The organism is Streptomyces sp. NPDC001604 (assembly GCF_042893475.1).
Lineage (GTDB): Bacteria > Actinomycetota > Actinomycetes > Streptomycetales > Streptomycetaceae > Streptomyces.
This window is the reverse complement of sequence record NZ_JBIAUY010000001.1, coordinates 1,069,285-1,122,716: the sequence shown is the minus strand read 5'-3', so window position 1 is coordinate 1,122,716 and position 53,432 is coordinate 1,069,285. Positions and strand designations below refer to the sequence as shown.

The following is a 53,432-nucleotide window of genomic DNA, read 5'->3' as shown; positions in this document are numbered from 1 at the left end:
GTTGATAGGCCGGATCTGGAAGCACCGCAAGGTGTGGAGGTGACCGGTACTAATAGGCCGAGGGCTTGTCCTCAGTTGCTCGCGTCCACTGTGTTAGTTCTGAGGCAACGACTGTGTTTTTCCGGTCGTAACTTCATAGTGTTTCGGTGGTTATAGCGTGAGGGAAACGCCCGGTTACATTCCGAACCCGGAAGCTAAGCCTTACAGCGCCGATGGTACTGCAGGGGGGACCCTGTGGGAGAGTAGGACGCCGCCGAACAATTTTTGAGAAAACCCCCGCACCATTCGGTGCGGGGGTTTTCTGCGTTTCAGGACTTAAGTCTCGGGCCCTTCAAAAAGAGGGCCCTCCTCTCACAGACGTCCCGCCGCCTTCAGCGCCAGATACGCATCTGCCAGTGCCGGCGCCAGTTCCTCCGGCGTCTCGTCGACGACTGTGACTCCGTGACGGCGGAGCTGCTCCGCGGTGCGGTGGCGTTCACTCTGGGCCTGGGCAGCGGCTGCAGCTTCGTAGACGGACTCCGTGGTTCCACGGGCGTTCGCCATACGGGCGATATATGGATCCGCTACTGATGCCATCAGAACTGTGTGGCGCTGGGTGAGTTGGGAGAGCACGGGAAGCAGGCCTTCCTCCATGGGTGCCGCATCCAGGCTTGTGAGCAGCACGATGAGTGAGCGGCGGGGGGCCGTGCGGAGTGCGGTCGCCGTCAGGCCTCGGGCATCCAGTTCGACCAGTTCGGGTTCGAGCGTGGCCATCGCGTTGACCAGGGACGGGAGGACGTCGCGTGCTGTGCGGCCCTGGACGAGGGCGCGTACCCGGCGGTCGTAGGCGAGCAGGTCCACCCGGTCGCCGGCGCGTGAAGCGAGTGCTGCCAGGAGCAGGGCCGCGTCCATGGAGGCGTCGAGGCGTGGGGCGTCGCCCACGCGGCCTGCTGAGGTGCGGCCGGTGTCCAGGACGATCAGGATGTGACGGTCTCGTTCGGGACGCCACGTGCGTACGGCGACCGCGGACTGGCGTGCCGTCGCACGCCAGTCGATGGAGCGGGTGTCGTCGCCCGGTACGTACTCGCGCAGGCTGTCGAATTCTGTGCCTTCGCCGCGGGTGAGCACACTGGTGCGGCCGTCGAGCTCGCGGAGGCGGGCGAGTTTGGAGGGCAGGTGCTTGCGGCTGGTGAAGGGGGGCAGCACGCGTACTGTCCAGGGGATCTGGTGGCTGCCTTGGCGTGAGAACAGACCGAGGGGGCCGTAGGAGCGGATCGTCACGCGGTCTGCTTGACGGTCGCCGCGGCGGCTGGGGCGTAGACGCGTGGTGGCCCGGCGGCGTTCGCCTGCCGGCACGGTCAGGCGGTGGCGTGAGGCGGCGATTTCCGTGCCGGACTGCCAGCTGCTGGGGGGCCAGGCGTCACGTAGACGGGCACGGAGGAGACGGCGCGACGGATTGGCGACGGTGAGGGTCACGTCGGCGGCCTCGCCCAGGCGGACGGACGTGTCGCCGGAGCGGGTCAGGCCGAGGCGCCGTACCGGTGCTGCGAGGGCGAAGTCGCAGGCGCAGGCCAATGCCAGGGGGCCGTTCACGGCGAGGATGCCCGTCCAGCTGGGGTCCCAGATACCGACGGGGAGGGAGCCGAGGGCCGCGAGGAGCGCGGCGCGTCCGGTGAGTGGCATCAGCGGGGAACGGGGACGTGGGCGAGGATCGCGTTGATGACGGAATCCGCTGTGACGCCTTCCATCTCGGCCTCGGGGCGGAGTTGCACGCGATGTCGGAGAGTGGGGAGAGCCAAGGCCTTGACGTCGTCGGGGATGACGTAGTCACGGCCCGTGAGCCATGCCCATGCGCGCGAGGTGGCAAGGAGGGCCGTGGCGCCGCGTGGGGAGACGCCCAGGGTGAGGGACGGCGACTCGCGGGTGGCCCGGCAGATGTCCACCACGTAGGCGGTGATTTCCGGGGAGATGGCCGTCTTGGCGACCGCGGCGCGGGCGGCCTCCAAGTCGGCCGCGCCGGCCACGGGGCGTACGCCGGCGGCGCGCAGGTCGCGCGGATTGAAGCCCTCGGCGTGGCGGGTGAGGACGTCGATCTCGTCCTGGCGGGAGGGGAGAGGGACCGTCAGTTTGAGGAGGAAACGGTCCAGTTGGGCTTCGGGGAGAGGGTACGTGCCCTCGTACTCGACCGGGTTCTGGGTTGCGGCGACCAGGAAGGGGTCGGGGAGCGGGCGCGGAGTGCCGTCGACCGTGACCTGGCGTTCCTCCATGGCTTCCAGGAGGGACGACTGGGTCTTCGGGGGCGTGCGGTTGATCTCGTCTGCCAGGAGGAGGTTGGTGAAGACCGGACCGGGCTGGAACGAGAACTCGGCGGTGCGAGTGTCGTAGACCAGGGAGCCGGTGACGTCGCTCGGCATCAGGTCAGGGGTGAACTGCACGCGCTTCGTGTCGAGTTCGAGGGCGGAGGCGAGGGCGCGTACGAGCAACGTTTTGGCGACCCCGGGGACTCCTTCTAGTAGTACGTGTCCGCGGCAGAGGAGGGCGACGACAAGGCCGGTCACGGCAGGATCCTGGCCGACCACGGCTTTGGCGATCTCGGCACGCAGGGCCTCCAGGGAGGCTCGGGCTTTGCCCGGATCCCCGGTGTGCGCGGCGTTGTCAGTGGTCGGGTCCATCATGGACGGCGTACCTCTCTTTCGAGGGCGTCGAGTTGGTCGGTGAGGGCAATGAGGGCCGCGTCGTCGCCTGGCGGCGGGCCGAAGAGGAGGGGGTGTAGGGCCTGTCCGTCGCCGTGGAGATGGGCGGACAGGGCGGGGAGCAGGGCCTCGGGCGCGTGCGCCTGGGTGACGGGGACGCCGACGAGGGGGGCGAGGCGGGTGCGGGTGGTGGAGCGAAGAGCGGCGGCCGCGCGATCGCGGGCGTTCGCCTTGCGGTAGAGGCGGGCGCGGCCTTCGACGGTTTCCGAGGCGCGGATCGCCACGGGGAGTTTTTCTGGCACGAGGGGGCCCAGTCGGCGTGCCCGCCAGAAGGCGGCGAGGGCTGCCGCGAGGAAGAGTTGCAGCGTGCCCCAGCGCCAGCCGGAGGGGAGCAGGTCGAAGAAGCCTTTTTCGTCGCCCGTGTCGGCTGCGGAGTTGTCGGAAAGTGAGGGGAGGTACCAGACCAGATGGGGGCGGGAGCCGAGGAGTTGGAGGGCGAGCGAGGCGTTGCCCTCCTTGTCGAGGCGGTCGTTGAACAGGATGTCGGGCGCGCCGAGGACGACGGTGTCGCCGTCTCCGGGGGTCTCCGGAATGCGCAGGAGGGTGGCCAGACGCTCGCTGCGGTAGCACTCGTCGGTGCCGAGGCGTGTGGTGGTGTAGCGGATGCCGCCCGTGTCTGCGGTGCCCGCGCGGCGGGCGGCAGACAGATGGCAGTCGGGCGGCAGCGTCGAGTCGAGGCTGGTCGCGGGGTCCGCGGTGACGCCGGGGACAAGCTTTTCGACCGACGAGCCGCCTGGGGCGATGAGGACGGTGCGGCCACCGGATTGTGCGGTCGCGGAGTGCAGCCGGGTCTGTTGACGGGGTGTCAACAGGTCGGGGACGGCGACCAGGAGGGTTGTGTCCGGAGCGGCTGCGGCGCGCGCTCCGTCCAGAGTGGTGACCACGCGTGTGGAAACACCGCGGTCGGCGAGGAGTTCGGCGACGGCGCGACTGCCGTGGGAGTCGACGGAGCGTGGGTCGAGTTCACCGTGCCGGGTGTCGGAGCGGATCACGGCGATCACGACGGCCGCGGCCAGGAGGAGCACTACGGCGAGTGCAATGCCGCGTGCGCGGGTCCACACCTGGCGTGCGGTGGGCGAGGCCGAGGTGGACGGGAGCATGACCTCGGTCGTCATCCGGCGGCCCCCTGGCGGGCGTTGTGGGCTGTGCTGGGGTTGTTGCCCGCGAGCTGGGGCTTGGTGCGTTCGAGGTCGCGGTCGAGTTCGGCCATGCGGTGGTACGACTGCTCGCTCGCCCTTCGGCCGCCGTATGTCACGTCGTCGAAGTCCCGGGCCGCGGCGTGCAGTCGGTCTCGGTGGTCTGGCAGTGCGCGGCCTGCTTCGGCGGCTGCCTCGTCCGCGGTGCGGCCGGGGCGGATGTCGAGGAGCGCGCGTTCCTCGAGTGAGCGGACGATGCCGCGCATGCGTTCCTGGACCGCTTGGTTCCAGTGGCCCTGGGCGGCGTGGGCCTCGGCGGCCGCGCGGTGTTCGGCGGCGCTGCGGGGGCGATCGTCGAACAGGGTGGCGGACGAGGAGGGTTCACGCCGTGGTGTGCCAAGCCGCCACCACAGTGCGCCCAGCAGTGCGAGGACGGCCACGATGACGACGACCAGGCCGAGTGTGCCTCCAGGGGTCGCGGTCGCCGCCGAGCCGAACAGCTTGTCGACCCAGTCCCAGAAGGCGTTCAGGGCGCGCTGGAACAGGCTGGGGTCGTTCTCGTGGTACATGCGCTTCGACAGCTCACGACGGGCTGCCTCACGTGCGGGATCCCGGGGGATCGTCACCGGCGGTTCGTTGCCGGAGTGCGTCGCCGACAGGACCGATGTGTTGCCGGCGCGCAGCAGCGCCCGTACGGCCGATTCTGCGGCGCGCGGCAGGACCGTCGGCACCGCTGTGAGAACTCCCCCCGTCATGCTCACCGCATCAGCCCCCCGAGCCGGCGTCGGCCCCGTAGCCCTGGACGCCGGCGGCGCGGGCCAACTCGAGATCCAGGGCTTCGCGGCGGATGCGCTGGTCGATGTAGAGGAGCACGGTGACGCCGGCGTTGATCGGGAAAGTGATCATGGAGCCGATCACCGAGCCGATCCCGCTGATGATGAGGAAGGTCCAGCCGAGGTTGTTCCCCTCACCGTTGAGGAAGCCGACGACGCCTTCGCCGCCGAGCGCTGCGGCGAGGAAAGTGAAGGGGATGACGACGATCGCCGAGATGATGTTCGCGATGATTCCGGCGAGCAACTGGATACCGAGGACACGCCACCAGGAGCCTCGGACCAGCTTCGCGGATCGGCTCATCGACTTCAGGACGCCCTGTTTCTCGAGCATCAGTGCGGGCGAGGCCAGGGAGAAGCGGATCATCAGCCACAGGGCGACGACGCCGGCGGCGAGACCGCCCAGGACAGCGAGTGCGACACCCCCGTCGGCGTTTCCGAAGACCGCCACGAGGATGCCGGGCAATGCGCCCAGGAAGACGATGGTGACGGCGATGAGCGGCAGCAGCAGGATCAGGCCGAACAGCTTCACGACCTGAGGGCGGGCATCGCGCCAGGCCTCGCCCGTGGTCACGGGACGGCCGAGGACGGCGCGGCTGGTGACGGTGGTGAGCAGGGCGGTCGCGGCGACTGTGGCGATCAGAGAGATCAGGAAGACCGCGCCGGAGCTGAGCATGACCTCGCCCATGGCGCGGGTCAGTTCGCTCGCGGTGGCGCTCGGGTCGTCGAGGGCCGTGGTGCTGGTGTCGTTGAGGACCAGGCCCTGGAGCAGGATGACGAGGACCTCGGTGACCACCGCGACGGTGAGGGAGATGCCCAGCACCGTGCGCCAGTAGGTGCGCATGGTGGAGACGGCGCCGTCGAGGATCTCGCCCACGCCGAGCGGGCGGAGCGGGATGACGCCGGGCTTGGCGGCGGGTGGAGGTCCACCCCAGCCGCCGCCCCACGCGGGGTATCCGGGAGTGCCATGAGCCTGGAAGCCGCCGGGACCGTGGCCTCCGGGGCCGGGGGGAGGCTGTGTGCCCCAGCCGGAGCTGGGCGGAGGGGATGGCGGAGCAGGCCGGCCGGAGCCTGCCGGATCGGCGGGCGCGGACCACTGGCCGGGTGGCGGCTGCTGCTTGGACCACTGCGGGCCGGAGCCCTGCGGGTCAGGCGTGTCCTGCGGGTCGGAACCGGGCTGGTCCGCTGGCTCCGCGGGGCCGGGGCGGTCGGTGGGCCCGGCAGGGCCGGACGTGCCGGGCTCCTGCCCGTCGGACGGGGCAGATCCGGGCGAGGCCCAGCCCGGAGTGTCTTTCATCGTCGCTCCTTCACGGTGCCCGTCCGCGGTCGCGGCGGCAGGTTGGCAGCCATCGTGCCATGGGGTGGTCGCCGAGGTACCGGCCGCGGTATGGGCTGCACACCTTCAATTGTCTGCGGGATAAGGGGCAGACTGATCGCATGGCTGATCAGTACGTGCAATCCGGCGAAGACAGCAGTCCGAGCGAGATACCGGCGATCCGCTGGGAGGAGCCACCAGAAGGGCCCGTACTGGTACTTCTCGACCAGACGAGATTGCCCGCCGAGGAAGTCGAGCGGGTTTGCACGGACGCGCCCGCGCTGGTGGAGGCGATCCGTTCGCTGGCTGTGCGTGGGGCGCCGCTGCTCGGCATCGCCGGAGCGTACGGTGTCGCGCTCGCCGCCGCGCGCGGCTTCGACGTGGACGAGGCCGCAACCGCGCTGGCGGGTGCCCGGCCCACTGCGGTGAACCTCGCTGTCGGTGTGCGCAGGGCTCAGAGTGCCTACCGGACCGAGTTCGCCAGGAGCGGCGATGCCGGGCAGGCCGCGGCGGCAGCGCTTGCCGCGGCCCGTCGGCTGCACAAGGAGGACGCCGAGGCCAGTGCCCGTATGGCCGAGTGCGGGCTGGCACTTCTGGACGAGCTGCTGCCCGGTGGCGGGCACCGGATCCTCACCCATTGCAACACCGGGGCGCTGGTGTCGGGCGGGGAGGGGACCGCCTTCGCGGTGGCGCTCGCGGCGCACCGAGCGGGGAGGTTGCGGCGGCTGTGGGTGGACGAGACGCGTCCGTTGCTGCAGGGCGCTCGCCTGACCGCTTATGAGGCGGCCCGCAGCGGCATGGCGTACACCTTGCTCACGGACAACGCGGCGGGCTCGCTGTTCGCGGCCGGCGAGGTGGACGCGGTGCTGATCGGGGCGGACCGCATTGCGGCCGACGGTTCGGTGGCGAACAAGGTCGGGAGCTATCCGCTCGCGGTGCTCGCGCGGTACCACCATGTGCCGTTCATCGTGGTGGCACCGCTGACGACAGTGGATCCGGAGACTCCCGACGGGGCCTCCATCGAGGTCGAGCAGCGGCCCGGCCATGAGGTGACGGAGGTCACCGCACCTCAGGTGCCGGTGGCAGGAGCGGAAGCGGGAGGCGGGGTTCCGGTGGCGCCCCTCGGGACCCAGGCGTACAACCCGGCGTTCGATGTGACGCCGCCCGAGCTGGTGACCGCGATCGTCACGGAAGCGGGTGCCGTCTCGCCCGTGACCGCTGAGGCTCTTGCGGAGATGTGTGCCAGGTCGCGCGAGGTGACGATCAGCTGAGGGGGAGCTCGGCTTGAGTGAGGTTGCCCGGTAGAGGTTCGAGGGCGGCAAAGAGTGCTTCCCCACTCGTCCGGCAGTGCGGGGATCGGGTGGGCATGCCACGTTCGTAGCGGTGTCGTAGCAGTCCGGCCGGGAGTCACTGGGCCGACCGTATGGTCAGCCTGCGCCTACCCTGGGTAGCTGACATCCGTGTCTGACATCGACGTCCCGGGACAGGGGCAGACAGTGACGGCCGGGTACGACTATCGTCACGGGCCAGTGACGCTGCTCACCTGCACCTTCGCCACCGTTATGAGAATGGGATGCTCCCAGCCTGATCAACGGAAACGGCCCCTCTGCCTGCGACGATGCGCGAGGCGAGGGGCCGTGACATCCAACGGCTACATCAAGCGGCGCTTTCCAGGTCGGTCCCGGCCTCCAGTTCCCGGATCCGCGCCGGTTGCCGGAGCAGGCGGTCGAGCTGGCCGACAGCTTCCACGACGTCCGGGTCCAGAGCCTCAGCGTAGATATCCATCGTCGTCGCGATCCGACTATGCCGCAAGATCGTCTTGACGATGCGAGGGTGCACCCGAAGATGGACCAGCAGCGTGCCGCACGACTTCCGGAGCCCCTTCGGGTTCATCTTGCTGAGCCCCTCCACCCTGATGATCCGCTGCAACACGATGTAGAGATGATCAGGTGTGAGCGGCCGACCGGTCCGCGTCACGAACACGTGACCGTCGGGGTCCTCGAACCACGGCCGTCCCTTGCTGAGTGCGCGCTCCCGCAACATGGCCGTGCGTATCCGGGTCCAACGCAACGGCGCGATGCACTGGGCAGGCAGAGGCAACGGCGCCTTGGACGTCTCGGTCTTGAGTTCGGCGTCGATCGTTCCGGCGCTGGCCCTTTGGTGCTGCTGTTCCACCCAGATGACCCGGTTGTCCAAGTCGATGTTCTCCCAGCGCAGCCCGCACACCTCAGCCCGGCGCAGCCCGAGGAGACAGAGCAGGAGGAACGTCGGGTAGTACGGGGTGAGACGCCGGGCAGCGGCCAGGAAGCGGAGCACGGTCACCGCATCCCAGCTCTTGCCGCTATCCGTGGTCGCCCGCACGTGAACGAGCTTGCTCACGTTCCGGGTCAGCCCGATGTCCTCGACCATCGCGGCCGTGAGAGCCGCCGAGAGGACCCGCAAGGCCCGCTTGGCGGTCTTGGCCCCCTCATCCTGCGCGAGCGCCTGTATGACCCCGCGAAGCTCCTTGACTCCGAGCTTCACCATGACCTTCGAGCCCAGACGCGGACGCAGATGATGCCGCACGGCAGTCTCGTACGCCCGGTAGCTGTTCGCTGCCAGGTTGGGTTCCACGATGATCGCCAACCAGTAGTCGAACCACTGACCCAAGGTCATGTCCCGCGTCGGAGTCGGGATGCCGCCGTTGGAACGGTCGATCAACTCACGGCGCTTCTGGTCGCATTCCTCGTAGGTCTTGCCGTAGGCGAACTTCCGCTTCATGGTGCCGTCCGGCTGCGGCACGTACACGGCTGCCTGGTAGCGGCCGTCAGCCCGCTTGGTGACTGTGCCCGACCCATTGGGGTTCCGCTTGCGTGGAGGCATCAGGCAGCCTCCTCAAGCTGGGCACGGATGTAGTCCTGAAGCGCACTCTCGGGGATGCGTCGGCACCGCCCCTCGGTGAAGGAGACAAGCCGCTTCGAGCGGATCAGGTCGTACACCTTGCTCCGTCCGTACTTCAACCGCGCCATGACCTCCGAAACGGTCAACAGCTCTACTGGGGCAGTCGTCATGCGGTTGCCCCTTCCAGAACGCCTTGGTCGTGGAGGGCTTCGCGGGCGGTTTCGCGGTTGAGCTGAAGGCCGCGGGCGATGGTGGCGGCGAGGGCCGATTCGCCGGGCGTGTGGCCGTGTCCGGCGTACTGCCAGTCGGCCAGGACCAGGACGGTGTCCGGCTCGCGCTCATCCAGGCCGAGGGCTTCGCGCTCTTGGGCGGCGCGGTAGTCGGCACGTGTCTGGCGGAGGGCGCCAAGGGTGGTCGAGTAGCGGCGGGACTTGGAACTGAAGTGACCGCGAAAGCCGAGCATGTGAGCCCAGCGGGCAAGGTGACGGTCGGGATAAAGCGGTTGCAGTTGCGCGCAGGCAGCCATGAGGCGGCGTGCATGATCGGGGACGTCCAGCCGGGCAAGGTCTTCGCCCAGGCCGTTGCCGTGGCAGGTGGCGCACTGACTGAGGGCTGAACCATCGCGGTCGTACACGCGAGATCGGCCCGTTCCCCGGCACGAGCGGCAGTAGACGGCCGTGTCAGGGGTGCCGGTGTTCTCCGCGGCTTTGGTGGCGTACTTGGCGACGTAGGAGGCGACGGCCTGTTCGGTCAGGTCCGATCCGTCCCCGAACGCCTTGACGGGGCGGACGTCGAGCTGTCGGCCCCACTGGAAGGTGCGGGCGGGCTGGTCCCCGGCGGCCGGGACCGAGACCGAGGTGTACGAGTGCCGGGCGGCGGCCCGGATCGCCTTGGTGAGCAGGTTGGTGCTGGCCCAGGAGGGCGGCGCCGACTCGGGGCCGTCCGGGCCATCGAGACGGATCACGGCATGGAAGTGGACGGCGCCCCGCTTCTGGAACTCAGCGACCTTGCCGTACGAGACCCGGCAGACCTCTTTGAGTTCACGCTGCGTGAGCCCGGCCCGCTTGGCGATCTCGCGGCGCAGCCGATTGGCGAAGCGCACCCACAGGTCGCCCGCGAGGTTGTTGAAGAGCACCGCGGCCGCGTAGTCGTACGTCGCCGGATCGAGGGCCGTGCCGAGGGCGGGGTCATCCTGTGCGTGGCGTGCCCCGCAGCGGCAAGTGCCGCGGTCGGGCCGGTTGTGAACCGGACCGAACGAGGGCGCTGTGAAGGTCGCGAAGACCCGCGGGTGATCCCGGACAGTGGCCGGGATGTCCTTGTCGGCGTCTCCGGCGAGTCCGGCGCGCATCAGGTGGTAGGTGTCTCCGGCGTAGGTCCAGGCGCAGGACGGGCAGCGGGAGGCCCGCCGGTTGCCGCAGGCGATGCGCAGGCGCTCGCCGGGCTCGTGCTCGGTGGTGTAGTGGTGCAGGGTCTTGCCGGTCGCTTTGTCCTTGTGCAGGACCCAGCCGGTCAGGTGGATCGGGTCGGCGCAGCCGCCCGTGCGCTTGATCTGGTCTTGCCAGCGCTCGAAGCCCTCAGACCCGGCCACCCTCAGCGCGTCGCCGAGGGTGATCGGGTCCAGGCCCGCGAAGGTCGCGGTGTCCATCAGGCGGCAACCTCCACATCCGCGGCGCTCAGGCGGGGACGCAGCGGCAGAGTGCCGGTGCCGTGGCAGTCCGGGCAGTCGACGGCGATGGTGGGCAGCTGGCCGGAGGCGTCGCGGGCGCCGGAGGATACGGCGGCGGCGCCGAAGCCGTCGCAGTCCGGGCAAATCCGCGCGTTGGCGATGGTGGCCGGGGTCGGGCCGGTCATGATGGAGGTTCCTTCCGGTTGAAAGATCGGGTAGGGACGGCGCCCGGAGCGGACGAGACTTGGCGGTTGAGGCCGCTCCGGGGGCCGGTCAGCGTCGCTTGGCTTCGGAGGCGAGCAGAGAGCGCAGGACGACCGCGACCACGGCCACGGACATGCCGGTGATGGCGACCGCGAGCAGCATCGAGACGAGGACGGCGCCGACGACCAGGACTACGGCAGTGCCGCCGCCGACGAGGGCGATCACGGTGCCGGGGGTGAGCTGGACGACTGGCCGGGACGGCGCCGGGGCCACCGGAACGGGCTGAGGCGGGGTCTGGGTGGCCGGGACGACGGCGGTGGGCTCGACGACGACGGGCGGGGAGACGACGCCGGTCGGGGTCGGCATGGTCGGGATCTTCGGGCGGAGCATGGTGAACTCCCTTCAGCAGTGGGCTACTTGGCGAATGGGTCGATGGCGGGGGCGAGCAGGCTGTTGGCGAGGAGGTAGCCGCCGATCAGCAGGACGATCACGAGCCAGAGGGGCGGGCGGAGGGTTTTGACGCCGACGACGGCGAGGCAGGCGATGAAGAACCACAGCGGCACGGACATGGCGTCACCTGTTCCGGTTCTCGTGCTTGCTCTTGATCTGGCAGCGGTGGCCCTTGGCCGCGATGCAGACGGCGCCGTAGCTGGTGTATTCGGCCGACCAGCCGCACTGATCAGAGGTGCAGGAGGCGATGAATCCCTTGTCGCCGCTCTTGGTCAGGGCGCGGCCGATCTCCACGGGGCCGTAGCGCACCAGGCGCTGGAAGAGGAAACCCATGGCTTCAAGTCCTTTCTGTGTCAGGCGAGTTGGGTGGCGATGGCGTCGGCTATGGCGGGCGGGACGCCGAGGCGGGCGCGCAGCGCACCGGGGTCGATCTCCTGGCCGGTGCGGGCGCGGTGCTCGTCGGCGACCTTGCGGGCGTGAGCGACCAGCGCGGGCGGAACCGGCACGGCCGGGGCCGCGGCGGGGGCAGGGGCGGGCAGGGCCGGGGTTTCCTCGGTCGTGAGGGCGGCGGAAGGCTCCGCGGCGGGGGTCGGCTCGGGTTCGATGTCGGGTGCGGGGGCCGGGGCTGCGGGCGCCGGCGGAACCGGCACCCGGTCCCCGGCCGGAGTCGGCGAGTGCGCGAGAAGGGTGCCGCCGAGGAAGGCGAGGGCGGGCCATCCGGCCACCCCGAGGCGGAGCAGGGCGGGCGGATTGGCCAGGTCAAGGAACCCGGCGGTGGCGACGTTGGCGCCGAGCGAGGCGACCAGCGCGACGAGGAACCAGCACCAGGCCAGCCGGGACGGGCCATCACTGCGGAGCCGACGCCACGCGGCCACGAGCAGCAGGTCAACGCTGATCGGGTAGGCCCAGGCCTTCCAGCCGGTCTGTCCGGCCGCGGCGGCAAGGTCATGCAGGTGGGCGAAGGACAAGGCTCCGGCGATCACAGCCTGAATCAGGACGGCGTCCGGGCGGATCGAGCGAGTCATGTCCTCACCTCCTTCAGGTGGGTTGGGCCAGGGCGGGGCGGGGAACGATGTCCGGCCGCCCCGTCCCAGCGGGGTTCAGTCGGTGGGGGCTTCGCCGGAGCCCCAGCAGGTCAGGCACAGACCCGCCTGCCGGTGGTCGGTGATGCGGCCCTTGCGGGCGCCGACCTTGACGGCTTCGGTGATCTCGCCGTTGCCGTCACAGTCCGGGCACTTCGCGGGTTCCGGCTTGGCCGGGGCCGTGCGGCGGCGGGTGGCGGGCTTCTTCGCGGCGGTCACGGCGTCCACCCCTCGCCGGGGTACTCCGGGCCGTCGGTGGGGTCGTAGCCGGGCGGGAAGGTGCCGGGCGGCGGCTCCGGCAGCGACGCGGCCAGGCACGGGCCGACGGCCTCGATGAAGTCCTGGTCAGCGCCGAAGGTGTCGGCGTAGAGGGCGAGTTGACCGAGCATGAAGACGGTGCGGGCGAAGTCCTCGCAGCGGGGGCACATGGCCGGTGATCTCCTTCTTCGGGCATGGCTCGGGTAGGGACCTGGCGCGAGACGGTCACGCCGACCGTGGAGCAGAGGGGTGATCAGGCGGCCGTGGCCACCGCGGGCGCCTCGACCGGCGCGAGATCCACCAGCGGGCGGAAGCGGGCCAGCTCCGGAAGATCCGGCGTCAGATCCGCGTACTTGTTGCAGGCGGTCACGGCCTCGCGCATCGAGGTATAGGCGGAGCGGATCCGGGTCCAGTCGCCGTTGGAGTAGCCGACCACGGCCATGCCGGGCCGGTCGTTGCGGATCTGCGTGGCCGCGAACACCGCATGCGGGGAGACGTCCCCGAACGCCATCTTCGAGCTGGACTCGTCGTTGACCCGGTGCGACATCCGCCCCGTCAACTGCGCGCGCAGCATGGTGATGCCATCGCCCAGTTCGGAGCCGAAGCGCTGCCCGTAGATGTCCACGAAGATCCCCGCGGCGCGGCCGAGCTGGGCCAGCCGAACCAAGGCGACCACGGCCCGTTCCCGGCGCTTCTTCTCCGCCGCGGTAGTGAACAGCGCCAGTTCCGCGATCTCGTCGATGGTGAGCACCACCGGCACCGGGCGCAGGTGCTCGGGCAGACCCCAGATGTCCGCGGTGATCTCCGCATCCGGGGTGTCCGCACTGATCCGCTGCTCCCGCCGGATGGTCTGGTAGGTCGCCTCCATACGTCGCACCAGGGCCTCAAGAAGGTCGGCGGCATCGTCGGCGTTGTCGGCCAGGGCCGAGAACCGGCGCGCCAGCGGAGCCAGCTCCACGCCGTTCTTGCAGTCGATCCCGACCAGGGCAACCCGCTGCGCGGCGAGTTCCTTGATGACCCGGCGCTGCGTGACCGACTTGCCCGAGCCGACCGCGCCCAGGGTGATCGAGTGCGGAACCTCGCGGTAGTCGCGGTAGTGGACCGAGCCGTCCTCGCGCAGCGCGATCGGGATACGCAGCATGCTGCGGTCGAGGCGGGCGGGCATCTGCACCCGCTTGAGGACGTCGTAGCCGGTCATAGCGATCTCAACGGTGCCCGGCTTGATCTCGCGTGAGGTGACCTGGTGGACGCCGAAGGCGTGCCGCAGCCGGTCGACCGCGGCCGAGTAGTCGAAGGCATCCTGACCCGGCCGCATCCGCACCCGCAGCCGCAGACCGGTACGCGTCGGCTTGATCCACAGCAGCCGGGGCACCCGCTGCTGCGGGGTGTCCCAGCCGAACCAGCGGGCCAGGGTGAGCCGGAACCGCGAGGCCGCCACCGTGAGGTCACAGGCGTCCATCACGGACGCGTACCGCAGCCGGACCTTGGCCGTGGCGAACAGGACACCGAAGGTCATCCAGTACCAGGCGGGGCGGCGCCACCGCAGCAGCAGCGCCAGCCCGGCCACGATCACCAGGGCGATCATTAACCACGTCATGACTCAGGCCGCCTTCGACTTCGAAGAAGCGTCGACGAGCGAGGTCACGGCGACCGCGCGGAAGGCGATGCCATGCCGCTTCTGGCCGTTGAACTCGTTCTCCCACGGCCGAGCGATCAAGCCGGTGAGCGCGACCGGCGTGCCCATCACCAGGTCGCCGGAGATACCCGGCTCGGGGACCGTGATCGTGAGGATTTCGACCTCGTCGTTCGCCGCGAACATCACGTCCACGGTCATCATCGTGGCGCCCGTGTCGGCGTCGGTGGCGATCTCGCCGGTACGGCGGTCCTTGACCTTGGGCTGCGGCGTCTTGGCGACCATCACGGTGGCGGTGGAGGTGTCGACGGGGATCTGACGCATGATGGAACTTCCCTTCGGGGACGAGGAGGGCGGCAGTCTGCTTGGCGGTAGAAGGGCCGCCCTCCAAGCTCTGTGGCTAACCAGCCACATGACATAGCTTGCTCTAGTGCACGCTAGAGCGCAAGGGGTGGTGCGCAATAGGCCGCACTATTTCGCTCTAGTGGATACGCTCGACGCATGACCGTTGCCGACCACGACCCGCGCCCAAAGAAGGTCCAGATCGCAGACAAGCTGCGCCGGGAGATCTCAACGCTCCCGAGCGGCCACCGGCTTGCGTCCCTGCGAGAGATGGCCAACCGGTTCGACGTCACGAGCGTCACCGTGAACAGCGCACTCCAGATCCTCATCGACGAGGGGTTGATCAAAGCCGTACCCACACGCGGGTACTTCGTCCAGTCGTCAACGGTCAGTGACGGCGAAGACGCGGAAGCTGGCCCCGTCAGTCGAGAAGAGATCAACGCTATCCACTCCGAGCTTCGGCAACTTGCCGCCCGCGTAGCCGAGTTGGAGAAGCAGTCCGACGGTGCGAGCGGCGTCTGACATGTACTCCACCGTGCGCTGAGAGTGAGACCTCAACCAGTGACAGGGGTGGTGTCACGAGGTGACAGCCTTGGTGTCACCCGCCTGTCACCCCCCGTGTCACCGGCTTATGAGATGCCAGACTCGAAGCAGACATCCCGACGGGAGGGCAGCACATGAGCGACGAACGACCGGCATGGGCGCGACGCATTGCGGCCGAGCGAGAGGCGCGGGGTTGGTCGCAGACGGAGGCTGTCGCGATCCTTCGAGCGCATGCCCCCCAAGAGCTTCCCGCAGGGCCAAGCATGATCCGGCAGTGGAAGCGGTGGGAGTCCGGCGAGGTCACCCCGAGCGACTTCTACAAGCCGATCATTGCGTCTGCCTTTGGCACCGTGACGCATGCGATCTTCCCTGTCACCGGACGCCGTGACGGAGATGCCGAGATCGCAACAGCGACGGGCATGCAGACCCTCGACATCATCAGCCGCATGCAGGCTTCCGACGTCGACAATGCCACGCTGGATGCTCTGAAGATCACGGCTGACCGGTTGTGCTCGGAGTACCCGTATCTTCCTAGCGATCAGCTCGCCATGGAAGGACGGGAGTGGCTCAGGCGCGTAGCCGGTCTTCAGTCCCAGCGCCTCACGCTGGCCCAGCACCGAGAAGTGTTGACGATCTCGGCATGGCTTGCACTGCTCGTCGGATGCGTTGAGTACGACATGGGCGATCGAGCAGCGGCAGAGAGCACACGCCGCGCTGTGCTGTCACTCGCCAACGAGGCCGAGAACACCGAAGTGGCTGGCTGGGCTCACGAGATGCGCGCGTGGTTCGCTCTGACCACGGGGGACTACCGCGGGATCATCGCTGCCTCGCAGACCGGAACCGAGATCGCCCCGAACCATGGCGTAGCCGTTCAGCTCGCCGCGCAGGAGGCCAAGGCGTGGGCCCGCCTCGGAGATCGCCGCAAGACTGAAGTGACGCTAGATCGCGGGCGCAAGTTGCTCGAAGCTATGCCCTACCCGGACAACCTTGATCACCACTTCGTGGTGGACCCCGCCAAGTTCGACTTCTATGCGATGGACTGCTACCGGCTGCTCGGCGAGGACGCTCTCGCTGAGACACTGGCCAACGAAGTGATTCGGGTGGGAACCGACTTCGACGGTACGGAGAAGTCGCCCATGCGAATGGCGGAGGCGAGGATCACTCTGGGGGTAGTCGCCGCACGGCAAGGTGACCTTGAACAGGCTGTGGACTACGGGGAGTGGGCCCTTAAGGGGGAGAGGAAGTCTCTGCCGTCGCTCCTCCTGGTCAGCCGGGAGTTGGCGTCGATCGTGAACCGCGACTTCTCGGATGCACCCACGGGCCGGGATTACCTCGACCACCTGAACGCGCTTAGCCGCGCGCACTAGTCGTGATCGCGGTGCGGTGGGAGTTTCCCTACTTCATCAAGGCTCGCTGCGCTCGCTCGACCAGCGGCCGACGGCGCTTGTCGATCTTCGGGCCGTAGGCTCCGCTCAGGCGCATCAACGGCCGCTCTGGCCCGCACACCACCGCCACCACGATCCGGCCTCTGGGATGGAAAAGATCAACGGCAGCTAGACCCCAAACGCCCCGTCTCAGGGGCCACGTCGTACCCCTTTCCACCCGGTTGCCTACAGAAGTAGGTCGGATCAAACCGAGGGCCGCGCCAAGCGCGGCGGCGCCGGTCGGTCGCCGCCGCGCCGCCTCCATGTCTCCGCCACCGGCGCACGCCGCCGCCCGCCCGTCGCCGCACGCAGCGGCCAAAACCCAACACGGGCACGGGGGCGAGCGATGAGCCCCAACGGTGCAGGTCAAAGACGCTTTGTTTACCGAAAGAGGCCGGATCGTGGTGGCGGCGGTATGCCGGCCGACGCTGCCAGATGCGCGGGCGTTCGAGCGGCCCGCTGATCCCGCACCAGGCCACCGGTCGGACGGCGGACGCGGCCATGCACGCGAAGAACGCCCACACAGCCCGACCTCGGGCCAGCGCAGGCCCCCACGATCCGCAGCGGGCAAGCATCCCCCGGCATGCGACCGCCATAGACGCAAGCCACCTGACGATGGCGCGAAGGGCGAAGGTGGGGGGTGGGGGGGTGAGTGGGGGCTGGGGCGGTCGGCTCCGCGACTTTAGCCAGCCACTTTGGGGGGAGCCTCGAAGATCATGGCCCCAACGTCGTGCTTTAACGGGCAGGTCCACAGACTGCCCGACGCGCCGGAAGCTTACGGGGCCATGATCACTCCCCCCAAAGCAGCTCCCGGCCAAAGTCGCTCCGCCGACCTCGTGGTCATGCTCGCGGAGCCACCTGGTTAGCCCACTCGCCTGACATCCATGGCTGACATCAGTGACATCTAATCTGACATCAACGGCAGCGGACGAGGGCAGACAGTGACGGCGCAGTACGACTAAGGTCACTGGTCAGTGAGTCTGCTCACCTGCACCTTCGCCACCGTTATGAGAATGGGATGATGTCGTTTATGAAGGGACGAGTCCTTGTCGTCGACGACGACACGGCACTGGCCGAGATGCTCGGCATCGTGCTGCGTGGTGAAGGTTTTGAGCCGTCTTTTGTAGCCGACGGCGACAAGGCGCTGGCCGCATTCCGTGAGAGCAAACCCGACCTGGTGCTGCTCGACCTGATGCTGCCCGGGCGGGACGGCATCGAGGTGTGCCGCCTGATCAGGGCGGAGTCGGGCGTGCCGATCGTGATGCTCACGGCCAAGAGCGACACCGTCGACGTGGTGGTCGGGCTGGAGTCGGGTGCCGACGACTACATCGTGAAGCCGTTCAAGCCGAAGGAGCTGGTCGCCCGGATCCGGGCGAGGCTGCGGAGGTCGGAGGAGCCCGCGCCGGAACAGCTGGCCATAGGTGACCTCGTCATCGACGTGGCCGGTCACTCCGTGAAGCGGGACGGGCAGTCGATCGCGTTGACGCCGCTGGAGTTCGATCTGCTGGTGGCGCTGGCGCGCAAGCCGTGGCAGGTGTTCACGCGTGAGGTGCTGCTCGAGCAGGTGTGGGGATACCGGCACGCCGCGGACACCCGGCTTGTGAATGTTCACGTGCAGCGGCTGCGCTCCAAGGTCGAGAAGGACCCGGAGCGGCCGGAGATCGTGGTGACTGTCAGGGGCGTCGGTTACAAGGCAGGGCCCAGCTGACATGTCCGGTGACAGTGCCGCTTCGGCGCCGGGGCCGGACAGGGTCGGCGCGGGACGGCCTGTCGGCCGGAAGACGACAGGATCGCGCTGGGGCCGGCTGCTGGAGGGCGGGCTGCTGCAGGGCGGCGTCCAGGGCAGCCCGGTGCTCCGCTTGTTCATGCGCTGGGTCCGTCGGCCGTTGCTGCCCGTCATGCGGCTGTGGCGGCGGAACATCCAGCTCAAGGTCGTCGCCACCACGCTGCTGATGTCCTTGGGCGTGGTGCTGCTGCTCGGATTCGTCGTCATCGGTCAGGTGCGCAACGGGCTGCTGGACGCCAAGGTGAAGGCCTCGCAGAGTCAGGCCACCGGTGGGTTCGCCGTGGCCAAGCAGAAGGCCGACGAGGCGGCGACCGTGACCAGCGACGACGGTACGGCGGGGGACGGACGCCAGTCGCAGAACCTCACCTCGTGGATGAGTGACCTCGTGGAGTCCCTGTCCAGCGGTGGACAGGGTGCCTTCGACGTGGTGACGCTGCCCGCGGGCGACGACAACAGCGGCGGCGGGCGCGGACCGCGTGCCTCCGGGTACGTCGATCCGACGGCCAGCGTGCCCGAGGACCTGCGCGCGCGGATCAACGACGACACGGCGGCCGCCCAGAGCTACACCCGCATCCTGTACAGCAACAACAAGGAGTCGCAGCCGGCGCTCGTCATCGGCAAGCAGGTCAACGACCCCAACGGCGAGCCGTACCAGCTCTACTACCTCTTCCCGCTCACCCAGGAGGAGAAGTCACTGAGCCTGGTCAAGGGCACGCTGGCGACCGCGGGACTCTTCGTCGTCGTACTGCTCGGGGCCATCGCCTGGCTGGTGGTACGGCAGGTCGTCACGCCCGTGCGCATGGCCGCCGGGATCGCCGAGCGGCTGTCCGCCGGGCGGCTGCAGGAACGTATGAAGGTCACCGGTGAGGACGACATCGCCCGCCTCGGCGAGGCCTTCAACAAGATGGCGCAGAACCTGCAGTTGAAGATCCAGCAGCTGGAGGACCTGTCGCGGATGCAGCGGCGGTTCGTGTCGGACGTGTCGCACGAGCTGCGGACGCCGCTGACGACCGTACGGATGGCGGCGGACGTCATCCACGAGGCGCGGGAGGACTTCGATCCGGTGACCGCGCGCTCGGCGGAGCTGCTCGCCGACCAGCTCGACCGGTTCGAGTCGCTGCTCGCGGACCTGCTGGAGATCAGCCGGTTCGACGCCGGCGCGGCGGCGCTGGAGGCGGAGCCGATAGACCTCAGGGAGGTCGTACGGCGCGTCGTCAGCGGGGCCGAGCCGCTTGCCGAGCGCAAGGGCACGCACATACGTGTGCTGGGCGACCAGCAGCCCGTCGTCGCCGAGGCGGACGCGCGGCGCGTGGAGCGGGTGCTGCGCAACCTCGTCGTCAACGCCGTGGAGCACGGCGAGGGCAAGGACGTCCTCGTCAAGCTCGCCTCGGCCGGAGGAGCGGTCGCCGTCGCGGTGCGCGACTACGGCGTCGGGCTCAAGCCCGGTGAGGCCACGCGCGTGTTCAGCCGCTTCTGGCGGGCCGACCCGGCACGCGCGCGTACGACCGGTGGTACGGGTCTGGGGCTGTCCATCGCCCTGGAGGACGCCCGGCTGCACGGTGGCTGGCTGCAGGCCTGGGGGGAGCCCGGCGGAGGATCGCAGTTCCGGCTGACGCTGCCGCGGACCGCGGACGAGCCGCTGCGGGGCTCGCCGATACCCCTGGAGCCCAAGGACTCGCGGCGCAACCGAGGACTCAACGACGCCGGGCTGCCGCGCGGTGACAAAGCCGCCACGGTGCCTGCGCAGCCGGTCGCGGACCAGATACCGCCCAGGGCTCCCAGGCTGGGCGGTGCGGCCGCCACAGCCGACCCGACGGCACTGCCCGGGAACGGCGCGCGCGTGGTGCCCCGTCCGACTTCCGGAGCCAGGCGGCAGGACGAGACGCCCGGTGAGGACGGGGCCGTGACCTCGAGCCGCCCGGACACCGGGCCGGAGGAGTCGAAGAAACAAGGGGAGGCATTTCGTGGGCGCTGACCGCGAGGGGGGCGCCAGGCGCAGATCGATGCGCGCGGCGGCGTACGCAGCCTGTGGTGCCGTACTGCTGGCGGGATGCGCCTCGATGCCCGACAGCGGCGACCTGAGCGGTGTCGACTCCACACCGCGGCAGGACACGCAGGTGCGGGTCTTCGCCATGCCGCCCCAGGAGGACGCCCAGCCCTCGGACATCGTCTCCGGTTTTCTCGAGGCGCTGACCAGCGACGATCCGAACTATTCGACGGCGCGGCAGTACCTGACCAAGACGGCGTCACAGACATGGAAACCGGGGCAGTCCAGCACGGTCCTCGCCAACGGGCCCGGCATCGACCCCAACCGTCTGGGCAGCCGGGAGGGTGCCGACGACCTCTCGTTCACCCTGACCGGCACGCGGGTCGCGAACGTGGACGAGCAGCAGGCGTACTCGCCCGCCGAGGGGCCCTATGACGCGCCGGTGCATCTCACGCGCGACAAGAAGACCAAACAGTGGCGCATCGACAGGCTGCCGCAGGGCATCGTCATGGGTAAGTCGGACTTCCAGCGCAACTACATGTCCGTCAACAAGTACTACTTCGCCTCGAACGCCGCGGCCGGGAGCACGGCACAGCCGTCGGCCGTCGCCGATCCCGTGTACGTACGCCGGCGCGTGGACCCCATGACGCAGATGGTCCGCTCACTGCTCAACGGGCCCACGAACTGGCTCGAGCACGTGGTGCGGACGAGTTTCCCGAAGGGTACGGCCTTGAAGGACGGCGTCACCGCGCTGACGCCCGACGACCAGAACACGCTGACCGTGCCGCTGAACGAGAAAGCCCGCCGGGTCGGCCAGGGCCAGTGCAACGAGATGGCCGCCCAGCTCCTGTTCACCGTGCAGGACCTCACCCCCGCGGTGGACCAGGTCGAGTTGCAGTCCGGCAACTCGCGGCTGTGCTCGCTCCGCGAGGCCGATGCCGCCACCGCGCGCGGCTCGGCGCAGCAGCCCGGCTACCTGTACTTCATCGACAGCAAGAATCGGCTCGTACGGATGGGAACCGGCAACAACCCCAGCCCCAAGGCCGAACCGGTGGCCGGGGCGCTCGGCGAGGGCGAGAAGGAGCTGCGCTCGGTCGCCGTGTCGCACGACGAGGACAAAGCGGCTGCTGTCTCCGGCGACGGCAAGGAGTTGTACGTCGCGTCGCTGGTGTCCGGCGATTCGCTCGGCACCCCCGTGCTGACCAGCCACGCCAAGTCGGATCAGGACCGGCTGACGGCACCCAGCTGGGATGTCCACGGCGACCTCTGGGTGGCCGACCGGGACCCCGGCAATCCCCGGCTGCTCCTGCTGGAACAGGGCAGGGGCGCACCGCTCACGGTGAAGATCCCGGAGCTGGACGGCCGGATCAAGGACGTCCGGGTGGCCGCCGACGGCGTGCGCATAGCGCTCGTGGTGGCGAAGGGCAGCACGAAGTCCCTGCTCATCGGGCGGATCGAACGGCGGCAGGAAGCCGCGCAGGGTCGGCCCACGGTCTCGGTGCTCGGACTGCACACCGCCACACCGGAGTTGCAGGACGTCACGGCCATGTCGTGGGCCGGGGACAGCCGGCTCGTGGTGGTCGGGCGTGAACAGGGCGGACTGCAGACCATGCGGTACGCGCAGGTCGACGGGTCCACACCCGAGGGACCGGCACCCGCGGCCCTGTCCGGGATCAAGGAGATCACCGGGGCCGAGTCCGACCGGCTGCCGTTGGTGGCCGGCTCGGAGGACGGGATCGTACGACTGCCGTCCGGCGGCCAGTGGCAGAAGGTCACGGACGGGGTGGCGCCGGTCTATCCGGGGTGACGCGGTCGGGCGCGGGAGCAGGCGAGGTTGCCTTGAGGGTGGCCGTTCGGGCCGCGTCAAAGGGGCGGTTCGCGCCCGATACGACTTGTCCACAGGGAGTTGTCCACAGGGCTGGCCGGGGAGCTCGGGTGTTGGCAGAGTGGTGGGCATGCGGGGGTGGTGGCAGGACCTCACCGACCTGGTGCTGCCGGCCGAGTGCGGAGGCTGCGGAAGGCCTCGCACGGTGCTCTGCCCGGAGTGCCGTGCCGTCCTGAGCGGGACCGCACCGAGCCGGGTGCGACCGGTGCCGGAGCCGCCCGGGCTGCCCGTGGTGCACGCGGCCGCCCGGTACACCGACGAGGTGCGGGCCACGCTGCTGGCCCACAAGGAACGGGGCGCGCTGGCCCTCGCAGCTCCGCTCGGCACGGCACTGGCAGGTGCCGTGCAGGCGGCGCTCAGGGAGGCGGCCGGCCCTGCGGCTGCGGGCGGTGGAGTGCCCGTGCTGCTCGTTCCCGTTCCGTCCGCTCGTGCGGCGGTGCGGGCGCGTGGCCACGACCCGGCTCGGCGGATCGCGCTCGCGGCGGCGGGCGAACTGCGGCGGACCGGAACCGCTGCCCGAGTCCTCGCCGTGCTGCGGCAGCGGCGCGCCGTGGCCGACCAGTCGGGTCTCAACTCCCAACAACGGCTGGACAATCTCGCGGGCGCCCTGGCGGTGGCTCCCGGCGCAGACCGGCTGCTGCGCGGCGGTTCGGTCGTGCTCGTCGACGACCTGATGACCACCGGCGCGTCCCTGGCCGAAGCGGCGCGGGCCGTGCGGGCGGCGACGGAGCCGGAAGAAACGGCGGCCGCCTGCGGGAGGAGAGAACAACGGGCGGTTGCGCAACGGCAGTTCTCGGGGCTGGTTTCGTACGGCGAAGCAACTCCGGCCGTGTACACGGCGGCCGTTCGGGAAGGCACAGGAGAACAGATCGCCGGCTCGGCGGTCGGGTCGCCCGGTCGTATGCACTCAGTGCCAGGAATGGCGGGTGCGGGCGGCGCAGGTGACGTCATCTGCGCAGCCGTGGTCGCAGCGCCCCCAGATTCTTTCGGAATAAACCGGAACTGACTGCCAACTTGCATCGTTGCAGGTAATGAGAGGGTCAATTCACCTGAACGGAGGTACGGCTCGGTAGAGGGTGACGACATCCGTCCGGGCGAGATATGTTCGGTTGTGAGAGAAAGGCGCAGGCCATCGCTCTCGTACCCGAATGCCGTGCTGCGGGTTTTTCACAATCACCCGTCGCGGTGGAGTGGAGATCTTGTCCGCGGGGGAGGAGGTGGAAGTCACCGAGTCCGTAGGTTCCGGAGCTCGCCGGAACCTGGTGCAAAAGGGAGATGCTCCGCCAGTGGAGCGGAGTGATCCGGGAACGGAGTTCTGCGTGGACATCGTCGTCAAGGGCCGCAAGACCGAGGTGCCCGAGCGGTTCCGCAAGCACGTGGCCGAGAAGCTGAAGCTGGAGAAGATCCAGAAGCTCGACGGCAAGGTGATCAGCCTCGACGTCGAGGTGTCCAAGGAGCCCAACCCCCGACAGGCCGACCGTTGTGACCGAGTGGAGATCACGCTCCGCTCCCGCGGTCCGGTGATCCGGGCGGAGGCAGCGGCCAGCGACCCCTACGCGGCGCTGGACCTGGCAGCGGAGAAGCTGGATGCCCGGCTGCGCAAGCAGCACGACAAGCGGTTCTCTCGCCGCGGCGCGCGCAGGATCTCGGCCGCCGAGGTCCCCGACCACGTTCCGGGCGCGGCGACGCTCAACGGGAACGGCCACCCCGTGCACGAGGAAGACCAGGACGGTGTGCCCACCAAGAAGATCGGCTCACTGGAGGTCAAGGGCGAAGGCCCCCTCATCGTCCGCGAGAAGACCCACGTCGCCTCCCCCATGACCCTCGACCAGGCCCTCTACGAGATGGAACTGGTCGGACACGACTTCTATCTGTTCGTCGACTCCGAGACGAAGGAACCCAGCGTCGTCTACCGGCGGCACGCCTACGACTACGGCGTCATCCACCTCAGCACCGACCCGATGGTTGCCCAGGCGCAGTCTCCCGCGCCCGGCGGCACCCTGGGCGGCTGACCCGCACGGCTGACGGCTGAGCCGGTGCCCCTGGAGCGCCTGTGCGCCCCCAGGGGCATCGGTGTGCGACCCCTTCACGAGCAGCTCTGTCACCGCGTTGTCGCCCGGGCATGGAATCATGGCGGCAATGGCCCAACCGGTGGGTCATTGCCTTGGGTTGGCGATGGCACAGCACCACAGGCCACAGCCTTCAGGGGGAGGAACGATGGCGGACAGCTTCGGACCGATGCGTGACGAGGATGCCGACGGCGGCGTCGTCGGCATGGGCCCGGAGGCGGGCTCTCCACGCAAGGAGCCGATCAGAGTCCTTGTCGTGGACGACCACGCCCTCTTCCGCCGGGGCCTGGAGATCGTGCTCGCGGCCGAGGAGGACATCCAGGTCGTCGGGGAGGCCGGGGACGGTGCGGAGGCCGTCGACAAGGCGGCCGACCTGCTGCCGGACATCGTCCTGATGGATGTACGGATGCCGAAGCGGGGCGGGATCGAGGCCTGCACCTCCATCAAGGAGGTCGCCCCCAGCGCCAAGATCATCATGCTGACGATCAGCGACGAGGAAGCCGACCTCTACGACGCGATCAAGGCGGGTGCGACCGGTTATCTCCTCAAGGAGATCTCCACGGACGAGGTGGCCACCGCCATTCGCGCGGTCGCCGACGGGCAGTCCCAGATCAGCCCCTCCATGGCGTCGAAGCTGCTCACCGAGTTCAAGTCGATGATCCAGCGGACCGACGAGCGCCGGCTGGTGCCCGCGCCGCGGCTGACGGACCGCGAGCTGGAGGTCCTCAAACTCGTCGCCACCGGGATGAACAACCGGGACATCGCCAAGGAGCTGTTCATCTCCGAGAACACCGTGAAGAACCACGTCCGCAACATCCTGGAGAAGCTGCAGCTGCACTCCAGGATGGAAGCGGTGGTGTACGCGATGCGGGAGAAGATCCTCGAGATCCGCTGACGGGCCGGCTGCCCCCTGGTCAGCGCATTGCCGCGACTAGTGCCCGGCTCACCTCCTTGGTGAGCGGCTTGTGCAGCTCCGGGGCGTCCACGCGCTCCACTCGTACGCTGGTGCAGTTCACCCAGCCGGCTGCCTCGACCAGCGCCTCCGCCACGGCCGGGACCGCCTTGGGGCCGTCCAGGGTGACCTGCTTGGCGACCAGGGTGGCGCCGTCCCGGGCCGGGTCCACCCGGCCGACGAGGCGGCCGCCGGCGAGGACCGGCATCGCGAAGTAGCCGTAGATCCGCTTCGGCTTCGGCACGTAGGCCTCCAGGCGGTGGGTGAAGCCGAAGATCCGCTCCGTGCGTGCCCTCTCCCAGATCAGGGAGTCGAAGGGGGACAGGAGCGTGGTGCGGTGGCGGCCGCGCGGCGGCGTGTCCAGGGCGGCCGGGTCGGCCCAGGCGGGTTTGGACCAGCCCTCGACCGTGACCGGGACCAGGCCCGAATCGGCGATCACCGCGTCGACCTGCTCGCCCTTGAGGCGGTGGTAGTCGGCGATGTCCGCGCGCGTGCCGACGCCCAGGGACTGGCCCGCCAGGCGGACCAGACGGCGAAGGCACTCCGTGTCATCCAGCTCGTCGTGCAGCAGCGCGTCCGGGATCGCGCGCTCGGCGAGGTCGTACACCCGCTTCCAGCCGCGGCGCTCCACGCACACCACCTCCCCGTACATCAGAGCGCGCTCCACGGCGACCTTGGCGCCGGACCAGTCCCACCACTCACTGGTGCGCTTCGCGCCGCCCAACTCCGTCGCCGTAAGAGGGCCTTCGGCTCGGAGCTGCTTGATGACCTGGTCGTAGGTGCCGTCGGGGAGGTCGTGGTTCCAGTGCGGGCGGCTTCGGTATGCGCGGCGGCGGAAGGCGAAGTGGGGCCACTCCTCGACGGGGAGGATGCACGCGGCGTGCGACCAGTACTCGAAGGCGTGCGGGGCGGCGGACGGCGCCTTCCAGTACGCGTCCTCCACCTTTCCGCGGCCCACCGGACCGAGGCGGGCGTACGCGATGAGCTCGTGAGAACGCGCCAGCACCGAGATCGTGTCCAGCTGGACCGCGCCGAGATGGCGCAGGACACCGCGGACGCCGGCTCTGCGGTCGGGTGCGCCGAGAAAGCCCTGGGCGCGGAGGGCGATGCGGCGGGCTTCGTCTGCCGAGAGTTCGGTTTCGGGGCGCGGGGACGTCATGGTCGGCACGATAGACGGCGGCACTGACAACACGGGATGAACTGCGAATTCATCACTGGACGCCCGATGTTGAGGCGGGTGCGGGGAGATACGGCGCCGTCGAGGCCAGCCCCAGGTCCGAGGGCAGCAGGGCACCCACCCAGGAGTCCCGGCGCACGCCCCGGTGGATGATCGCGGAGCGCAGGACGCCCTCGATGACGAAGCCGGCGCGCTCCGCCACCGCTCGGGAGGCGTCGTTGCCGACTTCCGCACGCCATTCCACGCGGTCCACCGACAGTTGGGTGAAGGCCCAGCGGGAGACCTCGACGACGGCCTCGGTGACATAGCCGTTGCCGCGGTGCTCCTTCGTGGCCCAGAAGCCGATCTCGGCCATGCTCAGAGAATGCATGGTGAGGCTGAGCATGCCCACGAGTTCCTCCCCTTCGGGGAGGAACAGAGCGAAGGTGAGTATGGAACCGTTCGCCCACCCCTTCGGGGCGAGTTCCTCGGTGAAAGTCCGCGCGTGCTCGGCGAGGTAGGGCGAGGGAATCGTCGTCCAGCGCTGGATGTCGGGATCCTGGGCCGCGGCGTACACCGCGTCGGTGTCCTCGGGGCCGACCGTGCGCAGGAGCAGCCGGGAGGTCATGAGCGTGACGGGTTCCATCGGCTGATTCTCCTCGCAGGCCCGACACGGACGCCATCCTTTTGCCGTGCGTGAGCGCGTGATCACAATTCGCGCAATTCGTGGACGTCATGCGGCACCATCCGCAGGGCCCGTCCGTTGTCCCCTTTGAAGAAGATTTGAAGCGGTGCGCCAAGCCTTCGGCGGTCGTCGTACCGGCGGGCCTCCCGGCTTGGTGGGGTCCTCGCATACGATGGCCGTTGCTCAGCAAGTCAAATGGAAACCGACCGTCCCAGGCCCGACCGGCAAGGAGACCAACCCCCGTGTCCGTCCTCTCGAAGATCATGCGTGCAGGCGAAGGCAAAATCCTGCGCAAGCTGCACCGCATCGCGGACCAGGTCAACTCCATCGAAGAGGATTTCGTCGACCTCTCCGACGCCGAGCTGCGGGCCCTCACCGATGAGTACAAGCAGCGGTACGCCGACGGCGAGAGCCTGGACGACCTGCTCCCCGAGGCGTTCGCCACCGTGCGCGAGGCCGCCAAGCGCGTCCTCGGGCAGCGTCACTACGACGTGCAGATGATGGGTGGCGCGGCGCTCCACCTCGGCTATGTCGCCGAGATGAAGACCGGTGAGGGCAAGACCCTGGTGGGCACGCTGCCGGCGTATCTGAACGCCCTGTCCGGGGACGGCGTTCACCTGATCACGGTCAACGACTACCTGGCCGAGCGCGACTCCGAGATGATGGGCCGCGTCCACAAGTTCCTCGGCCTGAGCGTCGGCTGCATCCTCGCCAACATGACGCCGGCCGAGCGCCGCCAGCAGTACGAGTGCGACATCACGTACGGCACGAACAACGAGTTCGGCTTCGACTACCTGCGCGACAACATGGCGTGGTCGAAGGACGAACTGGTGCAGCGCGGCCACAACTTCGCCATCGTCGACGAGGTCGACTCCATCCTCGTCGACGAGGCCCGTACGCCGCTGATCATCTCCGGTCCGGCCGACCAGGCCACCAAGTGGTACGGCGACTTCGCCAAGCTGGTCACGCGCCTGAAGAAGGGCGAGGCGGGCAACCCGCTCAAGGGTGTCGAGGAGACCGGCGACTACGACGTCGACGAGAAGAAGCGCACGGTCGCCATCCACGAGTCCGGCGTCAGCAAGGTCGAGGACTGGCTGGGCATCGACAACCTCTACGAGTCGGTGAACACGCCTCTGGTGGGCTACCTGAACAACGCCATCAAGGCCAAGGAGCTCTTCAAGAAGGACAAGGACTACGTCGTCATCGACGGCGAGGTCATGATCGTCGACGAGCACACCGGCCGTATCCTCGCCGGCCGCCGCTACAACGAGGGCATGCACCAGGCGATCGAGGCGAAGGAGGGGGTGGACATCAAGGACGAGAACCAGACGCTCGCCACGATCACCCTGCAGAACTTCTTCCGCCTCTACAAGAAGCTCTCCGGCATGACCGGTACGGCGATGACCGAGGCGGCCGAGTTCCACCAGATCTACAAGCTCGGCGTCGTCCCGATCCCGACCAACAAGCCGATGATCCGCAAGGACCAGTCGGACCTGATCTACCGCACCGAGGTGGCCAAGTTCGAGGCGGTCGTCGACGACATCGCCGAGAAGCACGAGAAGGGCCAGCCGATCCTCGTCGGTACGACGTCGGTCGAGAAGTCCGAATACCTCTCGCAGCAGCTCTCCAAGCGCGGCATCCAGCACGAAGTGCTGAACGCGAAGCAGCACGACCGTGAGGCGACGATCGTCGCCCAGGCCGGCCGCAAGGGCGCCGTGACCGTCGCCACCAACATGGCCGGCCGTGGTACGGACATCAAGCTCGGCGGCAACCCCGACGACCTCGCCGAGGCGGAGCTGCGCCAGCGCGGCCTCGACCCCGAGGAGCACATCGAGGAGTGGGCGCACTACCTGCCCGAGGCCCTGGAGCGTGCCGAGAAGGCCGTGAAGGCGGAGTTCGAAGAGGTCAAGGAGCTCGGCGGGCTTTACGTCCTGGGCACCGAGCGGCACGAGTCGCGGCGTATCGACAACCAGCTGCGTGGTCGCTCCGGCCGTCAGGGCGACCCGGGCGAGTCCCGCTTCTACCTCTCGCTCGGCGACGACCTGATGAGGCTCTTCAAGGCCCAGATGGTCGAGCGCGTGATGTCGATGGCGAACGTCCCGGACGACGTCCCGATCGAGAACAAGATGGTCACGCGCGCGATCGCGTCCGCGCAGTCGCAGGTCGAGCAGCAGAACTTCGAGACCCGTAAGAACGTCCTGAAGTACGACGAGGTCCTCAACCGCCAGCGTGAGGTCATCTACGGCGAGCGGCGCCGCGTCCTGGAGGGCGAGGATCTGCAGGAGCAGATCGGCCACTTCATGGACGACACGATCGACGCGTACATCGCCGCGGAGACCGCCGAGGGCTTCGCCGAGGACTGGGACCTCGACCGGCTGTGGGGCGCCTTCAAGCAGCTCTACCCGGTGAAGGTGACCGTCGAGGAGCTGGAGGAGGCGGCCGGTGACCGGGCCGGTCTGACCGCCGAGTTCATCTCCGAGTCCATCAAGGACGACATCCACGAGCAGTACGCGGCGCGCGAGGCGCAGCTCGGCTCCGAGATCATGCGTGAGCTGGAGCGCCGGGTCGTGCTGTCGGTCCTGGACCGCAAGTGGCGCGAGCACCTCTACGAGATGGACTACCTCCAGGAGGGCATCGGCCTGCGCGCTATGGCGCAGAAGGACCCGCTGGTCGAGTACCAGCGCGAGGGCTTCGACATGTTCACCGCCATGATGGAGGGCATCAAGGAGGAGTCCGTCGGCTACCTGTTCAACCTGGAGGTCCAGGTCGAGCAGCAGGTCGAGGAGGTCCCGGTCGAGGACGCCGCACCGGTCGACATGGAGAAGCAGGACGTGGTGCCGGCGCAGGCGGGCAGCCGTCCGGAGATCCGCGCCAAGGGGCTGGACGCTCCGCAGCGCCGGAACCTGCACTTCTCCGCGCCGACCGTGGACGGCGAGGGCGGCACCATCGAGGGCGACTTCGTGGGCGACGAGGAGCCGGTGCGCTCGGAGGCCGACGGTCTCACGCGCGCGGAGCGGCGCAAGCAGTCCCGGGGCGGGCGTCGCCGCAAGAAGTGAGCAGCGCGTCGTAGCGGCTTGAAGGGCCGGGTCACCTCGGGGTGGCCCGGCCCTTCCGCGTGCAGCGGTGCGCGCCGGGCGGCAGCACCGCTGGCCGTCTAGTCGTCGCCGGTGGGGCGCGGTGGGCGGGGGCCGCCGAGTTCCACCGCCGTGCAGCGCCAGCGCAGGTCCTGGCCCCGTTCCAGGCGGAAGGCCATGGCCCGCAGCTGGTCACCGGCGCCGATGCGGGCGAAGGCCTCGACGGCACCGGGACGGGCTTCGTAGTAGCCGATGTCGCGGACGACCGGGCGTGTGCCGCGGGTGCGCAGGGGGCCGCGTTCGGCGAGCCAGGCCAGTTCGTCGTAGGCCCGGCCCGCGGTGTGCCGCAGCATCGAGTGGACGGGGCGCTGACCGCTCAGCACGGCGAGGAGGAGGTCGGCGAAGACGTCGGTGGGGCGGGGCTGGGGGATCGGCCGGGTGTGTCCGGTGGGGCAGGGCGGGTGGCCGCCTGGCTTCCCGGGGGCAAGGGCGGTTTCTTCTGGGGCGGAAGCCGTGTGGGGCGGTGCCTGTGTGGTGGGGCGGGTCGCGGTGGCGGTGCGCGCGCCCGGAGCCGTCGTCGCCGTCGGCGGGCGGTTGTCGATGGGCCCTGTGCTCGGGGAAGGACTGTCCGTCCGGGAGCCCGGTGGGCGGCCGCCGCCCGGGGCGGTGCGGGTCGGGGTTCCGCCCGGGGTGCGGGGCGGGGCGCCGCCGGGGCGGCGGGAGTCGCGGCGGCCGGGAGGGCGGGCGCCCGGCTGGTGCTGTGCCCTGGTCATGATCTTGTGCATGTGCGTCCCCGTTCGGTGAGACGAGTTGATACCCGTCGGTAACTTGGTGTTGGGGATCTTGTACGGGGCCGCGGGCGACGGCAGCAAGCACATGGGGAGCGGGGCCAGGGTGGTCGGAATCTTCACCTATCAGGGTGATGGAGGGGGCGCGGAACCCCGTGATCACTGGGGTGCGCCGGGTGAATTCCGAGGCCTGAAGTGGACGCCTCCGGGCTTGCGGGCAGGGACTCGAAAGGGGACTCCCGCACGTATCCTGAAGGCCCTTCACAAGGCGCCTGAGCGCGCCCAGCCACCGACCACGAAAGCGGCCAGCCATGCGCGTCTACGTCCCCCTGACCCTCTCCGGTCTCGCCGAGGCGTACAAGACGGGAGAGCTGGGGTCAGGGTCGCTCGTGGCGTACGCCGTCACGCCCGCCCTGCGCGAGTGGTACCTCTCGGACGACATCGAGGAACTGGAGTACGCGGCCTTCAACCGCGCCGCGCTGGCCTCGCTCCGGCTGCTGGCCGCGGACCCCGGGGCGGTACGGCGCCGGGTGGTGGTCGCCGTCGACGTGCCCGACGGCGCCGCGTCCGCCGACCCGGACCGGGGCCTCGACCCGGCTGCGCTCGGCGAGGTGCGGGTGACCGGGGCCGTGGCGCTGGCGAAGGCCGCTGCCGTGCACGTCGACCTCGACGACGCGGAGGAGGACGTGGCCGCCGCGGCCGAGGCGCTCGAAGCGGCGGACCGCGGGGACGACGACGCCCAGTTCGTGGTGGACGGTGCCGAGGACCACGAACTGCTGTGGTACGCGACGCAGGAGATCCCCAACCTGGTCGGGCTCGGGGACTGAGCCCACCGTCTCTTGATTGTCAGTGGCGGCGGGTACGTTTTTGGCATGGGGAAGCAGACAGGGGCGCACATTGTCTGGGACTGGAACGGGACGCTGTTCCACGACAATGACGCGATCATCGGGGCGACGAACGCGGCGTTCGCCGAGCTCGGCCTTGAGCCGATCACGCTGGAGCGGTACCGGGCGCTGTACTGCGTGCCGGTGCCCAAGTTCTACGAGCGGCTCATGGGCCGGCTGCCCACGGACGCCGAATGGGAGGTCATGGACGAGACCTTCCACCGGTACTACGCCGAGCACCGGATCGGCTGCGGGCTGACCGAAGGGGCGGCTGAGCTGCTCGCGGGGTGGCGGTCGGCGGGGCGCAGCCAGTCGATCCTGAGCATGTACACGCATGACGAACTCGTCCCGTTGGTGCGGGGGTTCGGGATAGAGGCGCACTTCATACGCGTCGACGGGCGGACCGGGCCCTCGGGGGGCAGCAAGGCGGAGCACATGGTGCGGCACCTTGGCTCACTGGTCGGTGTGGACCCGGCTCGTACGGTGGTGATCGGGGACGCCGCCGATGATGCGGTGGCCGCGCGCTATGTGGGGGCGCGGGCGGTGCTGTACACCGGCGGGTCGCATGGGCGGGCCAGCCTCGAGGTGGTGGGGGTGCCGGTGGTGGACACGCTGGGGGAGGCGGTTGCTGAGGCGGAGCGGTTGGCTGCGTAGGAGGGGCTGCAGGGCGGGGCTGGTTTCGTGGCGCCCGGCGCTGGGGCTGAGCCGGGGGTGGGTTCCGCTTGCCCGCGCTTGCGGGGTGCCGCCTGCGCCCACCCGTGCCGCCCCTAGCGGCACGACTGCCCGCAGGCGGGACGGCACGGCATGGTGGGGCACGACTGCGCGCAGGCGGGGCGGCACGGCATGGTGGGCATGACTGCCCGCGGGCGGGGCCAGGCCGCGGCTGAGGGTCAGGTCACCGGGGCCTTGGCCCGTAGCACCGTCAGGAACTCCCGCATCCACGCCGAGTGGTCCGGCCACGCACGGGACGAGACCAGGGTGCCGTCGACCACGGCCTCGGTGTCCTGGAAGGTGGCGCCGGCGGCCTGCATGTCGGGTTCCAGCGCGGGGTACGCCGTGACGCGGCGGCCGCGCAGGCCCTCGACCGCGGCGGTGAGCAGGGGACCGTGGCAGATCTGGGCGACCGGCTTGTCCGCGTCGAAGAACGACTTGAGGATCTTGCGGAGTTCGGGGTCGTTGCGGAGGTACTCGGGGGCGCGGCCGCCCGGGATGACGAGGGCGGCGTACTGGCCGGGATCGACCTCGGCGAAGGCCAGGTCGGCGGGCCAGGTGTAGCCGGGCTTCTCGGTGTAGGTGTCGAAACCGGGCTCGAAGTCGTGGACGACGAACTGGAGCTTCTTGCGGGAGGGGGCCGCGATATGGACGTCGTAGCCCTCCTCGCGGAGGCGCTGGTAGGGGTACAGGACCTCGAGTGACTCTGCTGCGTCGCCGGTGACGATGAGGATTTTCGCGGTCATGTCGGACGGCTCCCCTCGGGCGGGTGTGCGCTGTCATGGGCAACGTGCCTCCTCGGGGGTGGCTTTGCCAAGGGGTCCGGTCGTATTCGGGCAAGGGGGATCAGATGAGGCGTTCGTTTCGTCGGGCCGCACGACTGTGGGGCCTTTGCCGCTGTGCAGAGTGTCAAAGTTCCACCCCCGGTTTTGTACACATACGGCTCATGACGGGCCCCCCGTACTGAGCGATAGCCTTGTGGCGTGATCAGCGCGATAGCTCGCGGGGGCACCGTTGCCCCTGCCCTGCGCCCGGCGAGCACGGACCACCTCCGTGACCGGGCGGCGGTCGCTGGTCTTCGCGGGCAGGAGGGGGCCGGAAGGGCTCCCGGGATGCCATTCACCCCCTGGACGCTGCCGCTGCGGAGAGCAGCGTCACACCTTCGGGGCAGCTCAAATATGGCTCATATCTTCCCGCTCATCTCACCTTGCGGCATAGCGTCGGAGCAGACCGGAGAACCCGGGCCGTGGCGTCGAGCCGCAGGGGAAGAGACCGTACTTCCTTCTACGTCACGCAACGGCGCGCGACAGGAGCCAGAGGACAATGCAGACCAAGCTGGACGAAGCCAAGGCCGAGCTGCTCGAGAGGGCCGCCCGGGTAGCTGAGAACAGCCCGGTCGGGGGGCACCTACCGACCGGGACGACGGACGAGAGCACCCCGGACCGGGACACCGTGCTCGCGTTCCTCCAGCGCTACTACCTGCACACCGCCCCGGAGGACCTCACCGGCCGCGACCCGGTCGACATCTTCGGAGCCGCGCTCTCGCACTACCGGCTGGCCGAGAATCGCCCCCAGGGCACGGCCAACGTGCGGGTCCATACCCCCACGGTGGAGGAGAACGGGTGGACGTGCAGCCACTCCGTCGTCGAGGTCGTCACCGACGACATGCCCTTCCTGGTCGACTCCGTCACCAATGAGCTGACGCGCCAGGGACGCGGGATCCACGTCGTCATCCACCCGCAGTTCGTCGTCCGCCGGGATGTCACCGGCAAGCTCATCGAGGTGCTCAGTGTGCAGCCGGGCGGCGAACTGCCGCACGACGCGCACACCGAGTCCTGGATCCACGTCGAGATCGACCGCGAGACCGACCGTGGCGACCTCAAGCAGATCACCGCCGACCTGCTGCGTGTGCTGTCCGACGTCCGCGAGGCCGTCGAGGACTGGGACAAGATGCGGGACGCGGCGATCCGCATGGCCGACGAGCTGCCCAAGGAGCCCGTCGCCTCCGACCTGCGCGAGCAGGAGATCGAGGAGGCCCGGGAGCTGTTGCGCTGGCTGGCCGCCGATCACTTCACCTTCCTCGGCTACCGCGAGTACAGCCTGCGCGACGACGACTCGCTGGCCGCCGTGCCCGGCACCGGCCTCGGCATCCTGCGCTCCGACCCGCACCACGCCGGGGACGACAGCCACCCGGTGAGCCCGTCCTTCGAGCGGCTGCCCGCCGACGCCCGCGCCAAGGCCCGCGAGCACAAGCTCCTCGTCCTGACCAAGGCGAACAGCCGGGCCACCGTGCACCGGCCCTCGTACCTGGACTACATCGGCGTCAAGAAGTTCGACGCGGACGGCAACGTGGTCGGTGAGCGCCGCTTCCTCGGGCTGTTCTCCTCCGCCGCCTACACCGAGTCGGTGCGCCGGGTCCCGGTCATCCGCCGCAAGGTCGAGGAGGTCCTGGAGCGCGCCGGCTTCTCGCCCAACAGCCACGACGGGCGCGACCTGCTGCAGATCCTGGAGACCTACCCGCGCGACGAGCTCTTCCAGACGCCGGCCGACGAGCTCGAGTCCATCGCCACCTCCGTCCTGTACCTGCAGGAGCGCCGGCGGCTGCGCCTCTACCTGCGGCAGGACGAGTACGGGCGCTACTACTCCGCCCTCGTCTACCTCCCGCGCGACCGCTACACCACCGGTGTGCGCCTGAGGATCATCGACATCCTGAAGGAGGAACTCGGCGGCACCAGCGTCGACTTCACGGCCTGGAACACCGAGTCGATCCTGTCCCGGCTGCACTTCGTGGTCCGGGTCCCGCAGGGTACCGAGCTGCCGCAGCTGTCGGACGCCGACAAGGAGCGCATCGAGGCCCGCCTGGTGGAGGCCGCCCGCTCCTGGGCCGACGGCTTCGCCGAGGCGCTGAACGCCGAGTGCGGCGAGGAGCACGCCGCCGAGCTGCTGCGCCGCTACAACAACGCCTTCCCCGAGGGCTACAAGGCCGACCACACCCCGCGTGCCGCGGTCGCCGACCTCGTCCACCTGGAGCAGCTCAGCGAGGCACAGGCCGACAGCGGCCAGGACTTCTCGCTCAGCCTGTACGAGCCCGTCGGCGCCGCCCCGGAAGAGCGCCGGTTCAAGATCTACCGCAAGGGCGAGGCGGTCTCCCTGTCCGCGGTGCTGCCGGCCCTCAGCCGGCTCGGTGTCGAGGTGACGGACGAGCGGCCGTACGAGCTGCGCTGCACCGACCGCACCTCCGCGTGGATCTACGACTTCGGCCTGCGCATGCCCAGGTTGCAGAACGGCGGCGGCGACTACCTCGGCGACGACGCCCGCGAGCGCTTCCAGGAGGCCTTCGCCGCCACCTGGACCGGCAAGGCGGAGAACGACGGGTTCAACGCCCTGGTGCTGAGCGCCGGACTGACCTGGCGGCAGGCGATGGTGCTGCGGGCGTACGCCAAGTACCTGCGCCAGGCGGGGTCCACCTTCAGCCAGGACTACATGGAGGACACCCTCCGCAACAACGTCCACACCACCCGGCTGCTGGTCTCGCTGTTCGAGGCGCGGATGTCGCCGGACCGGCAGCGGGCCGGGCACGAGATCGTCGACGCGCTGCTCGAAGAGGTCGACGCGGCCCTCGACCAGGTCGCCTCCCTCGACGAGGACCGGATCCTGCGGTCCTTCCTGACCGTCATCAAGGCGACCCTGCGCACGAACTTCTTCCAGGAGGCGGCGGGCGGCAAGCCGCACGCGTACGTGTCCATGAAGTTCGACCCGCAGGCGATCCCGGACCTGCCGGCGCCGCGCCCGGCGTACGAGATCTGGGTGTACTCGCCGCGCGTGGAGGGCGTGCACCTGCGCTTCGGCAAGGTCGCCCGAGGCGGTCTGCGCTGGTCCGACCGGCGTGAGGACTTCCGCACCGAGATCCTCGGCCTGGTCAAGGCGCAGATGGTGAAGAACACCGTCATCGTGCCGGTCGGCGCCAAGGGCGGTTTCGTTGCCAAGCAGCTGCCGGACCCGGGCGTGGACCGGGACGCGTGGCTGGCCGAGGGCATCGCCAGCTACAAGACGTTCATCTCGGCGCTGCTCGACATCACCGACAACATGGTGGCCGGCGAGGTCGTGCCCCCCGCCGACGTCGTGCGGCACGACGAGGACGACACCTATCTCGTGGTCGCCGCCGACAAGGGCACCGCCACGTTCTCGGACATCGCCAACGGGGTCGCGGAGACCTACAACTTCTGGCTCGGTGACGCCTTCGCCTCCGGTGGCTCTGCCGGTTACGACCACAAGGGCATGGGCATCACCGCCCGCGGTGCCTGGGAGTCCGTCAAGCGGCACTTCCGGGAGCTGGGCGTCGACACGCAGAGCGAGGACTTCACCGTCGTCGGCATCGGCGACATGTCCGGTGACGTGTTCGGCAACGGCATGCTGCTGAGCGAGCACATCCGCCTGGTCGCCGCCTTCGACCACCGGCACATCTTCATCGACCCGAACCCGGACGCGGCCACCTCGTACGCCGAGCGGCGCCGTATCTTCGAGCTGCCGCGCTCCAGCTGGGCGGACTACAACACCGAGCTCATCTCCGCCGGTGGTGGCGTGTTCCCGCGTACCGCCAAGGCCATCCAGCTCAACTCGCACATCCGCGAGGCCCTCGGCATCGAGGGCAAGGTCTCCAAGATGACCCCGGCCGACCTGATGAAGGCCATCCTCCAGGCCCCGGTGGACCTGCTGTGGAACGGCGGCATCGGTACCTATGTGAAGGCCAGCACGGAGAGCCACGCGGACGTCGGCGACAAGGCCAACGACCCGATCCGGGTCGACGGCGCCGACCTGCGCGTCAAGGTCGTCGGCGAGGGCGGCAACCTGGGTCTGACCCAGCTCGGCCGGATCGAGTTCGCACGGCACGGCGGCAAGATCAACACGGACGCGATCGACAACAGCGCGGGCGTGGACACCTCCGACCACGAGGTGAACATCAAGATCCTTCTCAACGGCCTGGTCGCCGACGGCGACATGACCGTCAAGCAGCGCAACAAGCTGCTCGCCGAGATGACCGACGAGGTCGGCGCGCTGGTCCTGCGCAACAACTACGCGCAGAACACGGCGCTCGCCAACGCCCTGGCCCAGTCCAAGGACATGCTCCACGCGCAGCAGCGGTTCATCCGCCACATGGTGCGCGAGGGCCACCTCGACCGGGCGCTGGAGTTCCTCCCCACCGACCGCCAGATCCGCGAGCGCCTCAGCGCGGGCCAGGGTCTCACCGGCCCCGAGACGGCCGTCCTGCTGGCGTACACGAAGATCACGGTCGCCGAGGAACTGCTGCACACCTCGCTGCCGGACGACCCGTATCTGCGTGGTCTGCTGCACGCGTACTTCCCGACGGCGCTGCGCGAGCAGTTCGCCGACCGTATCGACGGTCACCCGCTGCACCGCGAGATCACCACGACCGTCCTGGTCAACGACACGGTCAACACGGGCGGTACGACCTATCTGCACCGCCTGCGCGAGGAGACCGGCGCCTCCCTGGAGGAGATCGTGCGGGCGCAGACCGCGGCCCGGGCGATCTTCTGCTCGGCCCCGGTGTGGGACGCGGTCGAGGGCCTGGACAACCGGGTCGAGGCCGCCGTCCAGACCCGTATCCGGCTGCACTCGCGCCGGCTGGTGGAGCGCGGCACGCGCTGGCTGCTCAACAACCGGCCGCAGCCGCTGCAGCTCGCCGAGACGGTCGACTTCTTCGCCGAGCGCGTCGAGCAGGTCTGGCAGCAGCTCACCAAGCTGCTGCGCGGCGCGGACCTGGAGTGGTGGCAGCAGATCCACGACGAGCTGACCGGCGCCGGCGTCCCGGACGAGCTCGCCACCCGGGTGGCCGGGTTCTCCTCCGCCTTCCCGGCGCTCGACATCGTCTCGGTGGCCGACCGCATGGGCAAGGAGCCGCTGGACGTCGCCGAGGTCTACTACGACCTCGCAGACCGTCTGCACATCACCCAGCTCATGGACCGCATCATCGAACTGCCGCGGGCCGACCGCTGGCAGTCCATGGCCCGCGCCTCCATCCGTGAGGACCTGTACGCGGCGCACGCGGCGCTGACCGCGGACGTCCTGGCGGTGGGCAACGGCACCTCGACCCCGGAGCAGCGCTTCAAGGCCTGGGAGGAGAAGAACGCGGCGATCCTGGGCCGGGCGCGCACGACGCTGGAGGAGATCCAGAGCTCGGAGACGTTCGACCTCGCCAACCTGTCGGTGGCGATGCGCACGATGCGGACGCTGCTGCGGACGCATTCGTAGCAGGCGGTGCACAAGCGAGGTGCCCCGAGCCGACCGGCTCGGGGCACCTCGCTTTCGTGGCGTTGTTCAGGCGGCCTTCGGCTTGTCCGCGCCGCCGGTGAACTCCTCGTACGCCGCCATGACCTCCTCGGTCGGGCCGTCCATGCGCAGTTCGCCGCGCTCCAGCCACAGCACGCGTTCGCAGGTGTCGCGGATGGACTTGTTGTTGTGGCTGACCAGGAACACCGTGCCGGCCTTCTCGCGCAGCTCGCGGATGCGTTGCTCGGAGCGCTTCTGGAAGGACCGGTCGCCGGTGGCGAGCGCCTCGTCGATGAGGAGCACGTCGTGGTCCTTGGCGGCGGCGATGGAGAAGCGCAGCCGGGCGCCCATGCCGGAGGAGTACGTCCGCATGGGGAGGGTGATGAAGTCACCCTTCTCGTTGATGCCGGAGAAGTCGACGATGCCCTCGTAGCGGTCCCTGATCTCCTCGCGGGACATGCCCATGGCGAGGCCGCCGAGGTAGACATTCTTCTCGCCGGTCAGGTCGCCCATCAGGGCCGCGTTGACGCCGAGGAGGGAGGGCTGGCCGTCGGTGTAGATGTGGCCGTTCTCGACCGGCAGCAGGCCCGCGACCGCCTTGAGCAGGGTCGACTTGCCGGAGCCGTTGGTGCCGATCAGACCGACCGCCTCGCCCTTGTAGGCGACGAAGGAGACGTTCTTGACGGCGTGCACCGTGCGTACGCCGGCCGCCTTCTCGGCCTGCTGGCGGCGCAGCATGCGGTTGAGGGCGGCGGTCGCGGAGCCGCGTCCGGCGCCGGTGCCGTTGACCCGGTAGACGATGTCGACGCCGTCGGCGACGACGGTGGGGATGCGTTCGCTGGTGTGCTCAGCCACGGCCGTACGTCTCCTCAGCCTTCCAGAAGTAGATGAAGCCGCCGACTCCGGCGAGCAGGGCCCAGCCGATCGCGTACAGCCACACATGGTGCGGCAGCTGCTTGGCGTGGAAGCTGTCGATCAGGGCGAAGCGCATCAGGTCGATGTAGACCGCGGCCGGCTGGGCCTGGAGCACCGGCTCCACCCAGTGCGGCAGGTTGCTGTGCTTGCCGGCCAGCTTGTCGATGCTCCACATCACGCCGGACACGTACATCCAGGTGCGCAGGATGAAAGGCATCAGCTGGGCGATGTCCGGGGTCTTGGCGCCCATCCGGGCCATGATCAACGACATGCCGGTGTTGAAGGCGAACTGCAGGACCAGCGCCGGGAACGCCAGCAACCAGGAGAACGCGACCGGCACCCCGAAGCAGAGCAGGATGACGACCAGCGCGGCCATCGAGAACAGCAGCTGCTGCAGCTGCTGGAGGCAGAAGGAGATCGGCAGCGCGGCCCGCGGGAAGTGCAGCGCCCGGACGAGGCCCAGGTTGCCGGAGATCGCGCGGGTGCCCGCCATGATCGAGCTCTGTGTGAAGGTCCAGATGAACACGCCCGTGACCAGGAACGGGATGTAGTCCGGCACATGCCGCTTGGTGCCGAGCAGGACACCGAAGATGAAGTAGTACACCGCCGCGTTCAGCAGCGGGGTCATGACCTGCCAGACCTGGCCGAGCTTCGCCTGGCTGTACTGGGCGGTGAGCTTGGCGGTGGCGAAGGCGGTGATGAAGTGGCGCCGGGCCCACAGCTGCCGCACGTACTCGGGCAGGGAGGGGCGGGCGCCGCTGACCGAGAGGCCGTGGCGGGCGGCGAGGGCCGCGAGGTCGTCGTCGGCCGGGGCCGGCGTCGGGGGCGGTGTGTCGAGGACCTGGCTCACATCCGCTGCTTTCACTCGGGGGAGGGGGTGCTGGCGTCGTTCGGGCCCGTCGGCCGGACGGTCCGGTGTCCGGCGTTTCCTTACGTTTCTCTTCACGTTTTCTTACGTCGGGACGGGACCGTATCGTCGCAACGCGAGCGTAGGACACGTTGACGTCGGAACGCAACCGTTTCGTCGTAACGTGCTCGTCGAATCGGGCCGTAACGACGCAACCGTTTCGTCGCAACGCCCCTATGCTGGTCCGCATGACGACGAACGCCGAGGAGCCCCAGACGCGTCCGCGCCGCCGCACCCCCGCGGGGGCGGCCGTACTGCGTGAAGACGTGACGGAAGCCATCCGTGCGGCCGTCTTCGAGGAGCTCGCGGCCGTCGGCTACGCACGGATGTCCATCGAGGGGATCGCGCGCCGCGCGGGCGTCGGCAAGACCGCGGTCTACCGGCGCTGGCGCTCCAAGCTGCACCTGGTCCTCGACGTCGTCTCGGCGATCGCGGTGCTGGGGCTGCCGACGCCCGACACGGGCTCTCTGGAGGGTGATCTGCGGCTGCTGTACGAGGTCACCTCGCGCGCCCTGAGACACCCGGTGGCCTCGCAGATCATCCCGGACCTGCAGGCCGAGGCGGCCCGCAACCCGGAGATCGCCGAGGCCATGCAGAAGACCCTGCGCGAGGGGCAGGAAGGCGTGGCCCTCAAGATCATCGTGGCGGCGGCGCAGCGCGGGGAGATCGACGGGGAGCTGGACGAGGACCTGGCGCTCGACCTGATCTCGGGGCCCCTCTACTGGCGCTCGGTGGTCATCCGCAGCCCGAAGCTGCCGAAGGACTACCTGGCGGGGCTGGCGCGGGCCACCGCGGAGGCACTCAAGGCGCTGTGAGTGTGCCGCGGCGCGACCGCCGGTGGCCGACGAAAGCGAGTCGCCGCCCGCGGTGACCGGAGTCGCGGCGGAACTGCCGGCCGTGATCGCGGAGGGCGACGCCCTGCTGTGGGAACTCGGCCACTAGAACCCCATCTGTGTGTCGTCGGTCGCCTCGCCGGGGGCCCAGCCACCGCCCCCGCACATCTCGCCGCCCTGCCCCGGTTCGGGGAAGCGCGCTGAGAAGGCTCCCTCCGGGCCGAACTCGAACGGGGCGCCCAGGGCGTCGCCCACGGCGGAGCCGATGACGGTGCCCAGGGCGCGGTCGGCAGCGGTGATCACCCGGGCAGGCTAGCGGCCGACCGCCTCGTGCGGGTTCGGTGGGCGGTCGCGCCGCGGAGCCACAGATCGAAACAGCCCCGCGCGGACTGGTCGCGGCCGCCGTGCGCCGTCTTCAGCGGCGCGCCGCCTCCGGATGCACCCGTACCCAGCCCTCCCAGGCCGACGTGATCATGTCCTCGACGTCGTGTTTGGCCTTCCAGCCGAGTTTGGTGGCCGCGCGGTCTGCGGAGGCGACCACCCGGGCCGGGTCGCCCGGGCGGCGGGGCGTGGTCGTCGGAGGGCGGTCGTAGCCGGTGACGGCGTTGATGCAGTCGATCATTTCGCGGACCGAGACGCCCTCGCCGCGGCCGATGTTGAGGGTGAGGTGGCGGCCCGGTGAGGACTGGAGCGTGCGGGCGGCTGCCACGTGGGCTTCGGCCAGGTCGACGACGTGGATGTAGTCGCGGACGCAGGTTCCGTCGGGGGTTTCGTAGTCGTCGCCGAAGATGCGCGGGGGTGCGCCGTCCGTGAGCTTCTCGAAGACCATGGGGATCAGGTTGGAGACGCCCGTGTCCGCGAGTTCGGGCGTCGCGGCGCCCGCCACGTTGAAGTAGCGGAGGGAGGCGGTGGAGAGGCCCGTCGCGCGGGCCGTCGCGCGGACCAGCCATTCGCCGACCAGCTTCGTCTCGCCGTACGGAGACAGGGGCCGACAGGGTGTCTCCTCCGTCACCAGGGGCTCGTCCGGCATGCCGTACACCGCCGCCGAGGACGAGAACACGAAGGACGGGACGCCGGCCTCCGTCACCGCCTCCAGGAGGACGCGCAGGCCCTCGACGTTCTCCCGGTAGTAGTGCAGCGGCAGGTCCATCGACTCGCCCACCTGCTTCTTCGCCGCCAGGTGGATGACCCCGCTGACGTCGTGGACCGCCAGGGCACGCGCGACCCGCTCGCCGTCCAGCGTCGATCCCACCACCAGCTGCACACCCCGCGGGACGCGCTCGGCGACGCCCGTCGACAGGTCGTCGTACACCACGGTCCGCTCGCCCGCCTCGATCATCGCCCGGACGACGTGCGCCCCGATGTATCCGGCGCCGCCGGTGATCAGCCAGGTCATGTGCGGCCGTCCCCTTCGTCAGTTGGCCCGTGGTGGTGCGGTATCGGTGAAGCAGGCGGTGGAGTCCCGCCGGCACTTGCTATGCGCCGGAGTGCTGGGGGAGGCGGCGGGTGACCGTGTCGGGTCCGGGCGTGGGCCCGGGAGTCGCGATGGCCGGGCGGGTGGAGCCCCACAGCCGGACCAGGGACAGCACGGCGGCCGTGGCGAGCAGCCCGTTGCGGGCGAGCATCAGCACGCAGCCCGTCCAGGTGCAGGCCATGACCTGGCCGTACAGGGCCGGGTAGGCGACGGAGCTGAGCGCGGTCGCGGCCAGCACCAGCGCGGCCACCGGCCGCTGCACGGTGTGACGCGAGGTCAGGCACACGGCGGCCAGGCCCAGCAGCCAGATCATGTACTGCGGGCTGATCACCCGGCTGGTGACGGTGAACAGCAGCACGGCGCTCAGCGCGGCGTCGTACGGCGTCGCGGGCGTCCAGCGACGGGCCCGCAGCCGCCACAGGAGCAGCAGTGCGAAGGCGACCGCCGTGAGGGCGAGGGAGAGGTAGGCGACGGTCCGCACGTGCGGGCCGGTGAACTCCATGGCGCCGTACTGGTAGCGCACCTCCCCCGGCCACCCGGCGTGTGTCGCGAAGGCGAGCGCCGTACCGCCGAGCGACTCGATCTGCACGCCCCGCCCGCCCTGTTGGCGCAGGAAGGCGAAGGGGTTGGCGAACAGCGCCGCGAGGACCGCGAGCGACCCCGCCCCGGTGACGGCGGCCCACGCCCACGCCGAACGCGTCGTACGCCCCCTCGGCGTGCCCAGCAGCACCAGCGCCGGCCACACCTTCACCAGGGCGCCGAGTGCCGCGAACACCCCGCACGCGCGCGTGGAGCGCGGCAACGTCAACAGGGCGATGACGGCGAAGGCCGTGACCTGCACGTCGTAGCGGGCGAGCGGGACGTGCAGGAGGAGCGGGAGGCCGCCCACCCACATCGCGGCCCCGAGGAGCCTGCGGCCGGGGCGGCTGCCCGCGACGGCCAGCGCAAGGGTGATCCCCGCGTCGGCGGCGAGGGTGAGCACGACGAAGGACTGGAAGTACGTCAGGCCCGGCAGCAGCGCGGGCGACAGCAGCACCGCGCCGGCCCCGGGCGGGTACTGCCACAGCGGGTCGTGCGCGGGGAAGGCGCCGTGCGCGAGGACGCCGTACCAGTCGTGGTAGAGGTGCCACACCTCCCGTGCGACCGAGCCACCGCCGAGCCGGGGCGCCGCGTCGTGTGCGAGCAGCCACAGCATCAGGGCCCGGGTGGCGAGCCAGGCGGCGGCGAGGGCGAGGAGCCGGCGTTTTCCGGCGGTGGACATCACGGCGTTCGTCACGGCGTTCATCACGGCGGATCGTAAGCCGGGCGTATGGTGTATGCCTGCTAATACACCGTCAATGCTCGGTAAGAGCCTCTCCACGGGAGAAAATCAGCCGTGTGCTGAGCGAGGACGCGGGGCGGGCGAACCGTCGGTGGGTGCGTGCGGAGATCGTGGCCCTGGCGGTTCCCGCCGTCGTCATACTCGCGATCGGTCTGTGGGGACTCGACCGCGGCGGCATGTGGGGCGACGAGAGCGTCACCTTCCTGGTCGGGCGGCGCACGGTGCCGCAGATCTGGCAGCTGCTGCACGGCCTGGACGCCGTGCACGGCCTGTACTACCTGTTCATGCACGTCGTCCTCGCCGTACACCCCGGTGAGGTCCTCCTCAGGCTGCCGTCCGTGCTCGGGGCCGCCGCGACCGCCGGCCTGGTCGCGGCCCTCGGTGTACGGCTGGTCCGTCCGCGGGTCGGTCTTTGGGCCGGGCTGTTGTACGCGATCACCCCCATGACCGGCCACTATGCGCAGGAAGGGCGCTCGTACGCACTCGTCGCGGCGGGTGTGGCGGCGGCGACACTGCTGCTGGTGCGCGCGGTGGAGGGGCGCTCGCGGCACGGTTGGCGCTGGTACGGGGGCGTCCTCGCCGCGACCTGTCTGCTGCACGAACTGGTCGTCCTGGTGCTGTGCGCGCATGCCCTGACGCTGGCGCTCATGCGGGTGCCGAAGCGGGTGTGGCTGGGCTGGGGGCGGGCGGCGGGGCTGGTGGGGGTCCTTCTGCTGCCCCTGGTGTGGGTGTCGCACGAGCAGGCGGGGCAGGTGGGGTGGCTGGTGACACCCGGGTGGGACCAGGCGGGGCAGCTGGTGCGTGACTTCGCCTTCGCCCCGGACGGGGCGGTGTTCTGGGTGGCCGTCGTGCTGATGGTGCTGGGGCTGGGGGCGGGCCGCCTTGCGGCGGTGGCACTCCCGCTGCTCGTGCTGCCCCCGTCGCTCCTGATCGCCGTGTCGCAGATCCGGCCGCTGTTCCACGAGCGGTATGTGCTGTACGCGTTGGCCGGGGCCCCCTTGCTGGTCGCCGCCGGCGCCGAGTGGGTGGCCGGGGCAGTGGGGCGCCTGCGGCTGGGCGGTCGTCGTGTGCCCACCCGTTCCGCCCTGCGGAACGACTGCCCACACGACGACGTGCGGAACGACTGCCCGCGTGACGACGTGCGGAACGGTCGCCCGCGCGACGACGTGCGGAGCGGCCGTCCACGTGACGACGTGCGGAGCGGCCGTCCACGTGACGACGTGCGGAGCGGCCGTCCACGTGACGACGTGCGGAGCGGCTGCCCGCGTGACGACGTGCGGAGCGGCCGTCCACGTGACGACGTGCGGAGCGGCTGCCCGCGCGACGACGTGCGGAGCGGCTGCCCGCGCGACGGCGTGCGGAGCGGCTGCCCGCGCGACGACGTGCGGAACGACTGCCCGCATGACGGCGTGCGGAGCGGCTGCCCACGTGACGACGTGCGGAACGACTGCCCACGTGACGACGTGCGGAACGACTGCCCACGTGACGACGTGCGGAACGACTGCCCGCGCGACGACGTGCGGAACGACTGCCCGCGTGACGACGTGCGGAACGGCCGTCCACGTGACGACGTGCGGAGCGGCTGCCCATATGACGACGTGCGGAGCGGCCACTCGCACCACGGCGGCCGCCGGTGGAGCAGTCACCGTCTGCCCTACGGCCGGCTCGGCACCCTCACCGGTGTTCTGGCCGTCGCGCTCGCCTTCGTCCAGTGCCTCCCCCTCTACCGGCAGGACCGCTCCCCGGCGCACCGCCCCGAGAACCTCGGTGCCGTCGCCGCGCGGGCCGCCCGGGACATCCGTCCCGGCGATCCGGTGCTGTTCCTGCCGTCGAACTGGCGGCTGACGGCGCTGGCCTATCCGAAGGCGTTCCGCCGGGCCCGGGACATCGCGCTGCGCGAGTCCGGGCCGCGGTCCGGGACGCTGAGCGGCATCGAGACCACACCCCAGGAGCTGCGGCGCAAGCTGGCCGGCGTGGACCGCGTCTGGGTCGTCGCCCAGTCGAGGCTGCTGAGCTCGGGGCTGCTGCCGGCCGACCCGACCGAGCGCGTCAAACTGGCCGTCGTGGAGGAGCAGTTCACCGCCCGCGAGAGATATGTCAGCGGCCGGGTGACCTTCCTCCTCTACGTCCGCCGCTCCGCCGCCTCGGCCTCCGCCGCCGTGGCCGCGTCCAGCCCCCGGGTGAGCTCGTCGAGCCGGGACCTCAGCTCCCGGATCTCCTCCACGTCGAAGCCCGTCGCCGCGACGATCCGGCGCGGTACCTGAACCGCCTGTTCGCGCAGGGCGGTGCCCTCCGCGGTCAGCCGGACCTCCACCGAGCGCTCGTCGCGGGCGCTGCGCTCACGCCGTACCAGACCGGCCGTCTCCAGCCGCTTGAGCAGCGGGGACAGGGTGCCGGAGTCGAGCCGCAGATGCTCGCCCAGCTTCTTGACCGGCAGCTCGCCGTGCTCCCACAGCAGCAGCATCACCAGGTACTGCGGATAGGTGAGCCCGAGGTCCTTGAGGATCACCCGGTAGATGCCGCCGAAGGCGCGCGAGGCGGCGTTCAGGGAGAAGCAGATCTGCTGGTCGAGGCGGAGCCAGTCGGTGGTCGGGGTGTCGGGCGCGGTCGTCATGCGTCCAGGATAGCTCTTGCGAGCCATTTAGTTGTGCACAATTGAGTTGTGTGCTCTACTTGTGGTCGTGAGGCGGCCGCCAGAAGGGCCGCCGGAACACGACTTCGAGAGGGATGGTCATCCATGGACGCGCTCTACACCGCTGTCGCCACAGCCACCCACGGCCGCGACGGTCGCACCTTCACCAACGACGGCAAGGTCGACCTCAAGCTGGCCCCGCCGGTGGAGCTGGGCGGCAACGGCGAGGGCACCAACCCCGAGCAGCTGTTCGCCGCCGGTTACGCGGCCTGCTTCGGCAGCGCCCTCGGCCTCGTCGGCCGCCAGGCGAAGGTCGACGTCAGCGACGCCGCGGTCACCGCCGAGGTGGGCATAGGCAAGCAGGGCGAGGGCTTCGCGCTCAAGGTCACCCTCCGCATCGAGCTGCCGGACACCGTGGACGAGGCGACCGGCCGCAAGCTGGTCGAGACCGCCCACCAGGTGTGCCCGTACTCCAACGCGACCCGTGGCAACATCGACGTCGACCTCGTGATCGAGTAAGGCCGGGCAACCGTCAGCTCAGCGAGTGCGCCCGCTCCGCCGCAGGAGCGGGCAGCACGGCGGCCGTCTGCGGCGCCGGCATCTGCTCGCCGAGCAGCACCGTCCGTACCACCCGCTCGGCGGCCCGCCCGTCGTCGAACTCGCAGAACCGCTCCCGGAAGGCGGCCCTGAGTCCCGCCGACTCCTCGTCCCGCCAGGTGTCCGAGGCGAACAGCCAGGCCAGCTCCCGGTAGGAGCGCGACACATGGCCCGGCGCCTCGGCGGTGATGTCGAAGTAGGCGCCCCGGCTGGCCGCGTAGGCACCCCAGTCGTCGGCGTGGATCACGATCGGCCGGTCCAGGTTGGCGTAGTCGAACATCAGGGCCGAGTAGTCGGTGACCAGCACGTCGGAGGCGAGCATCAGATCCTCGACGTGCGGCTCGTCCGTCGCGTCGACGAGCACGCCGCGTGCGTGCAGATCGGCGAGGCCCAGCCCGCGCGCCGTGCCGGTGGCGAGGGTGGGGTGCAGCCGTACGACGAGGGTGTGCCCGGCACCGAGGTCCGCGGCGAACCGCGCCAGGTCGATCCGGTCGACGTGCCCGCCCCGGCGGTAGTCACGGCGGGTCGGCGCATACAGCACGACCGTGTTCCCGGCCGGAATGCCGAGCCGCGCACGCACGGCCGCACCGTGCTCCGCAGGCTGCTCGACGAGCACGTCGTTGCGCGGACTGCCGGTCCGCAGCGAGGTGAAGTGGCACGGATAGGCCCGGTCCCACACCAGCTCGGAGTGCCGGTTGGCGACCAGGCTCAGATCCCAGCGGTCGGCGCGGTGCAGCATCTTCGGCACGCTGAAGCCGTGCCGCGCACCCGGCTTGGTCAGCAGGTCGGCACCCATGTACTTGAGCGGTGTGCCCTGGTGGGTGTGCACATGGATCTGGCCGGGGCGTTTGACCAGGGAGCCCGGCCAGTTCACGTTGTTCACCCAGTACGTGGCCCGCGCCATGACCGTGTGGTACTCCCGCGAGCCCGGCGTCACATAGTCGGTGCCCGGCGGCAGCGAGTCCACCGCGTCCTCCCGGACCACCCACACCCCGCGGATGTGCGGCGCGAGTTCGCGGGCCTTGGCGTGGATCGCGGCCGGGTCGCCGTGCACGCCCGCATGGTGGGTGGCCGAGTAGACGGCCAGGCGCGGATCGAGGGGGAGCCTCGACTGGGCTGCGTACCAGGTGCGTTGGACCACCGCCGATGCCTTGCCGACCGTCCGCCGCTTGCCCGCCCCGGCGATCCTGCGCAGACCGCGGACCCCGCGCAGGGCCGCGTACGACAGGTAGGGCGAGCCCGCCAGGAGCCGCATCTCGGTGCCGCGCGGACCGTCCGGCGGGGTGAAGTCCTCAGGGCAGTGACGGCGGTGGAAGGAGCGCATCTCGCGGTAGAACGCGGAGCGGTCCGACGCTGTCACGCGGTCCTCGCGGGCGATCACGAACAGCATGTGGTCCAGGGCCCGTTCGAAGAGAAGGGGCCGCGCCCAGGCGAGGTCCTCGCGCTCCTCCAGGAACGCGAACAGGCCCTCGTACTGCGGAAAGATGTCGAAGTGCCTGCGCCCTGGTGTCTTGGTGATCGCGCCCTGCCGACGTTGCCGGTACTCGACGCCGATCCGGTTGAGGCAGGCGATGCGGTCGGCCAGCACCATCGAGCGGTAGGTGACCGGCGCGTCCTCGTACAGGCCGGACGCGTACTGCAGCCCCTGCTCCTGGAAGAAGGCCCTCCGGTACGCCTTGTTCCAGGCGACCAGGAACAGCTGGACGTACTCGGGGCTCTCGCGGAGGCTGAAGACGTCCTGGCCGGCGGCGGCCAGCAGTGCGGAGGCGTCGCTCGGGCCGCCCCGCCCCCACCAGTGGGTGCGTACATGGTCGAAGACCAGGATGTCCGGGTCCTCGGCCGACCTCAGCCGGTCGGCGACCGCGGCAAGCAGACCGGGCGTGTAGAAGTCGTCGCTGTCGAGGAAGAGGACGTAGTCGCCGCGCGCCTCGGCCAGCCCGGCGTTGCGGGCCCGGCCGAGACCGACGTTCTCCGGCAGGTGCAGCACACGCACCCGCTCGTCGCGTGCCGCGTACTCGTCGAGGATCGCGCCGCAGCCGTCGGGCGAGCGGTCGTCGACGGCGATCACCTCGAAGTCGGGGTACGACTGCCCGAGCACCGAGTCGATGCACTCGCGCAGGAAGCCCTGCACCTTGTAGACGGGGACGATGATGCTGAAGCGGGGCACGGGTTTCAGTTCCTCACAAGGGCGGGGACCGGGGCAGGGGTGCGTTCGGCGAGCGGGATCACGGGCGGGATCGACTCGGGCGGCTCGCCCAGCAGCACCCGGCGTACGACGCGCTCGGCGGCGCGTCCGTCGTCGAACTGGCAGAACCGCTCACGGAAGGCGGCCCGTGCCGCCCTCGACTCCTCACCCGCCCAGGAGCCGTCGCGGAAGATGCGGGCCAGCTCCTCGGGCGTGCGGGCGACCGGCCCCGGCGGGTGTTCCATCAGGTCGAAGTAGACGCCCCTGGTCTCCCGGTAGACGTCCCAGTCGTCGGCGTACACCACGACGGGCCGGTCCAGGTTGGCGTAGTCGAACATGATCGACGAGTAGTCGGTGATCAGGGCGTCCGCGGCGAGGCACACGTCCTCGGAGGAGCGGTGCGCGGTCACGTCGATGATCCGGCCGGTGCTCCGCGCCCCGCCCTGGTCGTAGAAGTAGTGGGCGCGCAGCAGCACGACCACGTCCTCGCCCACCTCCTCGCAGAAGGCCTCCAGGTCCAGACCCGTCTCGAAGCCCGTGTGGTAGTCGCGGTGCGTGGGCGCGTACAGGACGGCCGTCTTCCCCTCGGGGACCCCGAGCTCCCGCCGGATGCGGGCCACGTCGTCCGCCGTCGCCGTGTAGTAGACGTCGTTGCGCGGATAGCCGTACTCGAGCGTCTCGTGCGCGCCGGGGAAGGCCCGCTCCCACATCTCGGTGGAGTGGCGGTTGGAGGTGAGGTTGTAGTCCCAGCGGTCGATACGGGCCAGCAGCTTGGCGAAGCTGCCGGTCGCCGCGGCCACCACGGGATAGGTCGCCTGGTCGACGCCCATCTTCTTCAACGGGGTGCCGTGCTGGGTCGACAGGTGGACGCTGCCGGGGCGCTTGACGACGGCGTCCGCGAAGTTGGCGTTGTTGACGAGGTACTTGGCGGCGGCCAGCACGTCCCAGTACTTCGTGCTGCCGATGACCGCGTACTCGATGCCCTCCGGCATGGTGTGCTCCTGGTCCGGTTCGACCAGGAACACCGAGCGCAGATGCGGGGCGAGTTCGAGGGCCTTGGCGTGGATCGCGGCCGGGTTGCAGGCATAGCCGCGGCCCCAGTAGGCGCAGTAGACGACGAGGTTGGGGTCGAGCGGGCGGCGCAGATTGCGCGCGTACCGCAGGCGGGTGCGCACCATGTGGGGGCGCGGCAGCCGCTCGGCCGCCTTCACCGCCGCCTGGTTGGCCTCCCGCAGGGCACGGAACGCCGTGTACGCCCCGGCCGCCAGCAGCCGGTGCTGCAGGCCGAGGCTGCCGGGCGGGGTCCGGTGGCCGACCGGGCGGTGCCGGCGGTACAGCGTGCTCGCCAGCCGGAAGAAGGCGCGGCGCCTGCCGGACAGCCGCTTGGGATGGGCGGCGGTCTTCAGCACGGCCGCGAAGAGCTGCTCGAACAGCGCGTTCAACCGGTCGCAGGGCAGATCCAGTTCGGTGGCGCGGGTGAGGACCAGGTCGGTCTGGGCGAGGAGCTCGAGGTGGTGCTCGCCGGGAAGGGCGAGCCGGCTGCCCTGTCTGCGCGCCAGATGCCGTACGACGACCTGGCGCAGCACCGCGGCCTTCTCGGCCGCCAGCGTGACCAGGCCGCCGAAGCCCACATCGGTGAAGTGGCCGTCGGGGAAGCCGATGCACTGCTCGACCAGGAAGGCCCTGCGGTAGGCGGCGCTCCACGCCGGCAGCTGCACGCCCGTCAGCTCGGGCACCTCGTCGGGGGAGAAGGCGCCCGCCGGTGTCCTCGGCAGGAGCAGCGCCGCCGGATTGGTCGGCTCGCCCTCCCACCAGGGCACCCGCTCGTGCTCGACGTACAGGACGTCCACCTCGCCCGTCTCGGCCAGGCGTGCGTCCAGCGCCGCCAGCGCCCCGGGGACGAGGGCGTCGTCGCAGTCGAGGAACAGCAGATAGCTGCCGGTCGCCGCCCGCATCCCGGTGTTGCGCGCCCCGGACAGACCGGCCGTGGGCGGGGAGTGCACCGCGGTCACACGGGAGTCCCGCTCGGCGTACCCGTCGACGACGTCCGCCGCGGGCGTGCCGGGGCCGTCGCAGACCGGGATCAGCTCGAAGTCGCCGAAGGACTGCGCGAGCACGGAGTCCAGCGCCTGGGACAGCCGGCCTGCCACCCCATGGGACGGGACGATGATGCTGAAGCGGGGCATGCTGCTCTTTCTGTCGATGTGCGTGCGGGGACCCGGGTACGTCTCAGGCTCTGCGGCGTCCCGGCCGCCCTGTGGGACGCCAGGTGGACGGTCGGCTCGGTGTGGGCCGCGACGGGCTGGAGGGCATGCGAACTCCCCGGAGTGAGAACGGCGTTCAGAGGCTGTCGGTGACGGTCAGCGGGCCGCCGGGTTGCGGCACGGTCGCCTGCGGGGAGTGCGCGAGGGCCGCGGCCGTCGAGGGCACGGGGTGGCGCTCGGCGAGCGGGGTCACCGGCGGCAGGTCGGTTTCGCCCAGGACGACCCGGCGTACCACGCGCTCGGCGGCGCGTCCGTCGTCGTACGGGCAGAAGCGCTCGCGGAACGCGGTCCGCAGCTGGGTCGAGCGGGAGCCGCGCCAGTGGCCGGTGGCGAAGATGTCGATCAGCTCGTCCTCGCTGCGGGCGAGGGCGCCCGGCGGGAAGGCGCGCACGTCGAAGTAGGTGCCGCGGACCGCCTCGTACGCCGCCCGGTCCTCGTCGGCCGAGTGGAGCACGATCGGGCGGTCCAGGCCCGCGTAGTCGAACATCAGGGACGAGTAGTCGGTGAGCAGGACGTCCGAGGCCAGGCAGAGGGACTCGACGCCGGGGTGGCCGGTCACGTCGATGATCCGGGCGGCCTTCGGCACGGGGCCGTGGGTGCGGGCGAGGACGACGTAGCGGGGGCCCAGGCGGCGCAGGACGCGCTCCAGGTCCAGGGGGGAGCGCTGGGTGCGGCAGTGGTCACGGCGGGCGGGGGCGTACAGGATCGCGACGCTGTCCTCGGGGATGCCGAGGGACTCACGGAGGCGGGTGACGTCGTTCGAGGTGGCCTTCTGGAACACGTCGCTGCGCGGGGAGCCGTATTCGAGCGTGGTGTAGCCGCCCGGGTAGACCCGCTCCCAGGTGAGGGTGGAGTGGCGGTTCGCCGACAGGACGTAGTCCCATTTGTCGACGTCGTCGAGGAGCCCCTCGAAGTCCAGGTCGCGTGCCGCGGCCGGGCGTTCCTGGAGGTCGAGGCCCGCGTGCCCGAGCGGGGTGCCCTCCAGCGTCTGGACCAGGATCTGGTGGGGCCGCTTGACCAGGCGGGGCTCGAAGCCGGTGTCGCTGACCAGGTACTTGGAGCGGGCCAGGGCCGTCCAGTACGCGGCCGTGTCGGGCCGGGGGAGCCAGGTCGTGCGGATGTGCGGCGCGAAGGTGCGGAAGGCCTCCTCCAGGGCGCCCGGGTTGCAGCCCTGGTCGTGGCCGTCGTACGCGGTGAAGGCGGCGCGGTCGGCGCGCAGCGGCAGCCGGAGCTGGATGCGGTAGTGCAGGCGCAGCGCCGTCGCCCTCGCGGTGCGCAGGAGTTTGACGGAGAGCTTGACCGTCCTGCGGTGCAGGGCAGCGGCCAGCTGCAGTGAGCGGTAGGTGCGGTGCAGACCCCAGCGGATCAGGGTGTGGCGGAGGCGGGAGCCCAGCGGGACGGGCGGGCCGGGGGCGCGGTAACGGCGGTAGTGGGAGCGGGCCTTGCGCAGGAACTCGGCGCGGGAACCTCGGGGGAGGCGGTTGCGATGGGAGAACACCTTCGTCAGGTGGTTGATCATGCGGAGGAACAACAGCGGCCGCCAG

At 70.0% G+C, this 53,432-nt stretch carries 44 protein-coding genes, 1 rRNA gene and 3 pseudogenes (1 of these 48 running past the window's edge); 17 read left to right on the top strand and 31 right to left on the bottom strand.

Annotated elements, in window-relative coordinates; genetic code table 11:
* Window positions 1-142 precede the first annotated feature (142 nt).
* Window positions 143-259: ribosomal RNA gene (gene rrf / locus ACFY1E_RS05150) — 5S ribosomal RNA — on the top strand.
* Window positions 260-351: 92 nt separating this feature from the next.
* Here the strand turns inward: rrf and ACFY1E_RS05145 are convergent.
* From ACFY1E_RS05145 to ACFY1E_RS05125, 5 genes are read right to left on the bottom strand one after another with little or no spacing between them, the layout of a single operon-like run.
* A complete protein-coding gene (locus tag ACFY1E_RS05145) occupies window positions 352-1,662 on the bottom strand; it encodes a DUF58 domain-containing protein (RefSeq protein ID WP_389071532.1) in 1,311 nt (436 codons plus the stop codon).
* Window positions 1,662-2,651 (bottom strand): AAA family ATPase, encoded by a 990-nt coding sequence (locus ACFY1E_RS05140; protein ID WP_389071529.1) that lies wholly within the window; start codon window positions 2,649-2,651, stop codon window positions 1,662-1,664. The genes ACFY1E_RS05145 and ACFY1E_RS05140 overlap by 1 nt, the downstream gene beginning before the upstream one ends.
* Entirely contained in the window at window positions 2,651-3,847 is a 1,197-nt protein-coding gene (locus tag ACFY1E_RS05135) for a DUF4350 domain-containing protein (RefSeq protein WP_389071527.1), read from the bottom strand. The genes ACFY1E_RS05140 and ACFY1E_RS05135 overlap by 1 nt, the downstream gene beginning before the upstream one ends.
* Window positions 3,844-4,629, bottom strand: a complete 786-nt coding sequence (locus tag ACFY1E_RS05130) for a DUF4129 domain-containing protein (RefSeq protein ID WP_389071524.1) — start codon at window positions 4,627-4,629, stop codon at window positions 3,844-3,846. The genes ACFY1E_RS05135 and ACFY1E_RS05130 overlap by 4 nt, the downstream gene beginning before the upstream one ends.
* 4 nt (window positions 4,630-4,633) lie before the next feature.
* Window positions 4,634-5,995 (bottom strand): glycerophosphoryl diester phosphodiesterase membrane domain-containing protein, encoded by a 1,362-nt coding sequence (locus ACFY1E_RS05125; protein ID WP_389071522.1) that lies wholly within the window; start codon window positions 5,993-5,995, stop codon window positions 4,634-4,636.
* Window positions 5,996-6,135: 140 nt separating this feature from the next.
* Here ACFY1E_RS05125 and mtnA point away from each other — a divergent pair, with 140 nt between their 5' ends.
* Entirely contained in the window at window positions 6,136-7,284 is a 1,149-nt protein-coding gene (gene mtnA, locus ACFY1E_RS05120) for an S-methyl-5-thioribose-1-phosphate isomerase (protein ID WP_389071520.1), read from the top strand.
* A 385-nt stretch (window positions 7,285-7,669) separates the two neighbouring features.
* Here mtnA and ACFY1E_RS05115 read toward each other — a convergent pair whose 3' ends face one another.
* The 12 genes from ACFY1E_RS05115 to ACFY1E_RS05060 all read right to left on the bottom strand — a co-directional run bounded on the left by ACFY1E_RS05115 (window position 7,670) and on the right by ACFY1E_RS05060 (window position 14,510).
* The gene (locus ACFY1E_RS05115) at window positions 7,670-8,875 is read right to left on the bottom strand and encodes a tyrosine-type recombinase/integrase (protein ID WP_389071518.1); all 1,206 of its coding nucleotides are present in this window, start codon (window positions 8,873-8,875) and stop codon (window positions 7,670-7,672) included.
* On the bottom strand, window positions 8,875-9,063 hold the full coding sequence (locus tag ACFY1E_RS05110) for a helix-turn-helix domain-containing protein (protein WP_389071516.1): 189 nt from the start codon (window positions 9,061-9,063) through the stop codon (window positions 8,875-8,877). The genes ACFY1E_RS05115 and ACFY1E_RS05110 overlap by 1 nt, the downstream gene beginning before the upstream one ends.
* Window positions 9,060-10,538 (bottom strand): replication initiator, encoded by a 1,479-nt coding sequence (locus ACFY1E_RS05105; RefSeq protein WP_389071513.1) that lies wholly within the window; start codon window positions 10,536-10,538, stop codon window positions 9,060-9,062. The genes ACFY1E_RS05110 and ACFY1E_RS05105 overlap by 4 nt, the downstream gene beginning before the upstream one ends.
* Window positions 10,538-10,744: a hypothetical protein gene (locus tag ACFY1E_RS05100; RefSeq protein WP_389071510.1), complete on the bottom strand. Its 207-nt coding sequence runs from the start codon at window positions 10,742-10,744 to the stop codon at window positions 10,538-10,540. Before ACFY1E_RS05100 ends, ACFY1E_RS05105 begins: the two co-directional genes overlap by 1 nt.
* An 88-nt stretch (window positions 10,745-10,832) precedes the next feature.
* Window positions 10,833-11,153, bottom strand: coding sequence for a SpdD-like protein (locus ACFY1E_RS05095; protein WP_389071508.1), 321 nt, complete (start codon window positions 11,151-11,153; stop codon window positions 10,833-10,835).
* Between the two features lie 23 nt (window positions 11,154-11,176).
* Entirely contained in the window at window positions 11,177-11,332 is a 156-nt protein-coding gene (locus tag ACFY1E_RS05090; protein WP_389071506.1) for a hypothetical protein, read from the bottom strand.
* A 4-nt stretch (window positions 11,333-11,336) separates the two neighbouring features.
* Window positions 11,337-11,546, bottom strand: coding sequence for a mobile element transfer protein (locus ACFY1E_RS05085; protein WP_389071504.1), 210 nt, complete (start codon window positions 11,544-11,546; stop codon window positions 11,337-11,339).
* 20 nt (window positions 11,547-11,566) lie between these two features.
* Window positions 11,567-12,238 (bottom strand): DUF2637 domain-containing protein, encoded by a 672-nt coding sequence (locus ACFY1E_RS05080; protein ID WP_389071501.1) that lies wholly within the window; start codon window positions 12,236-12,238, stop codon window positions 11,567-11,569.
* A gap of 75 nt (window positions 12,239-12,313) precedes the next feature.
* Window positions 12,314-12,514, bottom strand: a complete 201-nt coding sequence (locus ACFY1E_RS05075; protein WP_389071499.1) for a hypothetical protein — start codon at window positions 12,512-12,514, stop codon at window positions 12,314-12,316.
* Entirely contained in the window at window positions 12,511-12,723 is a 213-nt protein-coding gene (locus tag ACFY1E_RS05070) for a hypothetical protein (RefSeq protein WP_389071496.1), read from the bottom strand. The genes ACFY1E_RS05075 and ACFY1E_RS05070 overlap by 4 nt, the downstream gene beginning before the upstream one ends.
* Before the next feature lie 83 nt (window positions 12,724-12,806).
* Window positions 12,807-14,150 carry an FtsK/SpoIIIE domain-containing protein gene (locus ACFY1E_RS05065; protein ID WP_389071493.1) on the bottom strand — a complete coding sequence of 448 codons (1,344 nt, stop codon included), beginning with the start codon at window positions 14,148-14,150 and terminating at the stop codon, window positions 12,807-12,809.
* Between the two features lie 3 nt (window positions 14,151-14,153).
* The gene (locus tag ACFY1E_RS05060; protein WP_389071491.1) at window positions 14,154-14,510 is read right to left on the bottom strand and encodes a hypothetical protein; all 357 of its coding nucleotides are present in this window, start codon (window positions 14,508-14,510) and stop codon (window positions 14,154-14,156) included.
* 177 nt (window positions 14,511-14,687) lie between these two features.
* Here ACFY1E_RS05060 and ACFY1E_RS05055 point away from each other — a divergent pair, with 177 nt between their 5' ends.
* The 8 genes from ACFY1E_RS05055 to ACFY1E_RS05020 all read left to right on the top strand — a co-directional run bounded on the left by ACFY1E_RS05055 (window position 14,688) and on the right by ACFY1E_RS05020 (window position 25,117).
* A complete protein-coding gene (locus ACFY1E_RS05055) occupies window positions 14,688-15,050 on the top strand; it encodes a winged helix-turn-helix domain-containing protein (protein ID WP_389071489.1) in 363 nt (120 codons plus the stop codon).
* Window positions 15,051-15,205: 155 nt separating this feature from the next.
* Window positions 15,206-16,438 carry a multiprotein-bridging factor 1 family protein gene (locus ACFY1E_RS05050; RefSeq protein ID WP_389071486.1) on the top strand — a complete coding sequence of 411 codons (1,233 nt, stop codon included), beginning with the start codon at window positions 15,206-15,208 and terminating at the stop codon, window positions 16,436-16,438.
* A 1,075-nt stretch (window positions 16,439-17,513) separates the two neighbouring features.
* Window positions 17,514-18,203, top strand: coding sequence for a two-component system response regulator MtrA (gene mtrA / locus ACFY1E_RS05045; protein WP_187284748.1), 690 nt, complete (start codon window positions 17,514-17,516; stop codon window positions 18,201-18,203).
* Window position 18,204: 1 nt separating this feature from the next.
* Window positions 18,205-20,256 carry an MtrAB system histidine kinase MtrB gene (gene mtrB / locus ACFY1E_RS05040; protein ID WP_389071484.1) on the top strand — a complete coding sequence of 684 codons (2,052 nt, stop codon included), beginning with the start codon at window positions 18,205-18,207 and terminating at the stop codon, window positions 20,254-20,256.
* Window positions 20,246-22,075, top strand: a complete 1,830-nt coding sequence (locus tag ACFY1E_RS05035) for an LpqB family beta-propeller domain-containing protein (RefSeq protein ID WP_389071481.1) — start codon at window positions 20,246-20,248, stop codon at window positions 22,073-22,075. The genes mtrB and ACFY1E_RS05035 overlap by 11 nt, the downstream gene beginning before the upstream one ends.
* Before the next feature lie 148 nt (window positions 22,076-22,223).
* Window positions 22,224-23,159, top strand: a complete 936-nt coding sequence (locus ACFY1E_RS05030; protein WP_389071478.1) for a ComF family protein — start codon at window positions 22,224-22,226, stop codon at window positions 23,157-23,159.
* Window positions 23,160-23,472: 313 nt separating this feature from the next.
* The gene (gene hpf / locus ACFY1E_RS05025; RefSeq protein ID WP_260326615.1) at window positions 23,473-24,165 is read left to right on the top strand and encodes a ribosome hibernation-promoting factor, HPF/YfiA family; all 693 of its coding nucleotides are present in this window, start codon (window positions 23,473-23,475) and stop codon (window positions 24,163-24,165) included.
* 205 nt (window positions 24,166-24,370) lie between these two features.
* Window positions 24,371-25,117: a response regulator transcription factor gene (locus ACFY1E_RS05020; protein ID WP_152790099.1), complete on the top strand. Its 747-nt coding sequence runs from the start codon at window positions 24,371-24,373 to the stop codon at window positions 25,115-25,117.
* Window positions 25,118-25,136: 19 nt separating this feature from the next.
* Here the strand turns inward: ACFY1E_RS05020 and ACFY1E_RS05015 are convergent, their stop codons facing one another.
* Together ACFY1E_RS05015 and ACFY1E_RS05010 are read right to left on the bottom strand one after the other, a co-directional pair.
* Window positions 25,137-26,333, bottom strand: a complete 1,197-nt coding sequence (locus tag ACFY1E_RS05015) for a winged helix-turn-helix domain-containing protein (RefSeq protein ID WP_389071475.1) — start codon at window positions 26,331-26,333, stop codon at window positions 25,137-25,139.
* A gap of 52 nt (window positions 26,334-26,385) precedes the next feature.
* Window positions 26,386-26,976, bottom strand: coding sequence for a GNAT family N-acetyltransferase (locus tag ACFY1E_RS05010; protein ID WP_389071472.1), 591 nt, complete (start codon window positions 26,974-26,976; stop codon window positions 26,386-26,388).
* Between the two features lie 281 nt (window positions 26,977-27,257).
* On the opposite strand from ACFY1E_RS05010, the gene secA reads away from it, so the two are divergent.
* Complete coding sequence (gene secA / locus ACFY1E_RS05005; RefSeq protein ID WP_389071470.1) at window positions 27,258-30,071, top strand: preprotein translocase subunit SecA; 2,814 nt, start codon at window positions 27,258-27,260, stop codon at window positions 30,069-30,071.
* A 98-nt stretch (window positions 30,072-30,169) separates the two neighbouring features.
* On the opposite strand, the gene ACFY1E_RS05000 is transcribed toward secA, so the two are convergent.
* Window positions 30,170-30,874: an Rv3235 family protein gene (locus tag ACFY1E_RS05000; RefSeq protein ID WP_389071468.1), complete on the bottom strand. Its 705-nt coding sequence runs from the start codon at window positions 30,872-30,874 to the stop codon at window positions 30,170-30,172.
* Window positions 30,875-31,188: 314 nt separating this feature from the next.
* Here ACFY1E_RS05000 and ACFY1E_RS04995 point away from each other — a divergent pair, with 314 nt between their 5' ends.
* Both ACFY1E_RS04995 and ACFY1E_RS04990 read left to right on the top strand, forming a co-directional pair.
* The gene (locus tag ACFY1E_RS04995; RefSeq protein WP_389071465.1) at window positions 31,189-31,704 is read left to right on the top strand and encodes a DUF6912 family protein; all 516 of its coding nucleotides are present in this window, start codon (window positions 31,189-31,191) and stop codon (window positions 31,702-31,704) included.
* A gap of 45 nt (window positions 31,705-31,749) precedes the next feature.
* Window positions 31,750-32,415, top strand: coding sequence for an HAD family hydrolase (locus ACFY1E_RS04990; RefSeq protein WP_389071462.1), 666 nt, complete (start codon window positions 31,750-31,752; stop codon window positions 32,413-32,415).
* Window positions 32,416-32,651: 236 nt separating this feature from the next.
* Here ACFY1E_RS04990 and ACFY1E_RS04985 read toward each other — a convergent pair whose 3' ends face one another.
* Entirely contained in the window at window positions 32,652-33,218 is a 567-nt protein-coding gene (locus tag ACFY1E_RS04985; protein WP_389071460.1) for a DJ-1/PfpI family protein, read from the bottom strand.
* A gap of 577 nt (window positions 33,219-33,795) precedes the next feature.
* Between ACFY1E_RS04985 and ACFY1E_RS04980 the strand changes: the two genes are divergently transcribed.
* Window positions 33,796-38,742: an NAD-glutamate dehydrogenase gene (locus ACFY1E_RS04980; RefSeq protein WP_389071458.1), complete on the top strand. Its 4,947-nt coding sequence runs from the start codon at window positions 33,796-33,798 to the stop codon at window positions 38,740-38,742.
* 66 nt (window positions 38,743-38,808) lie between these two features.
* Here ACFY1E_RS04980 and ACFY1E_RS04975 read toward each other — a convergent pair whose 3' ends face one another.
* Together ACFY1E_RS04975 and ACFY1E_RS04970 are read right to left on the bottom strand one after the other, a co-directional pair.
* On the bottom strand, window positions 38,809-39,615 hold the full coding sequence (locus tag ACFY1E_RS04975; protein WP_389071456.1) for an ABC transporter ATP-binding protein: 807 nt from the start codon (window positions 39,613-39,615) through the stop codon (window positions 38,809-38,811).
* Window positions 39,608-40,525 carry an ABC transporter permease gene (locus ACFY1E_RS04970; protein ID WP_389071454.1) on the bottom strand — a complete coding sequence of 306 codons (918 nt, stop codon included), beginning with the start codon at window positions 40,523-40,525 and terminating at the stop codon, window positions 39,608-39,610. The genes ACFY1E_RS04975 and ACFY1E_RS04970 overlap by 8 nt, the downstream gene beginning before the upstream one ends.
* Before the next feature lie 245 nt (window positions 40,526-40,770).
* On the opposite strand from ACFY1E_RS04970, the gene ACFY1E_RS04965 reads away from it, so the two are divergent.
* On the top strand, window positions 40,771-41,397 hold the full coding sequence (locus tag ACFY1E_RS04965; RefSeq protein WP_389071451.1) for a TetR/AcrR family transcriptional regulator: 627 nt from the start codon (window positions 40,771-40,773) through the stop codon (window positions 41,395-41,397).
* 132 nt (window positions 41,398-41,529) lie between these two features.
* Here ACFY1E_RS04965 and ACFY1E_RS04960 read toward each other — a convergent pair.
* From ACFY1E_RS04960 to ACFY1E_RS04950, 3 genes and pseudogenes are all read right to left on the bottom strand, one after another.
* Window positions 41,530-41,718 (bottom strand): annotated as a pseudogene (locus tag ACFY1E_RS04960) (ADP-ribosylglycohydrolase family protein); the annotation flags it as partial.
* Between the two features lie 112 nt (window positions 41,719-41,830).
* Window positions 41,831-42,811, bottom strand: coding sequence for a UDP-glucose 4-epimerase GalE (gene galE / locus ACFY1E_RS04955; protein WP_389071449.1), 981 nt, complete (start codon window positions 42,809-42,811; stop codon window positions 41,831-41,833).
* A gap of 79 nt (window positions 42,812-42,890) precedes the next feature.
* Complete coding sequence (locus ACFY1E_RS04950) at window positions 42,891-44,174, bottom strand: glycosyltransferase 87 family protein (RefSeq protein ID WP_389071446.1); 1,284 nt, start codon at window positions 44,172-44,174, stop codon at window positions 42,891-42,893.
* 212 nt (window positions 44,175-44,386) lie between these two features.
* On the opposite strand from ACFY1E_RS04950, the pseudogene ACFY1E_RS04945 reads away from it, so the two are divergent.
* Window positions 44,387-45,283 (top strand): annotated as a pseudogene (locus ACFY1E_RS04945) (glycosyltransferase family 39 protein); the annotation flags it as partial.
* A gap of 116 nt (window positions 45,284-45,399) precedes the next feature.
* Here the strand turns inward: ACFY1E_RS04945 and ACFY1E_RS04940 are convergent.
* Both ACFY1E_RS04940 and ACFY1E_RS04935 read right to left on the bottom strand, forming a co-directional pair.
* Window positions 45,400-45,852: pseudogene (locus ACFY1E_RS04940) on the bottom strand (DUF4573 domain-containing protein); the annotation flags it as partial.
* Between the two features lie 480 nt (window positions 45,853-46,332).
* Window positions 46,333-46,824 carry a MarR family winged helix-turn-helix transcriptional regulator gene (locus ACFY1E_RS04935; protein ID WP_389071444.1) on the bottom strand — a complete coding sequence of 164 codons (492 nt, stop codon included), beginning with the start codon at window positions 46,822-46,824 and terminating at the stop codon, window positions 46,333-46,335.
* 123 nt (window positions 46,825-46,947) lie between these two features.
* Between ACFY1E_RS04935 and ACFY1E_RS04930 the strand changes: the two genes are divergently transcribed.
* Window positions 46,948-47,361, top strand: a complete 414-nt coding sequence (locus ACFY1E_RS04930; RefSeq protein ID WP_389071441.1) for an organic hydroperoxide resistance protein — start codon at window positions 46,948-46,950, stop codon at window positions 47,359-47,361.
* Window positions 47,362-47,374: 13 nt separating this feature from the next.
* Here the strand turns inward: ACFY1E_RS04930 and ACFY1E_RS04925 are convergent, their stop codons facing one another.
* The 3 genes from ACFY1E_RS04925 to ACFY1E_RS04915 form a co-directional block, all read right to left on the bottom strand.
* Complete coding sequence (locus ACFY1E_RS04925) at window positions 47,375-49,606, bottom strand: CDP-glycerol glycerophosphotransferase family protein (RefSeq protein WP_389071437.1); 2,232 nt, start codon at window positions 49,604-49,606, stop codon at window positions 47,375-47,377.
* Between the two features lie 5 nt (window positions 49,607-49,611).
* Window positions 49,612-51,810, bottom strand: coding sequence for a CDP-glycerol glycerophosphotransferase family protein (locus tag ACFY1E_RS04920; RefSeq protein WP_389071434.1), 2,199 nt, complete (start codon window positions 51,808-51,810; stop codon window positions 49,612-49,614).
* A gap of 154 nt (window positions 51,811-51,964) precedes the next feature.
* On the bottom strand, window positions 51,965-53,432 hold the 3' portion of the coding sequence (locus tag ACFY1E_RS04915; RefSeq protein WP_389071432.1) for a CDP-glycerol glycerophosphotransferase family protein. The gene runs 740 nt beyond the window's last position; the window shows 1,468 of its 2,208 coding nt (coding positions 741-2,208); the start codon falls outside the window, past its right edge — the gene reads right to left on this strand; its stop codon occupies window positions 51,965-51,967.

Bases quoted from the DNA above. Each gene is read 5' to 3' on its own strand.
- ACFY1E_RS05090 (WP_389071506.1), bottom strand. From the start codon at position 11,332: ATGTCCGTGCCGCTGTGGTTCTTCATCGCCTGCCTCGCCGTCGTCGGC.
- ACFY1E_RS05105 (WP_389071513.1), bottom strand. From the start codon at position 10,538: ATGGACACCGCGACCTTCGCGGGCCTGGACCCGATCACCCTCGGCGAC.
- ACFY1E_RS04995 (WP_389071465.1), top strand. From the start codon at position 31,189: ATGCGCGTCTACGTCCCCCTGACCCTCTCCGGTCTCGCCGAGGCGTAC.
- ACFY1E_RS05135 (WP_389071527.1), bottom strand. From the start codon at position 3,847: ATGACGACCGAGGTCATGCTCCCGTCCACCTCGGCCTCGCCCACCGCA.
- ACFY1E_RS04965 (WP_389071451.1), top strand. From the start codon at position 40,771: ATGACGACGAACGCCGAGGAGCCCCAGACGCGTCCGCGCCGCCGCACC.
- ACFY1E_RS04950 (WP_389071446.1), bottom strand. From the start codon at position 44,174: ATGAACGCCGTGACGAACGCCGTGATGTCCACCGCCGGAAAACGCCGG.
- ACFY1E_RS05000 (WP_389071468.1), bottom strand. From the start codon at position 30,874: ATGCACAAGATCATGACCAGGGCACAGCACCAGCCGGGCGCCCGCCCT.
- ACFY1E_RS05100 (WP_389071510.1), bottom strand. From the start codon at position 10,744: ATGACCGGCCCGACCCCGGCCACCATCGCCAACGCGCGGATTTGCCCG.
- ACFY1E_RS05115 (WP_389071518.1), bottom strand. From the start codon at position 8,875: ATGCCTCCACGCAAGCGGAACCCCAATGGGTCGGGCACAGTCACCAAG.
- mtrB (WP_389071484.1), top strand. From the start codon at position 18,205: ATGTCCGGTGACAGTGCCGCTTCGGCGCCGGGGCCGGACAGGGTCGGC.
- ACFY1E_RS05110 (WP_389071516.1), bottom strand. From the start codon at position 9,063: ATGACGACTGCCCCAGTAGAGCTGTTGACCGTTTCGGAGGTCATGGCG.
- ACFY1E_RS05015 (WP_389071475.1), bottom strand. From the start codon at position 26,333: ATGACGTCCCCGCGCCCCGAAACCGAACTCTCGGCAGACGAAGCCCGC.
- ACFY1E_RS05020 (WP_152790099.1), top strand. From the start codon at position 24,371: ATGGCGGACAGCTTCGGACCGATGCGTGACGAGGATGCCGACGGCGGC.
- ACFY1E_RS05030 (WP_389071478.1), top strand. From the start codon at position 22,224: ATGCGGGGGTGGTGGCAGGACCTCACCGACCTGGTGCTGCCGGCCGAG.
- ACFY1E_RS05010 (WP_389071472.1), bottom strand. From the start codon at position 26,976: ATGGAACCCGTCACGCTCATGACCTCCCGGCTGCTCCTGCGCACGGTC.
- ACFY1E_RS04980 (WP_389071458.1), top strand. From the start codon at position 33,796: ATGCAGACCAAGCTGGACGAAGCCAAGGCCGAGCTGCTCGAGAGGGCC.
- ACFY1E_RS05080 (WP_389071501.1), bottom strand. From the start codon at position 12,238: ATGACTCGCTCGATCCGCCCGGACGCCGTCCTGATTCAGGCTGTGATC.
- ACFY1E_RS04985 (WP_389071460.1), bottom strand. From the start codon at position 33,218: ATGACCGCGAAAATCCTCATCGTCACCGGCGACGCAGCAGAGTCACTC.
- ACFY1E_RS05140 (WP_389071529.1), bottom strand. From the start codon at position 2,651: ATGGACCCGACCACTGACAACGCCGCGCACACCGGGGATCCGGGCAAA.
- ACFY1E_RS05055 (WP_389071489.1), top strand. From the start codon at position 14,688: ATGACCGTTGCCGACCACGACCCGCGCCCAAAGAAGGTCCAGATCGCA.
- ACFY1E_RS05145 (WP_389071532.1), bottom strand. From the start codon at position 1,662: ATGCCACTCACCGGACGCGCCGCGCTCCTCGCGGCCCTCGGCTCCCTC.
- ACFY1E_RS04930 (WP_389071441.1), top strand. From the start codon at position 46,948: ATGGACGCGCTCTACACCGCTGTCGCCACAGCCACCCACGGCCGCGAC.
- ACFY1E_RS05060 (WP_389071491.1), bottom strand. From the start codon at position 14,510: ATGCGTCAGATCCCCGTCGACACCTCCACCGCCACCGTGATGGTCGCC.
- ACFY1E_RS05125 (WP_389071522.1), bottom strand. From the start codon at position 5,995: ATGAAAGACACTCCGGGCTGGGCCTCGCCCGGATCTGCCCCGTCCGAC.
- mtrA (WP_187284748.1), top strand. From the start codon at position 17,514: ATGATGTCGTTTATGAAGGGACGAGTCCTTGTCGTCGACGACGACACG.
- ACFY1E_RS05065 (WP_389071493.1), bottom strand. From the start codon at position 14,150: ATGACGTGGTTAATGATCGCCCTGGTGATCGTGGCCGGGCTGGCGCTG.
- ACFY1E_RS04935 (WP_389071444.1), bottom strand. From the start codon at position 46,824: ATGACGACCGCGCCCGACACCCCGACCACCGACTGGCTCCGCCTCGAC.
- ACFY1E_RS05070 (WP_389071496.1), bottom strand. From the start codon at position 12,723: ATGTGCCCCCGCTGCGAGGACTTCGCCCGCACCGTCTTCATGCTCGGT.
- ACFY1E_RS04990 (WP_389071462.1), top strand. From the start codon at position 31,750: ATGGGGAAGCAGACAGGGGCGCACATTGTCTGGGACTGGAACGGGACG.
- galE (WP_389071449.1), bottom strand. From the start codon at position 42,811: ATGACCTGGCTGATCACCGGCGGCGCCGGATACATCGGGGCGCACGTC.
- mtnA (WP_389071520.1), top strand. From the start codon at position 6,136: ATGGCTGATCAGTACGTGCAATCCGGCGAAGACAGCAGTCCGAGCGAG.
- ACFY1E_RS05050 (WP_389071486.1), top strand. From the start codon at position 15,206: ATGAGCGACGAACGACCGGCATGGGCGCGACGCATTGCGGCCGAGCGA.
- ACFY1E_RS05085 (WP_389071504.1), bottom strand. From the start codon at position 11,546: ATGGGTTTCCTCTTCCAGCGCCTGGTGCGCTACGGCCCCGTGGAGATC.
- ACFY1E_RS04920 (WP_389071434.1), bottom strand. From the start codon at position 51,810: ATGCCCCGCTTCAGCATCATCGTCCCGTCCCATGGGGTGGCAGGCCGG.
- ACFY1E_RS05095 (WP_389071508.1), bottom strand. From the start codon at position 11,153: ATGCTCCGCCCGAAGATCCCGACCATGCCGACCCCGACCGGCGTCGTC.